The sequence below is a fragment of the Limnohabitans sp. TS-CS-82 genome (assembly GCF_002943475.1).
In genome coordinates this window covers 1-57,671 of record NZ_PTQX01000020.1, presented here as the reverse complement: position 1 = coordinate 57,671, position 57,671 = coordinate 1, and the positions used below count along the sequence as shown (strand labels likewise).

49 protein-coding genes and 1 rRNA gene (1 of these 50 running past the window's edge) are annotated in these 57,671 nt (G+C 55.7%); 24 read left to right on the top strand and 26 right to left on the bottom strand.

All coding sequences use genetic code 11. From position 1 onward, the window contains the following. The 8 genes from C5F52_RS27085 to C5F52_RS27050 all read left to right on the top strand — a co-directional run. Positions 1-880, top strand: the 3' portion of a protein-coding gene (locus tag C5F52_RS27085; protein ID WP_104801483.1) for a hypothetical protein. Its footprint begins 311 nt before the window's first position; 880 of the gene's 1,191 nt are visible here — the last part of the coding sequence; the start codon falls outside the window, past its left edge; the stop codon is at positions 878-880. A gap of 9 nt (positions 881-889) precedes the next feature. After that, positions 890-1,813 (top strand): hypothetical protein, encoded by a 924-nt coding sequence (locus tag C5F52_RS27080; protein WP_146100176.1) that lies wholly within the window; start codon positions 890-892, stop codon positions 1,811-1,813. A 13-nt stretch (positions 1,814-1,826) separates the two neighbouring features. Then, the gene (locus C5F52_RS27075) at positions 1,827-2,405 is read left to right on the top strand and encodes a hypothetical protein (RefSeq protein ID WP_104801481.1); all 579 of its coding nucleotides are present in this window, start codon (positions 1,827-1,829) and stop codon (positions 2,403-2,405) included. Beyond that, positions 2,402-3,100 carry a hypothetical protein gene (locus C5F52_RS27070; protein WP_104801480.1) on the top strand — a complete coding sequence of 233 codons (699 nt, stop codon included), beginning with the start codon at positions 2,402-2,404 and terminating at the stop codon, positions 3,098-3,100. The genes C5F52_RS27075 and C5F52_RS27070 overlap by 4 nt, the downstream gene beginning before the upstream one ends. Then, on the top strand, positions 3,100-4,461 hold the full coding sequence (locus C5F52_RS27065) for a radical SAM protein (protein WP_233250167.1): 1,362 nt from the start codon (positions 3,100-3,102) through the stop codon (positions 4,459-4,461). Before C5F52_RS27070 ends, C5F52_RS27065 begins: the two co-directional genes overlap by 1 nt. Positions 4,462-4,527: 66 nt before the next feature. After that, positions 4,528-4,911, top strand: coding sequence for a hypothetical protein (locus tag C5F52_RS27060; RefSeq protein WP_199231835.1), 384 nt, complete (start codon positions 4,528-4,530; stop codon positions 4,909-4,911). Further along, a complete protein-coding gene (locus tag C5F52_RS27055; RefSeq protein ID WP_104801479.1) occupies positions 4,908-5,372 on the top strand; it encodes a glycoside hydrolase family 73 protein in 465 nt (154 codons plus the stop codon). The genes C5F52_RS27060 and C5F52_RS27055 overlap by 4 nt, the downstream gene beginning before the upstream one ends. Further along, positions 5,369-5,866, top strand: a complete 498-nt coding sequence (locus tag C5F52_RS27050) for a hypothetical protein (RefSeq protein WP_104801478.1) — start codon at positions 5,369-5,371, stop codon at positions 5,864-5,866. The genes C5F52_RS27055 and C5F52_RS27050 overlap by 4 nt, the downstream gene beginning before the upstream one ends. Positions 5,867-6,315: 449 nt before the next feature. Here the strand turns inward: C5F52_RS27050 and cadR are convergent, their stop codons facing one another. After that, positions 6,316-6,780 (bottom strand): Cd(II)/Pb(II)-responsive transcriptional regulator, encoded by a 465-nt coding sequence (gene cadR, locus C5F52_RS27045; RefSeq protein ID WP_104801477.1) that lies wholly within the window; start codon positions 6,778-6,780, stop codon positions 6,316-6,318. A 104-nt stretch (positions 6,781-6,884) separates the two neighbouring features. On the opposite strand from cadR, the gene C5F52_RS27040 reads away from it, so the two are divergent. The 8 genes from C5F52_RS27040 (at position 6,885) to lspA (ending at position 17,491) form a co-directional block, all read left to right on the top strand. Further along, positions 6,885-9,119, top strand: coding sequence for a cation-translocating P-type ATPase (locus tag C5F52_RS27040; protein ID WP_104801476.1), 2,235 nt, complete (start codon positions 6,885-6,887; stop codon positions 9,117-9,119). Between the two features lie 57 nt (positions 9,120-9,176). Continuing rightward, positions 9,177-9,518 (top strand): hypothetical protein, encoded by a 342-nt coding sequence (locus C5F52_RS27035; protein WP_236658025.1) that lies wholly within the window; start codon positions 9,177-9,179, stop codon positions 9,516-9,518. A 168-nt stretch (positions 9,519-9,686) separates the two neighbouring features. Beyond that, positions 9,687-11,045, top strand: coding sequence for a TolC family protein (locus C5F52_RS27030; RefSeq protein ID WP_104801475.1), 1,359 nt, complete (start codon positions 9,687-9,689; stop codon positions 11,043-11,045). A 2-nt stretch (positions 11,046-11,047) separates the two neighbouring features. Beyond that, complete coding sequence (locus tag C5F52_RS27025; protein ID WP_104801474.1) at positions 11,048-12,646, top strand: efflux RND transporter periplasmic adaptor subunit; 1,599 nt, start codon at positions 11,048-11,050, stop codon at positions 12,644-12,646. A 16-nt stretch (positions 12,647-12,662) separates the two neighbouring features. Beyond that, on the top strand, positions 12,663-15,857 hold the full coding sequence (locus tag C5F52_RS27020; protein WP_104801473.1) for a CusA/CzcA family heavy metal efflux RND transporter: 3,195 nt from the start codon (positions 12,663-12,665) through the stop codon (positions 15,855-15,857). Positions 15,858-15,906: 49 nt separating this feature from the next. After that, positions 15,907-16,290: a hypothetical protein gene (locus C5F52_RS27015; protein ID WP_104801472.1), complete on the top strand. Its 384-nt coding sequence runs from the start codon at positions 15,907-15,909 to the stop codon at positions 16,288-16,290. A 135-nt stretch (positions 16,291-16,425) separates the two neighbouring features. Next, the gene (locus C5F52_RS27010; RefSeq protein ID WP_104801471.1) at positions 16,426-16,719 is read left to right on the top strand and encodes a zinc ribbon domain-containing protein; all 294 of its coding nucleotides are present in this window, start codon (positions 16,426-16,428) and stop codon (positions 16,717-16,719) included. Between the two features lie 295 nt (positions 16,720-17,014). Next, entirely contained in the window at positions 17,015-17,491 is a 477-nt protein-coding gene (gene lspA / locus C5F52_RS27005) for a signal peptidase II (protein WP_104801470.1), read from the top strand. A 95-nt stretch (positions 17,492-17,586) separates the two neighbouring features. On the opposite strand, the gene C5F52_RS27000 is transcribed toward lspA, so the two are convergent. The 17 genes from C5F52_RS27000 to C5F52_RS26920 form a co-directional block, all read right to left on the bottom strand. After that, entirely contained in the window at positions 17,587-20,712 is a 3,126-nt protein-coding gene (locus tag C5F52_RS27000) for an efflux RND transporter permease subunit (RefSeq protein ID WP_104801469.1), read from the bottom strand. 15 nt (positions 20,713-20,727) lie between these two features. After that, positions 20,728-22,332: an efflux RND transporter periplasmic adaptor subunit gene (locus tag C5F52_RS26995; protein WP_104801468.1), complete on the bottom strand. Its 1,605-nt coding sequence runs from the start codon at positions 22,330-22,332 to the stop codon at positions 20,728-20,730. Beyond that, positions 22,329-23,597: a TolC family protein gene (locus C5F52_RS26990; RefSeq protein WP_104801467.1), complete on the bottom strand. Its 1,269-nt coding sequence runs from the start codon at positions 23,595-23,597 to the stop codon at positions 22,329-22,331. Before C5F52_RS26990 ends, C5F52_RS26995 begins: the two co-directional genes overlap by 4 nt. Continuing rightward, a complete protein-coding gene (locus C5F52_RS26985) occupies positions 23,594-23,836 on the bottom strand; it encodes a DUF2789 domain-containing protein (RefSeq protein ID WP_104801466.1) in 243 nt (80 codons plus the stop codon). Before C5F52_RS26985 ends, C5F52_RS26990 begins: the two co-directional genes overlap by 4 nt. A 157-nt stretch (positions 23,837-23,993) precedes the next feature. Then, a complete protein-coding gene (locus C5F52_RS26980) occupies positions 23,994-26,387 on the bottom strand; it encodes a heavy metal translocating P-type ATPase (RefSeq protein ID WP_104801465.1) in 2,394 nt (797 codons plus the stop codon). Between the two features lie 8 nt (positions 26,388-26,395). After that, positions 26,396-26,905, bottom strand: coding sequence for a TPM domain-containing protein (locus C5F52_RS26975; RefSeq protein WP_104801464.1), 510 nt, complete (start codon positions 26,903-26,905; stop codon positions 26,396-26,398). A gap of 2 nt (positions 26,906-26,907) precedes the next feature. Next, the gene (locus C5F52_RS26970) at positions 26,908-27,768 is read right to left on the bottom strand and encodes a YgcG family protein (protein WP_104801463.1); all 861 of its coding nucleotides are present in this window, start codon (positions 27,766-27,768) and stop codon (positions 26,908-26,910) included. Further along, positions 27,765-28,397 (bottom strand): LemA family protein, encoded by a 633-nt coding sequence (locus C5F52_RS26965; protein ID WP_104801462.1) that lies wholly within the window; start codon positions 28,395-28,397, stop codon positions 27,765-27,767. Before C5F52_RS26965 ends, C5F52_RS26970 begins: the two co-directional genes overlap by 4 nt. A 34-nt stretch (positions 28,398-28,431) precedes the next feature. Beyond that, entirely contained in the window at positions 28,432-28,722 is a 291-nt protein-coding gene (locus C5F52_RS26960) for a heavy-metal-associated domain-containing protein (RefSeq protein WP_104801461.1), read from the bottom strand. 58 nt (positions 28,723-28,780) lie between these two features. Next, entirely contained in the window at positions 28,781-29,437 is a 657-nt protein-coding gene (locus tag C5F52_RS26955; protein ID WP_104801460.1) for an isoprenylcysteine carboxylmethyltransferase family protein, read from the bottom strand. Further along, the gene (locus tag C5F52_RS26950) at positions 29,434-29,697 is read right to left on the bottom strand and encodes a DUF2933 domain-containing protein (RefSeq protein ID WP_104801459.1); all 264 of its coding nucleotides are present in this window, start codon (positions 29,695-29,697) and stop codon (positions 29,434-29,436) included. Before C5F52_RS26950 ends, C5F52_RS26955 begins: the two co-directional genes overlap by 4 nt. Positions 29,698-29,723: 26 nt before the next feature. After that, complete coding sequence (locus tag C5F52_RS26945) at positions 29,724-30,185, bottom strand: hypothetical protein (protein WP_104801458.1); 462 nt, start codon at positions 30,183-30,185, stop codon at positions 29,724-29,726. A gap of 88 nt (positions 30,186-30,273) precedes the next feature. Continuing rightward, entirely contained in the window at positions 30,274-30,618 is a 345-nt protein-coding gene (locus C5F52_RS26940) for a copper-binding protein (RefSeq protein ID WP_104801457.1), read from the bottom strand. Between the two features lie 7 nt (positions 30,619-30,625). Then, on the bottom strand, positions 30,626-31,108 hold the full coding sequence (locus tag C5F52_RS26935; protein WP_104801456.1) for a DUF411 domain-containing protein: 483 nt from the start codon (positions 31,106-31,108) through the stop codon (positions 30,626-30,628). Between the two features lie 28 nt (positions 31,109-31,136). Further along, positions 31,137-31,625 (bottom strand): plastocyanin/azurin family copper-binding protein, encoded by a 489-nt coding sequence (locus C5F52_RS26930; RefSeq protein WP_104801530.1) that lies wholly within the window; start codon positions 31,623-31,625, stop codon positions 31,137-31,139. 26 nt (positions 31,626-31,651) lie between these two features. After that, positions 31,652-33,064 (bottom strand): multicopper oxidase family protein, encoded by a 1,413-nt coding sequence (locus tag C5F52_RS26925; protein WP_104801529.1) that lies wholly within the window; start codon positions 33,062-33,064, stop codon positions 31,652-31,654. A 16-nt stretch (positions 33,065-33,080) separates the two neighbouring features. Next, entirely contained in the window at positions 33,081-34,514 is a 1,434-nt protein-coding gene (locus C5F52_RS26920; protein WP_104801528.1) for a TolC family protein, read from the bottom strand. Between the two features lie 480 nt (positions 34,515-34,994). Between C5F52_RS26920 and C5F52_RS26910 the strand changes: the two genes are divergently transcribed. From C5F52_RS26910 to C5F52_RS26885, 5 genes are all read left to right on the top strand, one after another. Next, entirely contained in the window at positions 34,995-35,678 is a 684-nt protein-coding gene (locus tag C5F52_RS26910; protein ID WP_104801455.1) for a heavy metal response regulator transcription factor, read from the top strand. After that, positions 35,679-37,073, top strand: a complete 1,395-nt coding sequence (locus tag C5F52_RS26905; RefSeq protein WP_104801454.1) for a heavy metal sensor histidine kinase — start codon at positions 35,679-35,681, stop codon at positions 37,071-37,073. A 34-nt stretch (positions 37,074-37,107) separates the two neighbouring features. Further along, entirely contained in the window at positions 37,108-38,268 is a 1,161-nt protein-coding gene (locus C5F52_RS26900) for a PIN domain-containing protein (protein ID WP_104801453.1), read from the top strand. 781 nt (positions 38,269-39,049) lie between these two features. Continuing rightward, positions 39,050-40,618, top strand: a complete 1,569-nt coding sequence (locus C5F52_RS26890; RefSeq protein WP_104801451.1) for a class I adenylate-forming enzyme family protein — start codon at positions 39,050-39,052, stop codon at positions 40,616-40,618. A 28-nt stretch (positions 40,619-40,646) separates the two neighbouring features. Continuing rightward, the gene (locus C5F52_RS26885) at positions 40,647-41,639 is read left to right on the top strand and encodes a tripartite tricarboxylate transporter substrate binding protein (RefSeq protein WP_104801450.1); all 993 of its coding nucleotides are present in this window, start codon (positions 40,647-40,649) and stop codon (positions 41,637-41,639) included. A 108-nt stretch (positions 41,640-41,747) separates the two neighbouring features. Here C5F52_RS26885 and C5F52_RS26880 read toward each other — a convergent pair whose 3' ends face one another. Then, positions 41,748-42,128 (bottom strand): VOC family protein, encoded by a 381-nt coding sequence (locus C5F52_RS26880; RefSeq protein ID WP_104801449.1) that lies wholly within the window; start codon positions 42,126-42,128, stop codon positions 41,748-41,750. Between the two features lie 63 nt (positions 42,129-42,191). Next, positions 42,192-44,279: an ATP-dependent helicase gene (locus C5F52_RS26875; protein ID WP_104801448.1), complete on the bottom strand. Its 2,088-nt coding sequence runs from the start codon at positions 44,277-44,279 to the stop codon at positions 42,192-42,194. A 63-nt stretch (positions 44,280-44,342) separates the two neighbouring features. On the opposite strand from C5F52_RS26875, the gene C5F52_RS26870 reads away from it, so the two are divergent. Beyond that, positions 44,343-45,311, top strand: coding sequence for an AEC family transporter (locus tag C5F52_RS26870; protein WP_104801527.1), 969 nt, complete (start codon positions 44,343-44,345; stop codon positions 45,309-45,311). Between the two features lie 45 nt (positions 45,312-45,356). On the opposite strand, the gene priA is transcribed toward C5F52_RS26870, so the two are convergent. From priA to C5F52_RS26850, 4 genes are all read right to left on the bottom strand, one after another. Beyond that, positions 45,357-47,534 carry a primosomal protein N' gene (gene priA / locus C5F52_RS26865; RefSeq protein ID WP_236658024.1) on the bottom strand — a complete coding sequence of 726 codons (2,178 nt, stop codon included), beginning with the start codon at positions 47,532-47,534 and terminating at the stop codon, positions 45,357-45,359. A 368-nt stretch (positions 47,535-47,902) separates the two neighbouring features. Beyond that, complete coding sequence (hemE, locus tag C5F52_RS26860) at positions 47,903-49,009, bottom strand: uroporphyrinogen decarboxylase (RefSeq protein ID WP_104801526.1); 1,107 nt, start codon at positions 49,007-49,009, stop codon at positions 47,903-47,905. A gap of 106 nt (positions 49,010-49,115) precedes the next feature. After that, the gene (locus C5F52_RS26855; protein ID WP_104801446.1) at positions 49,116-49,529 is read right to left on the bottom strand and encodes a CoA-binding protein; all 414 of its coding nucleotides are present in this window, start codon (positions 49,527-49,529) and stop codon (positions 49,116-49,118) included. A 3-nt stretch (positions 49,530-49,532) separates the two neighbouring features. Beyond that, a complete protein-coding gene (locus tag C5F52_RS26850) occupies positions 49,533-51,944 on the bottom strand; it encodes a protein-disulfide reductase DsbD (protein WP_104801445.1) in 2,412 nt (803 codons plus the stop codon). A gap of 73 nt (positions 51,945-52,017) precedes the next feature. On the opposite strand from C5F52_RS26850, the gene C5F52_RS26845 reads away from it, so the two are divergent. Next, positions 52,018-52,854 carry a creatininase family protein gene (locus C5F52_RS26845; protein ID WP_104801525.1) on the top strand — a complete coding sequence of 279 codons (837 nt, stop codon included), beginning with the start codon at positions 52,018-52,020 and terminating at the stop codon, positions 52,852-52,854. A gap of 25 nt (positions 52,855-52,879) precedes the next feature. On the opposite strand, the gene C5F52_RS26840 is transcribed toward C5F52_RS26845, so the two are convergent. Next, positions 52,880-53,548 carry a histidine phosphatase family protein gene (locus C5F52_RS26840; RefSeq protein ID WP_104801524.1) on the bottom strand — a complete coding sequence of 223 codons (669 nt, stop codon included), beginning with the start codon at positions 53,546-53,548 and terminating at the stop codon, positions 52,880-52,882. A 148-nt stretch (positions 53,549-53,696) separates the two neighbouring features. After that, positions 53,697-55,601, bottom strand: a complete 1,905-nt coding sequence (locus C5F52_RS26835; RefSeq protein WP_104801444.1) for an ATP-binding cassette domain-containing protein — start codon at positions 55,599-55,601, stop codon at positions 53,697-53,699. A 472-nt stretch (positions 55,602-56,073) separates the two neighbouring features. Here C5F52_RS26835 and C5F52_RS26830 point away from each other — a divergent pair. Continuing rightward, a 16S ribosomal RNA gene (locus C5F52_RS26830) occupies positions 56,074-57,608 on the top strand. The last annotated feature ends 63 nt before the right edge of the window (positions 57,609-57,671 follow it).

Sequence of the window (57,671 nt, the reverse complement as noted above, 5' to 3'; positions counted from 1 at the left end):
GCTGACCTTCTCGGAGAAGTACGCCCGCTCCGGCACCAAGGCAGTGTTTGAGGTGTTTCAGGTGGCCGAAGGGCTGGCGCGGCAACTGGCCCTGCGCAAGTACGAAACGCTGGCGCTGGCCGAGACCTACACGGACCTCATTGCCTACATCCTTCGCGTCGCAGAAAACCTGAGCTTTGCAGAAAAGTCAGCCAAGGCCATGACCAAGCCGCAAGGCGAAAGCTTTGGCATGAGTGATGCGCTGGCCCGCTCGCAGGTCAAACGGGTGGCCGAAGCCTTCTCGTTTGCTGAAAGCCTGGGCCGAACGGTTGCTTATCGGTTGGCCATAAGCGAAGGCTTTGCCATCGCCGAGGCGCTGCGCCGGGCCCAGACCCTGAAGCTCAGTGAAGCCCTGAGCCTGGCCGAGCAGTACCGGCGCCGGGCCAATGGGGTGATCAGCGACATGATCGTGGCCAGCACCGAGATCACCGCGCAGGACTTCATGGACATCCTGGAGTCGGGCCATCCGCCCGGGTACACCAACTTCCGGGATTTCATCCAAGGCGACTACACCTACCAGCGAGCACTTTTCAGGGCGATCCTGACTTCGAGCAACGCGGACAGGGGCTACATCGATGGCCTGCGCGTCACGGTGGACGTGCCTGATGTGTTTGACCGGGGCACGGCGCAGGTGGTCACAGCCGCCAATGGCGTGACCGTGGTGTTCACCAGGCAGTTCCGCGTGGCACCTGAAGTCACGCTGACTTTCAAAGGTGGCACGACCATCGCCGTCCCCCGAATCCTGGGTTCGGTCTCCATCACGGGCTTCACCGCTGTTCTTGAAAACACCTCTGGCACACGCGTGACCGGGGCCATCTCCTGGGTCGCACAGGGTTACTGAAGAAACCAAATGCAGAACTACACCGAAATCCCATCCTCCACGACGCTCTCGGACTCCTTGTCCCAGATCCTGAACAACGACAAGACGGCGTTGTCTCTCTCCAGTGGGACGTCATTCCCGACCGTGAACCTGCAGCAGGGCATGCCGTGCTTCAGGACCGATGAGCAAAAGCTCTATGTCCTCACCGTGGTCAGTCCTGCCACGTGGAAGATGGTCATCGACCTTTCGGCCGCCGTGGGCAAGGTGGCCAATGCGGACCTGCTCGACGGAATTGACTCGACCGGCTTTGCGCTGGCCGGGCACAACCATGATGCGGCCTATGCCGCGCTGGGCCACAACCACAACGCCACTTACCTGGGCATCACTGCCAAGGCGGCGGATGCCGACAAGCTTGATGGCCTGGACTCCACGGCCTTTGTGCGATCGGTCAATGGCAATGGGCCAGATGCGAATGGCAACTCCACTGTGCCGATCGATCTGTCCAGCCGGGTGGCCAAGACGGGCGACACCATGTCTGGCACGCTCACGGTGCCGCGCCTACAGATCTCCAGTACGGCCAACTACCTGGACATGGTGGACCAGGACTGGGGCACGCGTTTCTTGCACCACAACCAGGGCCTCATGGGATTTCTGAAATCCGATGGCAACTGGGACATGTACATGAACAACAGTGGCCAGATGTGGACCGCCAATTACGGCTGGCTGCACGACTACTTCTTCAGCACCATCGCCAACTGTTTCATCGGCAACTGTCCGGGCAACACGGGAAACTGCAGTCCAGTGAGCAACAACGCGACATCTGTAGTTTCCAACTGCGGCAGTGCATCTTTTGTCCGCGATGAACTGGTGGACAACGGCAGCCAGATTGCTGTCCGGAGAACCCAATACAACTTCAATTGCAACTGCAATTGCAACTGCGATTGCTACTGCTAAACCAGGGAGCCACATGAGCACAGTGAACAAGATCTTCCCGGCCCCGGTGCTGCGCATTCAGAAGCTGCTGAGTGCCTCGGAGGTCGCTCAGGCATCAGAACTGGCCCTCAAAGCCAATGAACGCCTGAACGACCACCAGGTTCCATATTCGCGCACCTACCGCGACAGCCTGGACTTCATGTATCCGGAGTACTTCAAACCGATCTTCCGTCGTCTGCGACGGCACATCGAGGACGAGTTCAAGTGCAACGTCAGCAGCATGGTCGGACGCGAATCCATCTTCCGCTACGGCCAGCACCTGCCGTTTCACACCGAGCCACATGCCGATATCTCCTGTGTGCTCTGGCTCGATTTCCCGGCCAAGCCTGACCCCACCAAGCGCGACTACTCGGGGATGTTCTGCCTGCACAACCCACACCTGCTGTTTGGCGGCCGTGCAAGTGGCGTGTTTGGCAACATCAACCACATGGAAATGCCTGCGCCTGGCGATGCGTTTGTTTTCCCATCGCACATGCCGCATTTTGTCTTCCCGTACAACGGCGAGCGCCCAGGTGTGGAACTTCACTTTGAAATGCTCGCGGAGGCCGCATGAAGCTCATTACCTTCGGCACCAGCGTTGACGAAAGCAAAGCCGTGCGGGTCGAGATGACCGCAGACGGCTACACCGTTTCATTTGCTGCCGCATCCATCGACATCGGGGAGCACTTGTTCAAGCAGGGCGAACTGCAGTTCCTGATGTATGGGAAGCAGTATGAAAACGAGGTCATCGGGATCGTGTCGCAGCGTGAATACGTCGACAGCCGCGATGGCCTCACGATTCTGGCTCAGCACGGCCTGACAGATGGCCTGGGCTGGTTCTATTTCGGTGACAGCGCCAAAGAGGCCTGCCTGTGCATCACAAAAGCCCTGATGGCCCAGTGCCCATTTGACGTCGTGCAACCGGGCAAGCCAAGAGATGTTCTGCCAGGCATCTTCCCGGGGAGCGACAAGCTGGGGACGCGCAACCTGGCCAAGATCGAACTCCTGCGCAAGATAAACCCGCTTGACAGTCTGGCCTCCCTGGAGAAGCAGGTAGACCTGCTCAGCGCACTGGTCATTCAGCTGGCTGGGCTGGTGCCTGGCCATGAGGCCATCGGGCTGGTCGAGCAGGTCCAGCACATCATCGACGATGCCAGCGCCAATGCTGGCAAGACCGACGAACAAACCGTCGCGAGCGTCATGTCCTTCAAAACTTCGCTGCGCCAAGCGCAGGCCGATTACTTCGCTACACGCGACGGAGCTGTCTGATGGCCAAATTCATTCTCACTGCCTTTAACCCCGCCAATGGCCATCGCACCCGCTTGCACTACGACAACGCTACCAGCGAGCTGACCAGCGAATCAGGTGAGTCACTGGTGCAGGCAGTCGAAGTCGCAGCACGCGCAAATGCTCCCGCAGTCTCCAAGCAGACACCGCTGGCCAAGTCCAGTCCGAGCATGCTCAAGATTAGCCTGGGCTTGTCGTGCAACTACGCGTGTGAATACTGCTCGCAGCGTTTTGTACCGCGTGCTGACGAGACCAATCCCGGCGATGTGCAGGCCTTCGTCGACGGCCTCGATAGCTGGGTGACGAGTCCGCCCGAGAAGGTCGAGTTCTGGGGTGGCGAGCCCCTGGTCTACATCAAGACCATGCGCCCCCTGGCCGAGGCCATCAGGTCCAAATTCCCCAACGCTGAACTGTCCGTCATCACCAATGGCTCACTGCTCAACGATGACATCAACGACTGGCTCGATCGCATGGGGTTCAGTGTCGGTATATCGCACGATGGTCCTGGCCAGCCTGTGCGTGGCCCCGACCCGCTGCAGGACCCCGAGCAGCGCGCCGCCATCATGGCGCTGTACGCTCGCCTTGCCCCACAGCGGCGCATCAGCTTCAACGCGATGGTCAACCGCGAGAACGCATCGCGCGCGGCCATCCAGCGCTTTTTCATCGAGCTGACCGGCGATCCAGCGGTGCCCATCGGAGAGGGCAGCTTCGTCGACGCCTATGACGAGGGAGGCATTGCCCATTCGCTGCGGCCAGGTGAACTGCACGCCTACCGAAATTTGGCCTTCCACGAAATCCGTACCGGCCAAGCGGCAAACGTCCAGGCGGTGAGTAGCAAGACGGCCAGCTTCGTCAACTCCATCCGTAGCCGCCGTCCGGCATCCAGCCTGGGCCAAAAGTGCGGCATGGACAAGACGGAGAGCATCGCCGTCGATCTGCGCGGCAACGTGCTGACCTGCCAGAACGTGAGCGCGGCCAGCACCGCGCCCAATGGCCAGCCCCACCACATCGGCCATGTGTCGGACTTGGCTGCCGTCAAGCTCAATACCGCTACGCACTGGAGTAAGAGAGAGAACTGCCCGAGCTGCCCGATGCTGCAGATTTGTCAAGGCTCCTGCATGTTCTTGGAAGGTCCCCTGTGGGATCGGTCCTGCGATAACGCCTTCTCTGATGCAGTGCCCATCTTTGCCGCCGGTATCGAGTTTCTCACTGGGCTGGTGCCATTTCACATCGAAGGCGAGCTGCGAGATGACCGCAAGGACATCTTTGGATTTTCTGAGCAGGTGAAACCATCGCGAGATAGACCGCCCAGGGTCTTTCCGATCCCGGTCGTCGCAGCCTGAACTGACCGTACCGTTTTTAAACCGCCGCCATGGTTCGCCCTGGCGGCTTTTCTTTTGGAGAAACGAATGCCAGAACCTACAAGCAGCGGGGTCGCCGGAGCAGCGGTGGCCTACAAAGCATTTGGTGGAACCGCCGCAGCGGCAGCCAGTGGAGCCACCCTGGCTGCAGTGGTGGTCATGTTGATGACGCCACCTCGCAACAAACGGGAGTGGGCCGTTGGGCTGATCAGCACCGTGGTGTCCAGCATCGGCGGTGGCGCCATGACCGTCGAGCACTTTGGACTGCACCACTGGGCGTTCTCAACCATGGGGCTGTGTGCCTTGGGTGGGTTGATCTTTGCGTGTGGCCTGCCAGGGTGGGCAATGGTGCGTTGGACCTTTGCGTTCATCGACAAGCGTCGGGATGACTCGATCGACGAGGTGGCCAAGGAAGTGAAGGGGATGCTGTGAATCCCAGTGAATTCATCATGCGGCTCACCACGGCCGCAGTCGCGTCATTCAAAGCCACGGGTGTTCCTGCCAGCATCACGATCGCGCAGGCCGCGCTTGAATCTGCCTGGGGAGAATCTGGCCTTGCGAGGAACGGCAACAACCTCTTCGGCATCAAAGCTGATAGCCTCTGGCGCGGTCAGACCCTGACCCTGAACACCAAGGAGTTCATCAAGGGGCAGTGGGTGGTGGTGCCAGCCCTTTGGCGCAAGTATCCGAGTTGGCAGGCCAGCATCGACGATCACGCCACGTTCCTCAAGCGCAACCCCCGCTACAAGGCCTGCTTTGCTTGCACCACTGCCCAGGCGTTTGCCAAGACGCTGGCGCAGGCAGGCTATGCCACCGACCCGGCTTATGCGGACAAGGTCATTGGCTTGATCAAGCAGCACAACCTACTGTCTCTGGACGGAGGTGCGGCATGAACTGGCTCAATCGATTCTTGCTGGCCAACTGGTCACACATCTTTGACGCACTTCTCTTGACCATGGCGCTGCTTTGCGGGATGCAGGTTGGCGAGTCCCGTGTCCAGAAGGATTGGGACGCCGAAAAGCAAAAGATCGCACTGGCCCAGGCCAGGCAAGAGCAGCGCGTCGCCGATGTGCGGTTGACCCAATCTCAAATCACGCAGGAAATCTCGAATGAATACGCAAAAAGGTCAAAGCTACTGGCTGATCGCCAGCCTGATGCTCATGTTGGCGGGGTGTGCAACATCACCACAGCCGGTGACAGGGATTTGTCCGCCGTTTCCGAAGCTCCCGCAGGAGCTGCAAGCATCCCCGCCGACGCTCTATCTCTTACCGCTGGAGATGCGGGAGCGGTGAGTTGCGCTCAATTGAGCAAGGACGCTGCCCAAACCACCCTGATGCTGCTTGAGGTACAGCGGTGGTACCAAAAACAATCAGCAATTGAACCTTAAACAGAAGCCCGGCTTGTCTTAGGACAGGTCGGGCTTTTTGTCGTTTGTGCGGTCGGGAATCCTTCTGGATCCATGGGAATCTAATCCTTCTTAGCTTTATCGATCAGAGAAAGAAGGTTTTTCATTGCGCTGGCCTGTGCAAATCCATCATAGATCTTGTCATCAAGGAGCTCCCTAGCTGACGGGCCTTCCTTGCACTTTCCTCCAGCCTTCACCAATGCATCCACCATTTCTGTATTGTTACTTCGTCTGTAAAGGTGCGAGTACTTGGCGATATCCAGAGGTAAGTCGCACTCGTTGTCTGGAATGTTTGGATCTGCGCCACGCTCAAGTAGCGTGTATGGCTAGCCCATAGTAAGTTTCATAAACTGCCACATACAAAGCAGTGCGCCCATCGTCATCACGAAAATTGATGTCATGACCCGATGTAAGCAGATGATGCCTTTCGTTCAAAGCTTTGCCTTGAGACTGTGTGCCCCATGAACATGCCCCTTGCTGGTGGTTAACTCCTGATCGGGATGCGATGCGGTGGACAACTCACTCAAGATGCCGCATTGACTGGCCTGTTGAGGTTTACGGCAGTTCTCCCGCAAGGTCTTGAGCTGTCGCTCTAGCGCTTTCAGCTCTTTGATGCGGGCGGCCACATGGCCGATGTGCTCGTCGAGTAAGTCATTGACATCTGCGCAGTTCTCTAGAGGCGAGTCCTTGAAGCGCAGCAATATTCGGATTTCGTCCAGCGTCATGTCCAACCCACGGCAGTTCCGTATGAAGGACAGTCGGTCAACATGCTCATCGCCGTACACGCGGTAGTTGCTTTCTGTGCGAACCGTTTCAGGCAGCAATCCTTCGCGTTCGTAATACCGGATCGTCTCAACCTGAGTGTGAGCCGCCTTGGCCAGTTCACCGATTTTCATATCTTCACCTTGAGCGGTGGCAAGAAAGTTGCGCCATTTTATTTGTAGGTACTTGACATTGTAGTGGCTACAGGGTTTTTAATCCATCCAACAAGGAGAAGATCATGAACCCTACTCACCAACGCCAACAAGTTGACACTGCCTGCGGTTGTGGAAGTGGCTGCGCTGCATCGCCTGCCGTGGGCGGGCCAATGGCGTCTAAAGCAACGGCTGTTGAGCCACATAGATTCCGGATCGCGAACATGGACTGCGCGTCCGAAGAGTCAGAAATCCGTCGAGCGCTGGACGGCGTGGCAGGCATTCGTGGCTTGCAGTTCAACTTGGGCGACCGCGAGTTGACCATCGCTGCCGAGGATCATGCTCTGCGGTTGGCACTGGATGCGATTCGCAAAGCGGGCTTCAAACCGGAACCACTCGGAGTAGAAGACAAATCGGATGGAGCTACTGCCGCTGCGCCAACTGGTTTTTGGGCCTCATGGGGCAAATTGATTGCTGCATTGGGGCTGGCCGTGGCGGCTGAAGGCTTGGCATTCGCTTTTCCAGATAGTTGGCCAGCAAAAGCCCTTGGAATGGCGCTGGCCGCGGTGGCCATCGCCCTGGCGGGTTTCTCCGTCTACGGTAAAGGGCTTTCCGCACTGCGGCAAGGACGCTTGAACATCAACGCCTTGATGACTGTGGCCGTGACAGGTGCCTTCTTGATAGGCCAGTGGCCAGAAGCTGCCATGGTGATGGCCTTGTATGCCATAGCCGAGGCCATCGAGGCTCGAGCGGTGGACCGGGCGCGTAACGCCATCAAGAGCTTGCTGGCGCTGGCACCGGAGCAAGCCGAGGTGCGTCAAGGTGACGGCAGTTGGACGCGCGTCGGCGTCAAAGCTGTCGTTGTCGACGCAACAGTGCGCATCCGTCCAGGAGAGCGCGTTCCACTCGATGGTGTCGTCACGCTCGGACAGAGTGCCATCGACCAGTCCCCTGTGACTGGGGAAAGCCTGCCTATAGACAAGGCTCCTGGCGACGAAGTGTACGCAGGCACCATCAACCAGTCTGCAGCCTTGGAATTCCGTGTCACCGCGCCCGCTTCGGACAGCACCCTGGCGCGCATCATCCACGCAGTCGAGCAAGCACAGTCGTCCCGTGCGCCGACACAGCGCTTTGTAGATCGGTTTGCCGCGATCTACACCCCTGCCGTTTTCATCCTGGCTGTCGCCGTCGCGTTGCTAGCGCCGTGGATCACGGACTTGACCTGGATGCAGGCTGTCTACAAGGCCTTGGTGTTGTTGGTCATCGCTTGCCCTTGTGCCTTGGTTATTTCCACACCTGTCACGGTCGTCAGCGGTTTGGCAGCCGGGGCAAGGCGGGGGATTTTGATCAAAGGTGGCGTTTACTTGGAGGATGCGCGAAAGATCAAAGCTGTGGCCCTGGACAAGACCGGTACGATCACGGAAGGCAAGCCCAAACTGGTGGCCTTCGAGCCCGTGGACACAGGTCTTGATCAACGGGTGCTGGAGGGGCTTGCAAAGAGTCTCGCGGGCCGGTCGGATCACCCGGTTTCCAAAGCCATCGCAGAGGGGCTGTCAACCGCCGATCAAGAGGTGGGAGAGTTTCAAGCCGTTGCAGGGCGTGGAGTGCAAGGTGTTATCGGCAATCATTCCTACGCGCTGGCCAACCACCGCTGGATCGAGGAGCGTGGGCAATGTTCGGCTGAACTCGAAACCCGCCTCGCAGTTCATGAGGAGGCAGGTCGCACGGTCACACTCCTCGCTAACAGCGAACGTGTGATGGCGATCTGCGCGGTGGCGGACACCATCAAACCATCCTCCGCCCAAGCGGTGGCCGACCTGAAGTCGCTCGGCGTGACACCGGTCATGCTGACAGGGGATAACATCGCGACCGCGCGCACCGTTGGCTCTCTGGCGGGCATAGCCGAAGTGCGGGGCAACCTGCTGCCAGAAGACAAACTACAGGCTATCGGCGAACTTCAACAGCGACTGGGCATCACGGCAATGACTGGCGATGGCATCAACGATGCACCAGCACTTGCTAAGGCCGACATCGGCTTCGCCATGGGTGCTGCTGGAACCCATACGGCGATGGAAGCCGCAGATGTTGTGGTCATGAACGATGACCTGCGTCGTCTGCCGGAAACGATACGGCTCTCGAAGCGCACCCACGCTGTTCTGTGGCAGAACATATGTCTCGCGCTAGGCATCAAGTTGGTGTTCTTAGTGCTGGCCATCTTCGACAACGCCTCCATGTGGATGGCGGTGTTTGCGGACATGGGGGCAAGCTTGCTGGTGGTCCTCAATGGGCTAAGGTTGCTTGGAAAGCAATCGAGCAAGTAGAAAAAGATGTACGGGAAAGTCTATAGCTGCTATACTCTTGATCATATGCGTAAATGGTTGGCAATCCTTTTGTTGGTATTTGTGCCGCTACAGCTTAGCTGGGCGGCTGCAGCCAGCTATTGCCAACACGAAACCGGTACCTCAGCCAAGCACTTTGGTCACCATGACCATCAGCACAAGACTGCGGATGGCAAAGACGCATCTTCCGATTCAGTCAAGACCATCGGTGGCGACCCCGATTGCGCATCCTGTCACGCAGGATGTTTGTCGGCCTTGCTTGGGGCAGTAGCGATTGCATCGCTGGCCGACTCGTCTCTGGATACAGCAGAGTACGGGGCTCGTCTCACGTCGCCCCCTTTTGAACGCCTCGAACGCCCTCAGTGGCACGTCCTCGCCTGATCGGTGGGGAGCGCGTTCCTTTCCCTTCGTCATCCCAATGTACGGATACGGCTAGAGCGTGACCGTGTCAAGCCGACTTCGTGCGGTTAATGTGATGGCGTCGTAGGCGATCATTTGGATCGCTCTCCGCCGATTCCCTCGTGTATTTGAATATCACTGGAGAATCGGATGTTGAAGAGTCATCAAAATCAAAAACGACGGAAGTCAGTCTCTGTCCTCCGCACCTCAAAAGTTGCGGCTGCGACGAGTTTGCTCGTAGCGCTCGCTGCAGGGGCAGCTTTCGCTCAGGCGTTGCCAGCAGCACAAGACAATCCTTCAGCCGTCAGAAACGGCTTGCAGAGCGAAGCGGCAACGATCCTGACGCTGCAAAAGGCCATCGATTTAGCCCTGGACAGCAATCTAGACTTGGCTGTCGCAAGGCGGGAAATCGAGGCAACGCAAGGTCAGGTGATCCAGGGGCAAGCTCGCCCCAATCCCGAATTGGCGTACTCACTGGAAGACCAGAGGGCAGCGACCCGCACACAAAGTGTGCAGATCAATCTGCCCGTCGAAATGGGTGGCAAGCGCGCCGCCCGTATCACTACGGCAGAGCGAGGACGCGACATTGCGGTCGAAGAACTGAACTTGCGCCGCGTCGAAATTCGTGCCGCCGTGGTCGCTGCCTTCTTCGAGACTTTGGCGGAACAGGAACGCGCAGCATTGGCCGGGGCCAGTGTCGATCTGGCAAAACGCGCTACCGATGCTGTTGCCAAACGCGTGGCAGCTGGCAAGGTTTCGCCGGTCGAAGAAACCAAGGCACGGGTAGCCGAAGCAGGTGTGCGAGTCGAATTGGCACAGGCCCAGAGCGAGCAACGCAATGCTCGGGCACGCTTGGCCAGTTTGCTAGGGGCCAACCCACCGCGATTTACTCTCGTGTCGGGCAACGTGGAAGAGCTTCCGGCTGTCCCTTCGCTCGACAACGTCCAGCAGCGCCTGTCCACTTCGCCAACGCTGCGCCGTATGCAGCTGGAGGTTGAGCGCCGCAGGTCGTTGGTCGATGTAGAGCGCAGCAAACGGATACCCGACGTCACATTCAGCCTAGGGGTGAAACGCCCCACCGAACTGCAGCGCGATCAACTGCTGTTCGGTGTTTCCGTCCCCTTGCCGCTGTTTGATCGCAATCAGGGGAACTTGTTGGAAGCGTTGAAGCGCGAAGACAAGGCGCGGGACGAACTCCAAGCTTTGAACATACGAGTCAGCACGGACGTATTGCAAGCCCGCGAGCGGCTGGAATCCATTCGTAGGGAAGTCGACGTCTTGCAACAAGATGTTTTACCTGGGGCCAAAAGTGCCTACGACGCGGCCACCGTCGGATTTGAAAACGGCAAGTTCAACTTCTTGGAAGTGCTGGACGCACAGCGCACCTACTTTGCCGCCAAGTCTCAATACCTCAAAGCATTGGCTGAGGCGCATCGCACGGCTGCGGACATTGACCGCGTGCTCGGCGAATCTGGCGCAAATGCTACCCAGCCAGCGAATAAGGAATAAACATGAAAATCGATACCAACAAACTGAATGTCAGCAAGAAGCATCTGATCGCCATCGCCGTGATCGTTGCGACGGGCGTTGTACTGGGCAGCGCCATTCTCGGCGGCAAAGCAACCAAGACAGCCGAAGATGACGGCCACGGTCACGGCAGCCACGTTGAAGCCAAGGCACACAGTGATGGTGAGCATCACGGCAAGGAGAGTGGAGACAAACACGACCACGACAAGGGTCATGCGGACGGCGAACACCACGAGGCCCCGACCAAGGGGCCGCATGGAGGCAAGCTGTTCAAGGAGGGGGATTTCGGGCTGGAAGCGTTACTCGCTGAGGAAGGCGGTGAGCCTCGTTTGCGAGTCTGGTTGTATGACAAAGGCAAGCCTCTTCCCACCAGCGCTGCAAAGGTCAGCGCGACCATCACGCGTTTGACCGGAGAGAAACAGACACTCAATTTCGCGACTGAAAAAGACAGCCTGTTGAGCCGGGAGGTCGTGCCGGAGCCGCACGCGTTCGAGATCAACATCGTTGCCCAGACAGCCAACGAACCCTTCATGTTCGTTCTCAAACAAGAAGAGGGGAAAGTCGAACTCAGTGATGCGCAAATTAAAGCGGCATCTATTGGCATCGACACAGCAGGGGCTGCACGAATCAAGACAGCCCTGCTAATGCCGGGGGAAATTCGCTTGAACGAAGACCGGACATCGCACGTTGTCCCGCGCATTGCGGGTGTGGTCGAGAGCGTGCAGGCCAGCTTGGGACAAGCCGTCAAGAAGGGGCAGGTCCTGGCCGTCATTGCCAGCCCGGCTGCGTCTGAGCAGCGCAGCGAGTTGCAAACAGCGCAAAAGCGCCTGACCTTGGCCAGTACCACGTTTGAGCGTGAAAAGCGGCTCTGGGAGCAAAAGATTTCCGCAGAGCAGGACTACCTGCAAGCAGGGCAAGCGCTGCACGAGGCTGAAGTAGCTGTGGCCAACGCTCAACAGAAGCTCTCCGCTTTGGGCCTAGCCACCGTTTCTAAGGGGGGGCTTAACCGCTTTGAATTGCGTGCGCCCTTCGATGGCTTAGTGATTGAAAAGCATCTCAGCCTCGGCGAAGCCGTCAAGGAGGATGCTGCCGTGTTTACCGTCTCCGATCTGGGGCAGGTTTGGGCTGAAATCAACGTGCCAGCCAAGGACTTGCCGCTGGTCAGAGTCGGCGAAAAAGTGACCATCAAGGCCACTGCATTCGATGCCAGCGCTACTGGCGTTATCACCTTTGTTGGGTCGCTGATTGGCGAACAAACCCGTATGGCCAAAGCCCGAGTGGTCTTGTCCAACCCGAAAGGTGCTTGGCGTCCTGGGCTGTTTGTCAACGTGGAAGTGACCTCCTTAGAGGCTGACGTACCCGTGACAGTGGCCAGTGATGCCATTCAGACCGTTGGCGACAAGCCGGTCGTATTCCTGAAGGTGAATGGGGGATTCATCGCTCAGCCTGTGCAGTTGGGCCGCAGTGATGGCAAGCGTGTCGAGGTGTTGCAAGGGCTCAGAGCCGGGGCACCTTATGCGTCGGCAGGCAGTTTTGTCGTGAAGTCAGAGCTTGGCAAAGCCTCTGCCGAACACACCCATTGATACCGGAGCGACATACATGTTTGAAAAACTTATTCGCGCAGCCATTGAGCACCGATGGTTGGTGTTGCTGGCGGTCTTTGGTATGGCTGCCATCGGCGTGTTCAACTACCAAAAGTTACCTATCGATGCCGTCCCGGACATCACCAATGTCCAAGTGCAGATTAACACCCAAGCGCCGGGATATTCCCCTCTGGAAACCGAGCAGCGGGTGACTTACCCGATTGAAACCGTGATGGCGGGTCTTCCCAATCTGGAGCAGACCCGTTCCTTGTCTCGCTACGGGCTGTCGCAAGTGACTGTGATCTTCAAGGACGGCACCGACATCTACTTCGCGCGCCAGTTGGTCAATGAACGCATCCAGGAGGCCCGCGACAAACTGCCTCCCGGAATCACTCCTGCGATGGGGCCCATATCGACAGGCTTGGGTGAGATTTACCTCTGGACAGTCGAGGCCAAGGATGGTGCGAAAAAACCTGATGGCCAGCCCTACACGGCCACCGATCTGCGCGAGATTCAAGACTGGATCATCAAGCCACAGTTGCGCAATGTGCCCGGCGTGACGGAAATCAATTCGATTGGTGGTTTTGCAAAGGAATACCAAATCTCACCGATACCCGAGCGACTGGCCTCGTTGGGCGTCACCCTGCAGGACATTGTGACGGCTCTGGATCGCAACAACGGCAACGTGGGCGCAGGTTATATCGAAAAGCGAGGTGAGCAGTACCTAATTCGAGCCCCCGGGCAGGTTAAGACACTTGAGGACATCGGCAATGTCATCCTCAGCAGTGCGGGTGGCGTGCCGATTCGGGTGCGTGATGTTGCCGAGGTCGGCATCGGACGTGAACTTCGCACCGGTGCTGCTACTGACAACGGCCGTGAAGTGGTGCTGGGCACCGTCTTCATGCTCATCGGTCAAAACAGCCGAACGGTATCAACAGCCGTCGACAAGAAGATGATCGAGGTCAACCGCAGCCTGCCCGAGGGTGTACATGCGGTGACCGTCTACGACCGCACCGTCCTGGTGGATAAGGCCATCAACACGGTCAAAAAGAACTTGTTAGAAGGCGCGATCCTGGTGATCGTGATCCTGTTCTTGTTCCTCGGCAACATCCGCGCCGCCATCATCACGGCCACCGTGATTCCCTTATCGATGCTGTTCACCTTCACAGGAATGGTGAGCTACAAGGTCAGCGCTAATTTAATGAGCCTCGGCGCACTGGACTTCGGCATCATCATTGATGGTGCGGTGGTGATCGTCGAAAACTGTGTTCGCCGTCTTGCCCATGCGCAAGCTCACTACGGCAGGCCATTGACTCGGGCGGAACGTTTTCACGAGGTTTTCCTTGCATCCAAGGAATCACGTCGCCCGCTGCTATTTGGGCAGTTGATCATCATGGTGGTGTACTTGCCCATCTTTGCCCTGACCGGCGTCGAAGGGAAGATGTTTCATCCGATGGCGTTCACGGTGGTGGCGGCGCTTGTGGGAGCCATGATTTTGTCGGTGACCTTCATTCCGGCTGCGGTCGCACTGTTCATTGGCAACCGTGTCAGCGAAAAGGAAAACTTCTTGATGGTGCAAGCCAAGCGCTGGTACGGTCCCTTGCTAGATCGCGTGATGGCAGCCAAGGCTGTTGTGTTGGCTGCCGCAGCCGTGGCAGTGGTGTTGTGCGGTTTGATCGCAACGCGCATGGGCAGTGAGTTCGTGCCCAGCTTGAACGAAGGAGACTTCGCTATTCAGGCCTTGCGCATTCCTGGCACCAGTTTGTCGCAATCGGTGGCGATGCAGCAGCAACTGGAAGCAACGCTGAAAGCCAAATTTCCAGAGATCGACCGTGTCTTTGCGCGCACTGGAACGGCGGAAATTGCCTCCGACCCCATGCCGCCGAACATTTCTGATGGCTACATCATGCTCAAGCCAATGTCTGAGTGGCCCGAGCCGCGGAAGTCTCGTGACGAGTTGCTGGCCGCCGTGCAGGAGGTCGTGGGCAAGATACCGGGTAACAACTACGAGTTCTCCCAGCCGATCCAACTTCGATTCAACGAACTCATCTCGGGGGTGAGAAGCGACGTGGCGGTGAAGATCTTCGGGGACGACATGGACGTCTTGAACAAGACAGCCGAAGAGGTTTCGTCCAAGTTGCAAAAAATCCCTGGTGCGTCAGAAGTCAAGGTGGAGCAGACGACCGGATTACCGATGCTCACAGTCAACATTGATCGTCAGAAGTCCGCGCGCTACGGGCTAAACGTGGCTGATATTCAGGATGCAGTGGCCACGGCCATCGGGGGGCGTGAGGCCGGTACGTTGTTTGAAGGTGACCGTCGATTCGACATCCTTGTTCGTTTGCCAGAGTCCTTGCGCAACGACCTTGAGAGCATGAAACGTTTGCCGATTCCTTTGCCACGCGGTTCGGGCGGCGTCGAAGGACGAACCAATTTCATCCAACTGGCCGAAGTGGCTAGCTTCGAGCTGGCACCGGGGCCTAATCAGGTTAGCCGCGAGAACGGCAAGCGTCGCATTGTGGTGAGTGCAAACGTGCGTGGCCGTGATGTCGGTTCCTTTGTGGCCGACGCGGAAGCTGCTTTGGCGCAGGTCAAGATTCCCGCAGGCTACTGGACGAGCTGGGGTGGCACATTTGAAAACCTGCAGTCCGCGACACAGCGATTGCAAATCGTCGTCCCTGTGTCGTTGCTCCTGGTCTTCGTGTTGCTGTTTGCAATGTTCGGCAACGTCAAGGATGGCCTGCTGGTATTTACCGGCATTCCATTTGCGTTGACCGGCGGCATTTTGGCGCTGTGGCTGCGTGACATTCCAATGTCGATTTCCGCCGCAGTGGGTTTTATCGCCCTGTCAGGTGTTGCAGTGCTCAATGGCCTCGTGATGATTTCTTACATCCGCAGCTTGCGAGAAGAGGGAGCCCAATTGGACGCAGCCATCCGTGAGGGAGCGTTGACTCGTTTGCGCCCTGTATTGATGACAGCCTTGGTGGCATCGTTGGGCTTCATTCCAATGGCAATCGCCACGGGAACCGGCGCGGAGGTACAGCGTCCTTTGGCCACCGTGGTGATTGGCGGCATCCTGTCCTCCACATTGCTGACGCTGCTCGTGCTTCCGATTCTGTATCGGCTGGCCCATCGTCCGGACGAGGAATTGGAGGACGTCACTGCCGAACCGGTGCATCCGCAGGCTGCGGCTGCTTCGCAGAATTCATAAGCCAGTCTTTAGATCTGATTCTTAACCTGTACTTTTGAAAGGAAAACTCATGAAACTGATTTCGACCACCTTCGCTTTGATGTTGATGGCATCAGGCGTCGTATTTGCTGCGGACAAACATGACCATGGTCATGGAGACAAGCCTCTCCATGGAGGTTTGGTCACGGAAATCAAGGATATGGACTACGAGCTCGTGGCCAAGCCCGATGTGCTTCAGTTGTACGTGCGAGATCACGGGAAACCAGTTGATGTCAGCAGGGCAACAGCAAAAATCACTTTGCTCTCAGGTAGCGACAAGCAAGAGATTGATTTGAAACCATCGGGTGACAAGCTTGAAGCAAAAGGCAGTTTTAAAGTCGCGCCCGGTACGAAGGTTGTCGCGCAGGTGAATCTTGCAAGCAAGGCAGCGACGGCACGATTTGTTCTGAAGTGACGTAAGGGCGGAGAACGACCTTCTTGGCACTTCTTTGCATTGCCCTAGCGAGTGCGAATGTTTCGAAAAATTGTGATGAGATCCGTTGGTTGGCCTTAGCGGCCTTGTAAGGCGTTCTTGAAAGAGGAAAGATAAATGAGTATTTTTGACAGACTTTTCGGTGGTCATCAGGGTGGCGGCCACCATGGTGGGGCGCATCACGGTGATCGCCACGGCTATGGCGGTGGGTACGGAAGCGGCGGACCTCCAACCAGCGGAGGAGGCAACGCCGGCGTTGCATGCCCGAACTGCAAGGCGCTGAACGCGCTAGGGGCTCGTTTCTGCCAGCAGTGCGGAACTACGTTAGTTCCTTCTGCGTGCACGCAATGCGGAACGACCCTGCAAGCGTGGGCGAAGTTCTGTGCTCATTGCGGAAAGGCAGCGACTTGACGGAACCATCTTTGTAGGCGACAACTTTTCGGTGTCGCTTGCACTGACTTGGCCTGTGAAAGTTCCTGTCATGCATGATTTGATGAATTTGATGATCAAGTTAAGGAGCGTCTGCTTTAACCTCTTCGAGATGTGCTGATGCCACCAATTCGAATCGCTGCGCAGGTTCAGGCCGCTGGCTGCTGATGCACTTTTGACTACCGGATATTCACGCAGCCGTATGCCCCTTCAAGTTGCACTGGCCGCCGTCACATGCGGTGCCAAGCATCGATGTCCTCGAAATTGAAAAGTAGTAATGACGTATCCGAATCGCAAATCCTATTGGTATTCCGTGGCGTTCATCGTGCTTGCAATCGACCAAGCCACTAAGAGTCTCATTGATCTGACCACGCCGCTGGGCTGGTCACTTGAAGTGACACCGTTTTTCAATCTGGTCCATGTTCTGAACCCGGGCGCGGCTTTTAGCTTTCTGGCTGGCGCCGGAGGTTGGCAGCGCTGGTTCTTCCTTGCGATCGCACTGGGGGCTTCAATATGGTTGGCCTGGATGCTGAGCAAACCGGTGCGCCGTCTTGAGGCCTTGGCGTACAGCCTGATCTTAGGCGGTGCCGTCGGCAATGGCTTTGACCGCGTCGCACGCGGGCAGGTCGTCGACTATCTGGACTTTCACTTGCGTGGTATGCACTGGCCTGCGTTCAACATCGCCGACGTGGCGATCACGGGAGGAGTTGTTGCGCTAATAGCAGTTTCATTTCTTGAGGAACATCAGAAGTGACCTATCGCTTTCTTCACGGACATGCGACTGCTCAGGATTGCAGTTTCCGCTTGGTCAATACACAAGCAAGTCAAATTCTCTAGGAGAATAAAAACTCATTTTGAGTTGAGCTCCCGAACTTTAACCAAAGCATAAAGCGCGGGAATAACTGCCAGCGTCAGCACAGTTGAGGAAATCATTCCGCCCACCATCGGGGCCGCAATGCGGCTCATAACTTCAGAGCCCGTACCAGTACCCCACATGATGGGTAATAGGCCCGCCATGATGGCAACTACAGTCATCATCTTGGGGCGAACCCGCTCTACAGCACCTTCCATGACTGCTTGATATAGATCATTGGTATCAGGAATTTTTCCTTCAGAGATGCGTCTTTCCTTTATTTCCTCCCATGCATGATCCAAATAAATCAGCATCACCACTCCAGTCTCAGCAGCTACGCCAGCCAGTGCAATAAAGCCGACCGCAACTGCCACAGATAAGTTGTATCCGAGCAACCACATCAGCCAGACTCCGCCCACCAGCGCGAAGGGAACTGACAGCATGACGATCAGTGTCTCGGTTAATCGCTTGAAATTCAGATATAGGAGCAAGAAGATGATCAGCAGCGTTACAGGAACAACTAGCTTCATCTTTTGTACAGCACGCTCCATCGACTCGAACTGCCCGCTCCAAGTCGCGTAGTAACCAGTAGGAAATTTGACCTGTTCGTTTACCGCCTTACGGGCATCCGCAACGTAACTGCCGATGTCACGCTCACGAATGTCGACAAAGATGTAGGCGGATAGCAGCGCGTTTTCAGTACGAATGCCTGGTGCACCTTTGGCCACCTCAACCCGAGCGACCTGTCCCAGAGGCACCATTGCACCGTCCATGGTGGGCACAAGAACTTCCCGTGCAATTTGCTGCGGGTCTGAACGAAGTTCGCGAGGGTAACGGACTGTCACTCCAAAGCGTTCACGTCCTTCAACGGTGGTGGTCACCATGTCTCCGCCAAGCGCGGTACCGATCACCTCTTGCAAGTCACCTACAGCCAGTCCGTAGCGCGCCAGTTGTGCGCGATCTGGTTCGATGTTCAGGTAGAAGCCGCCAGTGATACGTTCGGCAAATGCAGATGTGGTGCCTGGAACCTGATTGACCACCGTTTCAATCTCGCGGGCCAAACGTTCCATCTCGTTGAGATCCTTGCCGAAGACCTTGATGCCAATCGGTGTACGAATGCCGGTGGACAGCATGTCGATGCGCGCCTTGATCGGCATGGTCCAAGCGTTTGATACGCCCGGGAACTGCAACGCCTTGTCCATCTCGGAAATCAGTTTGTCGGTCGTCATACCTTTGCGCCACTCAGAGGTTGGCTTGAGGTTGATGACCGTTTCAAACATTTCTGTCGGTGCCGGGTCCGTGGCCGTGTTCGCCCGGCCAGCTTTGCCATACACCGAAGCCACCTCAGGGAAACTCTTGATGATCTTGTTCTGCGTCTGCAACAACTCGGCAGCCTTGGTGATCGACATGCCTGGTAACGACGCTGGCATGTAAAGCAACGTGCCTTCATTGAGTGTCGGCATGAATTCGGATCCGAGCTTGCTGGCTGGATATAGCGAAATTCCCAGCACGAAGAGCGCTACGCCAACGGTTAGCTTTTTCTTGTGCATCACGCCAGCGATGATCGGGCGATACACCCAGATCAAGAAGCGATTCACCGGATTTTTAGCTTCCGGCATGATTTTTCCCCGGATGAACAGCATCATCAGTACAGGCACCAGTGTCACCGAAAGCATTGCCGCCCCCGCCATGGCGAAGGTCTTAGTGTAGGCAAGCGGTGAGAACAGACGTCCTTCCTGCGACTCAAGCGTGAACACGGGCAAAAAGGACACGGTGATGATCAAAAGCGAGAAGAACAATGCTGGTCCCACCTCCTTGCACGCAGTGATCATGGCCTCAACCCGTTGCGCGTTATCGTGGTCTTCGGGTAAGCGTTCCAGATGCTTGTGAGCGTTCTCAATCATCACGATGGCTGCATCCACCATGGCACCAATCGCGATGGCAATACCTCCCAAGCTCATCAAATTCGAGTTCATGTCCAGCAGACGCATGGCAATAAAAGCGATCAACACCCCCACAGGTAGCATCAAAATTGCCACCAGAGCCGAGCGAACGTGCATCAGAAACACAACGCAGACCAAGGCAACGATCAGACTTTCCTCCAGCAGCGTGCGCTTGAGAGTGTCGATCGCGCGGTGAATCAAATCAGAGCGGTCATACACCGCTTGGATGCTGACCCCCTCCGGTAATCCTGCTGAGACTTCCGTGATCTTTTCCTTGAGGTTGTGGATTACCTCCAGGGCATTTTGACCGTAACGAGACATGGCGATGCCGGAGACGACCTCACCCTCACCGTTGAGTTCAGTGATGCCGCGCCGCTCATCAGGAACCAATTCAACTCGTGCAATATCTCGCACCAACACTGGCGTTCCCTTGTCGGACTTGACGACAAGATTCTCGATATCCGAAACGCCGCGCAGGTAGCCACGTCCCCGAACCATGTATTCAGTTTCGGCCATTTCGACCACACGGCCACCAACATCTCGGTTGGATTCGCGCACCACCTGAGACACTTTGGCCAGAGGAACGCCGTAGGCGCGGAGTTTTACAGGGTCGACAGTGATCTGGTAAGTCTGGACAAACCCACCGATGGAAGCCACTTCGGCGACCCCATGTGCTTTTGTGAGTTGATACCGCAGGTACCAGTCTTGCAAGGTGCGCAGTTCAGCCAGGGTTTTGTCCTTGGCCAGCACGGCATACTGGTAAACCCAGCCCACCCCGGTTGCATCAGGACCGATTTGTGGCGTCACCCCCTTGGGCATGCGACTGGACGCGAAGTTCAAATACTCCAGTACCCGTGAACGCGCCCAGTAAATATCGGTGCCATCTTCAAAAATGATGTAGACAAAGGACGCGCCGAAAAATGAAAAGCCCCGAACGACTTTCGATTTCGGAACCGACAACATGGCTGTGGTCAGTGGATAAGTGACCTGGTCTTCAACCACCTGCGGAGCTTGTCCTGGGTACTCTGTGTAAACGATTACCTGAACATCAGACAGATCGGGAAGCGCGTCCAGTGGTGTCCTGATGACGGCGAATACACCGCCAACAACGACGAACAAAGTAGCAAGCAGGACCAAAAAACGGTTTCGTCCTGACCAATCAATGATCTTTGCAAGCATGGTGTCCCCCAAAGATCAGTTGTGACCAGTGTGTGGATTGGCCGCACTTGCCGTGACAGGCTTGATGGCGGTGATGATCCATTCGCCCTGGCCACGCTCAACGAACTCAAAGCTCAAAGACATTCCAGGCTTCAGACCAGATAGCAGGCTGCTATTTGCAACCTTGAATTCCATGGTCATGGCAGGCCATTTAAGGGTGGATACCGGACCGTGTGCGATCGTCAGCGAACCACTTTTGGTATCGATGTCCTCGATTTTTCCTTCTGCACGATGACCTACGGATGCCGTGGTCTTGGATTCTGCCGATCCTCCTTTAGAAGCTGCCGCCCCGTGTCCCGAATGTCCCAGCCCCCCGATCGCAGCCTTGAGGTTACTTTCGGCGTCAATTAAGAAGTTCGCAGCAACAACTACCATCTCGCCATCTCGCACGCCCTCCAGAACCTCGATGCGATCATCGCTACGCGCGCCAAGCTTGACCTCCCTTGGATCGAAGCGTCCTTCCTGCACTTGAACAAGAATGATTTGACGAGTCCCGCTATCAATCACGGCGGACGTAGGAACGGTTAGCACAGAACGCTTGCTGTCTACGGGCAGTTCGACCTGCGCAAACATGCCGGGCTTGAGAAGTCCATGTGGATTCGACAACTCCACGCGAACCGGAACGGTTCGCGTCTCCGATTTGAGGGTCGGGTAAACATAGGTAATTGCCCCCGAAAACTGCTTATCTGGATAGGCGTTGATCCGCACAGTGGCCTTGGCACCGGTTCGAATCTGACCGATGTCTTGCTCAAAGACATCGGCAATCACCCATACAGAGGCCAGATTGGTAACTTGGTAAAGCATTTCTCCCGGCATAAAACGCATGCCTTGAACGGCCTTCTTCTCGGTAACGATGCCCGAAACTGGTGAACGCAGCGTTAATGTGCGACGCGTCGCTGTAGATTGGGTCAAAGCCGTGATTTGTTCATCCGAGATATCCCAGTTGCGTAGTCTTGACAAGCTGGAGTCCGCCAGTTCACGCATGCCTCGCTGGGCTTCTTCACTGGCACTTTTCAAGGAATCAACACCTTGCGATGCAATGGCGTATTCACGCTGAGCGGAGACCAATTCGGGACTGTACACATCGAATAGTGGCTGGCCTTTGCCAACCGGTTGACCCGTTGCATTGACATACAGACGTTCTACATAGCCCTCAAACTTGGGAGCAATGGTGAAGGTCTGGCGCTCGTCAGGCTCTATTCGTCCTGCTGCACGCACGGTCTTGTTCAGAGCTTGCGTGCTTGCTGCCTCGACGCGCACGCCCAGCTTTTGAACTTTATCCGTGCTGATACGAATCAAATTTGCACTACCGAGTGTCGATTCCTGCTCTCCCTCATAGACCGGTATGTAGTCCATGCCCATAGGATCTTTCTTGGGCGTGGGCGAGGTGTCGGGCAGCCCCATCGGATTCCGGTAGAAGAGTATTTTTCGTGCTTCAGAAGCACTCTTGGCTAGCGTATTTGTTTCAGCACTACCATCCTTATGAACAATGGCTTGCTGTTTCCCATACCAATATCCTCCACTTGCTGTCAAGGTTGCAACGAATACCGCCGCCATGCCCAACTTCAAGGCAGTTGTCATAATTCTTCTCCTACGATGCGCTCGATATCCGCGAGACGCATTTGTGCATTGATGCCTGCCTTGACTTGATTCAACTTGGCTTGGCGGATTTGCTTTTGAGCATCCAGAAGTGTCGCAAAGTCAACTTTTCCTGATTCATATCCAGCAAGAGCCGACCGGAAGTTCAACTCTGACTGGGGTAGAAGACTTTCTGTTGTCAAAGTGAGCGAGCGTCGCTCTGACTCAAATCCTGTAACGTTTTCATAAAGATCAGCCAGGACTTGGTTGTTTATCGCTTCTCGTCTGGAGCGTGAGGCGGAAAGCATGGCGTCAGACTCTCTTTCCTGTGCTCGACGAGCGCCTTGCTGCAGTGGGATATTGATTTCAACCATCAACTCCCATTCGCGAACTGAGTTGCCGTATTGAATGGGTGACGCGCCCACAGTGAAGTCAGGAAATCGATTTTTATAAGCAAGTTCACGTGTCTTTTCCGCCGCTTTGATCTGTGCACCTTCAACTTGCAAGAGTGGATTGTTCGAACGAACACGTTGTTCTAAGGCTGAAAAATTCAAAACTTCCGGCGTAGGTAGAGACCGAATTTGTGTTGGTCTTGCTAGTGGTTCATCGGCTTGCCTGCCTGTCAGAGCATTCAACCTCGCTTGCAATTGACGACGCTCCGACTCAATGAAAATCAACTCACTGCGTATAGCGGTTTGTTCCACTTGAGACCGGATAACGTCTTGCTGAGCAGCCAGCCCACTTGCATACCGAACCTGAGCCACTTTTTCTAAACGAACCATTAGATCCAAAATTTCCTGGGTCAAGCGTTCGCTTTGATCTAAATAGTAGAGTTGTGCGTAGGTTGTTTTTATCTTCGAGGCCAACTCAAGCCAAGTACTTGTTACACGTACTTTCGCTGCTTCAGAAAGGGCTTCAGCTGTTTCACGCTTTAGTTCACGCTTGCCAAACCAAGGGAGGTCTTGCATTAGCAAGTAGCGCGTGCTTCCAACACGACTGGGTGAAAGGGTGGGTCCCTGTTCTCCCATACGTGTGATGTCACGCCACTCAGTGCGAAATTTAGGATCTGGGAGTGACCCGGCAGGTATAACTCTTTCAGATGCAGCATTCGCATCAAAGCTCATGCTGGCTAAGTCAGGATTTCTTTCCTTGGCTAGCTTTAGTAATCCTTGCAAATTGCTACCAATTTGTAGATCTTGGCCGTAGCTCGTTGGGGCAAGAAAGAGAGTGAAGCACGCTGCAGCGATGGCCGATTTGAAGTTAATCATTGCTTTCCTCGCCGTAGGGCCGCATTCAGCTGATCAATAACTTCGGCCCAGTCTGCGTCCTGGAGTATTTCATCACGTAGCAGGGTAGATTGCGCCTGCGTCCAAAAGGGCGCGTTTTCCAAACGAATAGATGGGTCAAGTGGGCTATGGTTCTCTAGAAAATGTTTTATGCCATCAACATCGGATGGCAGACCCAACTGCAAAAAGAGTTCAGTAAAGCGGTGGTAGCTTTGATTCATTGCACAGATTCCAATTGGCTTCAAATGTCGCTGGCCTGCGCTTGGTCAGACTAACGATTTCATTTTCTAAATATGTACCTGTTGTGAAGATGATGGCCAGATTACATTCATGTAACCTGATGACCTACACTGACTATTTCATAACCTGGTTTTAGTCTTATTCACCACGACGCAAGCGAAGGGCATTGCCGATCACCGAGGCCGAACTGAAGCTCATGGCCAGCGCAGCGATCAATGGGGACAGCAGCCAGCCAGTCAATGGATACAACACACCCGCCGCAACAGGAATCCCCAACGCGTTGTACAGAAAAGCAAACATCAGGTTCTGTTTCATGTTGCGCACAGTGTCCTGTGAGAGCGTGCGGGCTACCGCAATCCCGCGCAAATCACCTTTTACGAGAGTCACCTGGGCACTGTTCATGGCCACATCAGTGCCTGTTCCCATGGCGATGCCGACATCGGCCTTGGCCAGTGCAGGTGCGTCGTTGATACCGTCGCCAGCCATCGCTACGATACGGCCTTGTTTTTGCAACTGGTCCACGAGAGCCAGTTTGTCTGCGGGCTTGACTTCACCATGCACCTCGTCGATTCCAAGTCGTTCGCCAACTGAGCGGGCAGTGGTCAAGCCGTCACCTGTCGCCATGACGATACGCAGACCGGCAGCCTTGAGAGTGGCCAGAGCCTCGGGCGTGCTAGCCTTGATCGGATCAGACACGGCTAACAAGCCTGCTAGTTGCCCATCAACGGCCAGATGCATTACGCTTGCTCCCTCTGACCGCAATAACTCCGCCTGTGACACCAGTGCCTGGACAGCCACACCAAGCTGCTCCATCAATGCCGTGTTGCCCAGAGCCAGTTGTCGTCCTCCAACCTGACCTCGCACGCCAATTCCTGAACCCGACTCGAAGTTCTCAGGTTTGTCCAAAGACAGATGACGTTCGCGGGCCGCGCGCACGATGGCATCGGCCAGTGGGTGCTCGCTGCCTTGGTCCAGGCTGGCCGCAAGGCGCAGCACCTCTATTTCGTTAAAACCCTGGGCAGCCACCGCGCGATCAAACGCCGGTTTACCCTCCGTCAGCGTGCCGGTTTTATCGATGATCAGGGTATCAATTTTTCTCAGATTCTCAATTGCAGCGGCATCGCGGAAAAGAACGCCATGGGTGGCACCACGCCCGGTGGCGACCATGATGGACATCGGTGTGGCCAGGCCCAGCGCACAGGGGCAGGCGATGATCAGAACTGCAACTGCGTTAATCAGGGCATAAACCCAGCTTGGCTCGGGACCGAACAGGCCCCAAGCAAAAAAAGTGAGCAAGGCAACGCTGACAACTGCCATCACGAACCACCCCGCTACGGTGTCAGCCATTCGTTGCATCGGTGCTTTGGAGCGTTGCGCTTGGGCCACCATTTGAACGATTTGAGAGAGCATGGTGGCCGCGCCGACTTTTTCAGACCGCATCACGAGAGAGCCATTGGTGTTGAGAGTTGCTCCAATCACCTTGTCGCCAACTCGCTTAGACACTGGCACGGGTTCACCGGTCAGCATGGATTCATCGATGGCGCTACTGCCCTCGGTCACTACTCCATCAACTGGAACTTTTTCGCCGGGGCGAATGCGTAGCAAATCTCCTACATGCACATGCGTTAATGGAACGTCTTCCTCAGAGCCATCGGGACGCAGGCGACGTGCCGTCTTAGGGGCCAGCCCGAGAAGTGATTTGATTGCAGCAGAAGTCTGAGAGCGAGCCTTGAGCTCAAGAACTTGTCCCAACAAGGTTAGTGAAATGATGACAGCCGTTGCTTCGAAATACACAGCGACTCGGCCCATCGAAATAAAGGAGTCTGGAAATACCTGCGGTGCCACAGTGGCAACCACGCTGTAAACAAAGGCTGCACCGGTGCCCAGGCCAATCAGTGTCCACATATTGGGACTGCGGTTTACAACAGATTGCCAGCCTCGAGAGAAAAATGGCCAGCCAGCCCATATAACGATTGGCAGTGAAAGCGCAAATTCGATCCAGCTTTGCACAGACATGTCAAACCACTTCAACCGGTGGCCAGCCATCGCCAAAAATGTCACGATGATGGTGAGTGGAAGCGTCCACCAAAAGCGTCTTTGGAAGTCACGCAACTCGGGGTTTTCGTCTTCTTCCAACTCAGGCAAAAGCGGTTCGAGTGTCATGCCGCACTTGGGACAATTTCCTGCATGATCCTGCCGGATTTCAGGATGCATAGGGCAGGTATAGATTGTTCCTGCGGCAGCAGATGTCATTTGCGACTTTTCAGCGTTTCCGCTCATGTACAACATGGGGTTGACATCAAACTTCGTTTTGCATTTGGTCCCGCAAAAGAAAAATGTGCTTCCCATGTGTACAGATTGATACGCAGCCTGCCTGGTTACTGTCATTCCACAAACAGGATCTTTTAGGTCCGTGGTGTTGCTCTTACTAGATTTCTCAGAAGAAGACGCGTCGGGATGTTCTATTGGGTTGTGGTGAACGTGCCCGTGTTCGTGTTCGTGGGCGTGAGGGTCGTGTTGGTTTTCATTCATAGTATTTTTTAGTTTTTAAAATTCAACATGACGGGTGCGTCAGGAAGTTCGTTTTCATGCTTTTCATGAGCGGAAAAATGGAGGCCGATCACATTCGCAATTGCCGCTATTCCTTTTAATGCACCTGTCTCGAACTCTGATCTGGAGAAATGGTCTTGCATGGTTTGACATATCGACCGCCAACATTCATCGCCAGCCTTGATATGAATTCCCCTGTCGGCAACGATCTCCACCGCACGATCAGCAAGCAGTACATAAACTAAGACACCATTGTTGTGTTCAGTGTCCCAAACTCTTAGCTGAGAAAACACCTCGATGGCGCGGTCGCGAGATGATTGGCCCTTGAGAAGACGAATGCCGTCTAAGCCACCTTCTATCGCCAAGCGAATCTCACCGCCATGCAAATGTTCACTGTTATGAATCGCTTTTGTGATGGCATCAAGGCTTTCACGTTTAAAAGCACGGTGGACCTGCCAATCTGAGAACAGCAAATGTTGAAAGATACGTTTGATTGGCATAGTCACCACCTTCCCGATGCGCCGCCGCCGCCGAATCCGCCACCACCACCTCGAAATCCGCCGCCGCCCCATCCATGACGCCCACCCCCTGACATACCGCCTAATCCGTGAAGCACCGTAGACGCCCCGATCAGCGTGACGAACATAGCGGCAATGCCAGCGAAGATGGCGAGAAGCAGTGATCCGACAACCAACCAGGCAAGGCCAGTCACGACCATACCCGTGACGAGTGAACCGCCAACTCTTCCGAATGCACTGCGCAATACACTGCCGACACCTAAAGACACAATCAACAAGAAGGGGACAAGTTGACGAAGTCCTTGATCGGAATTTTTGGAGTGGCGTTGATGTTCTGGTAGTGGTTCACCATCGATTACAGAGATGATTTGTCCAACGCCCGATTGAAGTCCTTGGAAAAAATCGCCTCGCTTGAAATGGGGAACGATAACTTCACTGATGATTCGCTTACTGGTGATATCAGATAAGGCACCTTCTAGACCGTAGCCGACTTCGATACGTACAGTCCGATCATCTTTGGCCACCACCAAAATAACGCCATCATCCACCTTCTGCCGACCCAGCTTCCACTGCTCGGCTACGCGCAGTGCATATTGTTCGATGCCCTCAGGAGCGGTGGTTGGAATGATCAATACCGCCAGCTGAGATCCCTTGCGGGCTTCAAATGCTGACAGGGTTTGCTCCAGTGCGGTCTTCTGATCTTGTGTGAGTGTGCCGGTTTGATCAGTAACATGCCCCACTAGGGGCGGCACCGCAACCTGCGCCTTGGCAACGTAAGGAGCGAAAAGTGCCAACGATAGCCAGCAGGCTATCAGAAAGCGGTATATCACTCCTTTACCAATCATTTGGTGATCCCGGGTGTGGAGCTTTGATTCGCAGCCGGAGCGCTATCAAAATTTACAGAGGGGGGCTTGGTGATTTCTTTCTCATTCTCCACAGTGAAATTGGCCTTCTCTTTGTAACCAAAGACCATTGCGGTCAGATTTGATGGGAAGGACCTGACTGTCACGTTGTATTCTTGAACTGCTTTGATATACCGATTTCGTGCCACCGTGATGCGGTTTTCGGTGCCTTCCAGCTGTGCCTGCAAATCTCTGAATGCTTGGTTGGCTTTCAGATTGGGATAATTCTCAGATACCACCAGCAGGCGAGAGAGCGCGCCTGACAACTGACTTTGTGCCTGTTGAAATTTTGCGAAAGCAGCCGGATCGTTGATTAGCTCCGAATTCACTTGGATCGAGGTGGCTTTGGCTCGTGCTTCCACCACTTTGATCAGGGTGTCTTGCTCGAATTTAGTTTCCCCTTTGACTGTGCTCACCAGATTGGGGATCAAATCTGCGCGTCGTTGGTATTGGTTCAGAACTTCTGCCCAACTGGCCTTGATTTGTTCGTCAGTATTTTGGAAAGTGTTGTACCCACAACCACTCAGAGTAAGGACAAAGACTGATATCAGGAGAATAAATAATTTGCGCATGCTGATTACTCCAAAGTGATTGTGAATTTTCAGGTTAGCCGCAACAGCAGCGACCTGAGTTTCTAGGCTGCGATGTACACCCGGGCTTGGTAGTTGCAGTCGCAGGAGAAGACTCGGTTGCGATGTTCGCGACGTAGTCTTCTTCGGCCAGAGCAGCGATAAGCGAGGTACTTCCTGCTTGCAAGTCGCCCTGTACTCTGGCTCGGCCACTTAATAGATCCACCTCGACATGTACCACGCCAGGAACAGCTTGCAATGCTTGTTTGACATGCTTTACGCATGATCCGCATGTCATGCCCTCTACTGTCAATTCAATCGTTTTCATTGATGTGTCCTTTCATGTGGTTCATTGATTTAAATACACATCAATGATTCAATGCTGATTAGTCTTTGGGTGTGCCAGATGACGGGGAAAGATTCGGAAAAAAGCGAGGAGTTCTTTTTGCGTATAGGTCGTACACGTCACCAAATTGAGATCGCATCTCCTCTTCTTCAGTAACAGCCAGTCGACCGTACATGAGAAGAAGAATTGGAAACATGACCAAGGTCAGTAACGTGGGCCATTGCAGGAGAAAGCCAAGCAAAATCATCACAAAGGCTACATATTGCGGATGCCGAATGCGTGCATAAGGACCGCTGGTGGCCAGAGAGTTACGCCGTTGAGCGTGGTACAGGACATGCCAAGCTGTAGAAAGCAAATAGAAGCCATAGCCAAGGAATATGTAGCTGGCGATGTGCAAAACTCCAAAATGTGGATCTCCTTTCTCGCCTAGTAGTGTCGACCACAGGTGTCCCGAGTTATGGGAAAGCAAATCAAGTCCTGGGAACCGAGTTTGCAGCCAGCCCGACATTAGATAGATGGTCAGCGGAAAACCATACATTTCAACAAACAAAGCAACGACAAACGCCGCGAAGGCGCCAAAGGTCCTCCAGTCACGTCCAGTAGCTGGCTTGAAGAAACTGAAGGCGAACATGATGAAGATCGCTGAATTGAGAATTACCAAAGACCACAAGCCATAAGCCGATTCTGAGTGGTTCATGATGGTTCTCCTGGTTTGCGTGGTTCTGAACTGCTGGAATCATGGTGGTGATGTCCATGGCTTCCATGACCGCTATGCATGAATACGTGCATCAAGGGGCAGGCTAGCAACAGCAAAAATGGCAAAGCACCCACTACGTGGGCCAGATGCTCCGTGAGTAGGAAGTAGGCCGCTACCCCTCCAATTACCAGCAGTCCAATCGCATAGCGCGTGGTCCAAAAGCTCGGTGGCGCCTCATGACCTTCATGTGGATGTTCCATAAAGGATCTCCTAGTAGGAAAAAATATTATTTAACCGTTGCATCGGGCATGCGGTCCATCATCATTTGCATCATGGACTCCATCATTTCCATACGCTTTTCCATCATCTGCTGACGATCAGCCATGTTGCCATTCATTCCTTTGCCGCCTTCCATGCCGCCCATGCCGGACATAGCGCCCATTTGCTTCATCATTCCCATTCCGTCCTGCATCATCTTCATGTGCTCTGCCATAAGTGCTTGACGTTCCTCAGGCGTTTTTGCAGACATCATCTTTTCATGCATGGCTTGCATGTTTTTCATCTGTTTATCCATCGCTGCCATCCTGTCGGCATTCATGGTTTTAGCCGTTGATTTCTTGGATGCAGCACCAGGTTGGGTTGTGCCCGCTGGGTGATGATCTTTGTGCTCATCGGAGGTTTGAGCAAGAGTGCCTATTGAGGCCGCTGCTACACAAAATCCAATCAGAGAGTTGCGAATATTGGTCATGACTTACTCCTTACCAAGTTTGAAAAAAACCACTTGCGCAAATCTGATGATCGCGTAGGCAGCAACCGCACACCGCTTCGGTGTATTCCTATCGGGCTGGCTGTATGTCTGTCAAGACCATCTTGCCGCCTTCGTTGCTCACCATAAACTTAATTTTTTCGCCAGGCTTGACGTTGGTCAATAAAGTCTTGTCTTTGGCCGTGAACACCATGGTCATGCTAGGCATGTCTAAGTGCTTTATCTCACCGTGCTTGATCGTGACCTTTCCCGTTTCAAGGTCAACTTTCTTGACTTCCCCATCTGTCATGACGGGATTCATTTGTGACATGTTCATCTTGCTGTGATCCATGGCGGCTTGGGCAAAACTGCTCAACGGCAGGGCCATGCCAATAGTCAAGACGGCAATTGCGAATTTTCTATGGATAGTTTTCATGTTGTCCTCATAAGTAGGAGTTGAATACTTTTGATGATCCGTCTTTTTGAATCAGCAAAACTTGATAGGCGTCTCGCCTCTTTCCGTAGGCTGGACCATCCATTCCTGGCGATCCGATTGGCATACCGGGAACAGCTAGCCCAAGAGCCTGCGGCTTTTCTTCTAGCATCCGTTTGATGTCTTCTGCTGGAACATGTCCTTCAATGACATAGCCATCAATCAGAGCTGTGTGACACGATGCGAACTTCTGAGGCATTCCTAGACGCGAGCGCGCGGCATTGTTACCTTGATCTAGAGCGGCTACCTGAAATCCATTTTTTCCAAGATGGGAAATCCAATCCTTGCAGCAGCCGCAATTAGGGTCTTTCCAGACCTGTATGGTGGTCGTTCGAGCACTAGCAGCATTGGTCAAAAATGCACCTCCCAATGCGATAGCACTCAGAACGAATGTGCGTCTCACAGCATTCAATTCAGAAACTTGGTGTTGCATGTCTTGAGCTCCTTTGCTAAGGTCGAATTTATTTCTTACCAACCTTGATCACGCCCTTCATTCCAGACTCATAGTGGCCGGGCATCAGGCAAGCGAAATTTACAGACCCTGCCTTTGTGAACTGCCAGATGATCTCACCCTGTTTTCCAGGCTCCAGCGTGACTTTGCTCGGTTCGTCGTGCTCCATATCTGGGAATTTTTTCATGACCTCTAGGTGCTCTAACAACTCTTTCTGAGTTCCCAAACTAAGTTCGTGCTTGACCTGGCCGTTGTTCTTGACAACGAAGCGGACTGTTTCACCTTGCTTGACCTTTATGTCTGAAGGAGTGAACCGCATGTTGTCTGTCATCTCGACGTTGATGCTGCGACTTGCTTTTGCTGCGACGCCTGGTTTCCCGATGGCCGAGTCTTCGTGGTCATGACTATGGCCGCCAGCGTGATTGCCTCCAGCAAATACAGTGGCCGACAAAGAAAGGGCGGAAAGGGCTAAAAATGTCGGAAATAACTTGTTGTTCATGAATTTCTCCAGTTGAAGGAAATGGATCAATGTCCGTTGTGTGACGTGGGTTTTCGTATCTGAACTTCTGTGACGGGTGAAGATTTCTGCACTCGCGGCATAGATTGACCTCCTTCAGATTTAAAACGAGCGGGCTCAGCCAGCGGACCTGTGTATTCGTGTGCTACCGTACCTTTTGGGTGTTTAAACCACCCGGGATCTTTGTAATTCCCTGGCTTTTGATCTTTGCGTACTTTCAACACACTGAACATGCCGCCCATTTCAACCGAGCCAAATGGCCCTTCACCCGTCATCATTGGAGCGGTGTTGTCTGGAATAGGCATTTCCATTTCAGTCATGTCAGCCATACCACGCTCTCCCATGACCATGTAGTCTGGGATTAGCTTGTTGATTTTTTTCGCAACTCCACGATGATCAACCCCGATCAGATTGGGCATTGCGTGCCCCATGGCATTCATAGTGTGGTGGCTCTTGTGACAGTGAAATGCCCAATCCCCTTCCTCATCTGCAACAAACTCAATCTGTCGCATTTGGCCAACCGCAATGTCAGTTGTAACCTCTGGCCAGCGGGTGGTTTTGGGCGTTGGACCACCATCAGTGCCAGTTACAGTAAATTCATGGCCGTGTACATGAATCGGATGATTCGTCATCGTCAAGTTGCCCACGCGGATTCGAACTTTGTCGTTCAATCTGACGTTGAGCGTATCGATGCCCGGAAAGATGCGGCTATTCCAGGCCCAAAGGTTGAAGTCCAGCATCGTCATTGTTTTTGGCGTATAGCTTCCTGGGTCTATATCAAAGGCATTCAAAAGAAAGCAAAAGTCGCGCTGAACCTCGTCAATCATTGGATGCTTAGATTTCGGATGCGTTACCCAGAAACCCATCATCCCCATGGCCATTTGCGTCATTTCATCTGCATGTGGGTGGTACATGAAAGTACCGGGCCGTCGAGCCACAAACTCATACACAAAAGTCTTGCCTGGTTGAATGGCAGGCTGTGTCAGACCAGCCACCCCATCCATGCCGCTAGGCAAGCGTTGGCCATGCCAGTGGATGCTGGTATGTTCTGGTAGCTTGTTCGTTACAAAGATCCGAACCCTGTCACCTTCCACAACCTCGATGGTGGGACCGGGGCTCTGCCCGTTGTAGCCCCACAAGTGCGCCTTAAAACCGGGAGCCATTTCACGTACTACCGGTTCCGCCACCAGATGAAACTCTTTGACACCTTGGTTCATGCGCCAAGGCAAAGTCCAGCCATTGAGTGTGACGACGGGGTTGTAGGGCTGACCATTGTTCGGCACTAGGGGGGCCATGGTTTGCGGAGATGACTGAATAACAGGTTCCGGCAATGCTGCCATGGCTACACGACTCACAGCAGTGGCTGCTACCGCGCCACCGGCAATACCTGCATATTTGAAAAATTCTCTTCTAGATGTCATCGCGTGGTCCTTTGAATCAATGGCCAGCGCCACCAGCGTTTGGTGTGCTGGTTGTGACGGACAGTGAAGTATTGGTGGGGCGGCCAATCAATGCTGCTTGAAGTGCAGCATCGGCCAGCCAGAACTGCTGTTCAGCGTTGATCGCGGCGATCACGGTATTGACTTGATCTCGGGCGTCGGCAATCAGTTCGAAAATTCCGATGATCATTCCGTTGTAGCGCAGTTGGTTTTCTTCTGATATCACCTTGCGCACTGGAATCACTTCCTCTCGATGATGCCGCGCAATTTCGTGTGCTGTCCGGTAGGCAGAGTAGCTTTCACGCAGGTTAGAGCCCGCTGTCCGTATCGTTGCTTCTAGTTGATTAGCTGCCGCCAATGTTCGAGCATTCCAAGCATCTCGTTGCATCCCACCCCAATCAAAGATGGGTAAGCGAACACCAATTTCATAGCCTCTCGGATCTGACCGGGTGCCAGTTGAATTGTCGATTTTTGTATTGCGTCGAGCCGTCAATTCGATGTCTGTGACGCTCGTAATCTTTCCCAATCCTTGTGCTCGACTAGCGCCATCAAGCGCCGCCTGTGCCAATCGAATATCCAAGCGCGTCTTGGTAGCTGTGGCTCCGATCTCGCCCGGATCAAGCGCTTGCTTTGGCAGGTCGGGTAATCGCTCGGGCAACTGGAGCAGTCCGGCTTGAGCCTCGTCGAGGCCGAGTAACCTGATCAATTCTTCACGTGTTGCGTTGGTTACGTGCTGAGCAGTTGCCAAGCGACTCGCAGAATCTGCATAGAAAGCTTGCTCTCGAGCACGACTGAGACGATTAAAGTTGCCGACAGATTGCATGCGGCGAGCCAGCTCTGCGCTGGCCTCGGCACTTTCAAATACCTGATGCGCGTAATTCAGAGTCTGTTTTGCAGCAACGGCACGAACCCATGCCTGTCGAACTCGTGTGACGTGATCAACAACCTCACTTGTTAGACGCAGTTGCGCTTGCTCAATTCGACGCTCTGCAATTCCTTGACGTGCAGGTAAGGTCAATATGTCGAGCAGACCAAATGAAAGAGCTCTACCCAGCTCCAGTTCATCACCAGCGACGAGCCGTTCAAAACTGAATACCGGGTTGGAGATGCGCCCATTTTGTGCAGCATCCGCCGACTCGGCCCATCCTTGAGCCAGTAGGCCTTGCAATGCAGGGCTGTTTACCAAAGCCAACTGGACGGCTTCCTTTTGTCCCACGGGCGCTTTCAGTAGCGTCGCGGCAGCCTGAGCACGCTGAGTGCGCTCCTCATTTGTACGTGCCAGTGTCAGCTTACCTTCGGCAAATCCCGCTACTTCTTCATTGACTCGTCCAACGTTTTGTTCGAAGCTGACGCTCGCACAACCAGCCAATATTGCCACTGCGATGATTGACAGTGGCAGCCTGATATGTGAAAGGTATGTGACACGCTTCATCATTTTTCGCCTCCATGATGAGTTGCGTGCGAGTCTGGGGAAGTTTGCGCTTCTGAGGCTGGTTGACCTGCGGAAATCTCTTTTGCGTATGCACGCCAACCTCCTATGCGTCCTACTCGATCATTAGCCTCGCGCCAGGATAAAACCTCTTGATCAGCATAGGCTTGATAGCCGCCAATTGCCGATTTGTACTGCAACTTTGTAGGCAACCTGCTTTCTGATGTCGAGGGCGGAGTTGGCGCTACTGCTTGGGCACTTGCAGCAACTGACAGAAATGCCAGGGCACCAGAAAGCATTACGCTGAACAGTGATGTTCGATGTGGCATGAGTGTCTCTTGGTCATCCATTGATTGATAGGATGCGATTCTGAAGAGCAGCGCCTGACAACAATGCGTCTGTCTGATTACATATTTGTTATCTTCGTGTCAGGCTTCATAAAACTTGTCACACTACAGACTGGCGCACTGAAGGAGGACCGTTGTGAAAATTCTGATCGTCGAGGACGAACCCAAAACAGGCGAATATCTGAGGCAGGGCTTACGCGAAGCCGGATTTTTAGTGGAACTGGCGCAAACGGGAATCGATGGTCTTCATTTGGCGGAGCAGGGTGACTTCGAGCTCGTAATACTGGATGTGATGCTGCCAGGGCTCAACGGCTGGCAGGTCTTGGAGGCTCTTCGTAAGCGTGGCTTGAACATGCCTGCCATGTTCCTGACCGCAAAAGATCAGGTCGAGGACAGAGTCAAGGGGCTGGAGCTAGGGGCGGATGACTATCTAGTCAAACCCTTCTCTTTTGCGGAGTTGTTGGCTCGAGTCCGAACCATTCTGCGCAGAGGTAAAAGTGGAACTGAAAATACGACCTTGAGGGTGGCTGATTTGGAATTAGATTTGCTACGGCGGAGAGTTTCTCGTGCCGGAAAGCGAATTGACTTAACCGCAAAAGAGTTCGGCCTGCTTGAACTCCTGATGCGCAGACAGGGGGAAGTGTTGCCGAGATCGTTGATTGCATCACAAGTGTGGGATATGAACTTTGACAGCGACACCAATGTTATTGAAGTAGCCATGCGTCGTTTGCGAGTGAAGATCGATGAGGGGCAAGAAGTCAAGCTGATTCAAACAGTACGCGGAATGGGCTATGTACTTGAAGCGCCGGAGACGCATTAGATGTTTAAAAGCTTTTCACTGACGAGCCGTCTAACCATTTTTTTTACATTGGTTGCTGCTACTGTTGTTTTGGGTCTCGGTTGGATATTAATGACTGCAGCAGATCGCCACTTTCTGGACCTTGATCGTGTTGCGTTGGCTGACAAAAGGCAGCTAATTGAAGGCATTCTTTCAGATGCCAATTCATCGGATGATGCCCGTTTGCGGCTTGGTGAATCATTGAGTCACCACCATGGACTTTGGGCTTTAATTAGAAGCTCAAGCGGTGAAACATTATTTCAATCTGAGGGATTTAATCCTCCTGAAAGCTCTCGGCAATCTATGAATGGGAAGGATGGGAGAGAGTTAAAAACTTGGAAGGACAATGCAACTGAATTTCATGCGATTGAATTTCAAGCGAAAGCCAAGTACATCCAGGATGTGGACTTCGACGTCTCCTTGGCGATTGATGCTGAGCACCATCAGGAATTTTTGAAAGAATTGGAGCGAAGCTTAGCAATTTACGCTGTCATGGCAACGCTTGTAAGCGGTTTTCTAGGCTGGGTGGCAGCTCATCAAGGATTGGCACCTCTGCGAGCCATGAAGACCAGGGCCGCAGGCGTCTCAGGTCAACAACTGCAAGAGCGCATGCCTGTAGATGCAGTCCCGATTGAGATGGCTGATTTGGCCCGTGAGCTCAATCAAATGTTAGATAGGTTGCAGAGTGATTTTCAGCGCTTGTCCGAATTTTCTTCAGATTTGGCTCATGAGTTGCGTACTCCAATCAGTAACCTGCTCACGCAAACGCAGGTAACACTTTCAACTAAACGCGATGTAGCGACTTACCGTGAAATTTTGGCGTCAAACGCCGAAGAGTTACAGCGCTTGGGTCGGATGGTATCTGACATGCTCTTTTTGGCGAAAACAGAGCGCAGTGTTGAGTTGCCAAACAAAGAAAAATTTTCTGCAGCTCACGAAATTCTGTCCTTGTGTGAGTTCTACGAAGCAGTAGCTGAGGAAAAGAGAATTTCGCTGACGACGTATGGAGATGGTGAAATTCTTGGGGACCGATTAATGTTCCGCCGCGCTGTTAGCAATTTACTTTCGAATGCATTGCGACACACTCCAGAAGACGGGAAGGTGGATGTGGCAGTCGTTGATAAGGGGTCTGTTACAGAGGTCCGGGTTGAAAACACCGGTTCAGAGATTGATCCACAAGTACTTCCTCGTTTGTTTGATCGCTTCTTTCGGGCTGATCCGGCACGGTCTCACCCAGAATCTGATGGTGCCGGATTGGGCTTATCAATTACGAAAGCTATCGCTGAAATCCATGGAGGTACAGCCACGGTCACATCTAATCAAGGTAGAACACGATTTTCCCTGCAGTTTCCACATTCAATCAATGAAGTCGGTTGACTTCATTTGTTCATAGTTGACCGAAGGGAGTTGTATGCCTATTGGATTGCCAAGTGCGCAAGCATTACTCGAAGATAAGAGCGTTGGTTTCTTTTCGATCGATACGGACGTACTTCATAACCATGGGTACAAATTTTCTGCCGGTGCTTTACGCGCGTTGCCATTGCAGAGGCCAGCTTGGCTGAGCATTCAGCAAACCGAGATCGTTGAGCGGGAAGTTCATAGTCATCGGATGGAGCCGGTGTCCAAGGTCGCTAAAGACTTGAATACGGCAATTGCGAAACTGCAACGCCTATCAGGGGTGAATTTCAACCCAGTCAGCGAGCAAATCAAAGCGCTTGATTCCGAATCTGTTGCCGCGCGCAATTTTTCCAGAGAATTCAGGGCCTTTGTGGCAAGCCTAGGTGGGGGCGTCCTACCAATAGCTGGACCAGATTTGGCGCGGCAGATATTTGACCGCTACTTCCAGGAAGCAGCACCATTTGAAGCCAGAAAGAAGTCCGAATTCCCCGATGCTGCCGCGCTCTTGACACTGGAAAACCATGCCAAGGCAACCCAAAAGCAAGGCATCTTGATCTCAAGGGACGGCGGTTGGGCAGATTTCGCCAAGCACAGTGATTGGCTCTACTGTGTGAAATCCTTGGATGAATTCGCTGCGCTGTTCAAGTCCACCAATCCGGTGGCGGCGGCCGTGACTACGAAAGTGAGCGCGGAGCTAAGAAACACCGCCAGCAGTCTTTCTACGTTGGTGCAAGCCGCAGTTGAAAATCATGTCGCCGGTGCATATTGGAATGCAGATGATGTCTGGACCGGGTTTTGTCACCGTGTTGAGGCAGAGGTGGATCAAGCGCACTACCTCGCTCACTCGGTGGACCTGACTGGAATCGGTACATGGTTGGTGGAGCATGACCCAAGCATTTGCATCATCGAGGTCAGGGCTACAGTTCAGGTTTCTGTGGACGTAAATGTTGAATTCTTTGTATATGACACGATCGACCATGATGAGCTTAATTTTGGCTCTCTAGAAGTCACACGCAATCATGAGATGGAAGTGGATGTGTTCATCACTTTGCGCGGCGATCTTGAGCATGTCGCAGTTGATGAATTAGACCCATCAATTGAACTGGCAGGCGGTGAGTATGACGTCGAGGTCGGGGAGGTTGATCCTGACTTTGGTGAGGAGTCATATGCGTGAATATGAAGTCGACGTTCGTTGCCCCTTGTGCAACGCCCAGACCCGGCTGAATTGACTGATGGCGCATGCAAAGAAGGCCCATCCTGACGTTAGCGCAGCAGACTTCAAAAAGGCCTTGGAGCAGAAATTAAGTTCGGATCCTTCAACAGTGGATCTGAGGCGGGTCACGCGTTCGGTCAACATGGTTTCGGCGACCGAGCGAGTTCGAGATGTCCGCGACCAGCACCACACAGCCACCTTTTCGGGCGGGGCCATTGGCGGCGGCAAGAAACGCTAGATGGGGATAGAATCAGATCTACGTAAGCGCCACTAGGTTGGAGCAAGCAGTCGACACACGCACTGGGCCGGAATTTCCCTAACCAGTGAGGTGGTTAGAGCAGATCCTTGGATGCACCCCGTATTCCTCATTGAGGGGCAATTTCAGGACGGTACGCCTCACTCCTGCGGGATGAGTGTTTGCCAGTCTGCTATAGTCCACCACCAGATACACCCCGTAGTTTCGCAAGAGACTACGGGGTTTTTCTTTGTGCGTCCTGTTTCAATGCACGCACGGGGGATGGGCTATGCCAAGGCGTATCACTTGGTGCGTTATTTTCGGGAGTCCTAGATCTCCCGTTTGGCCCCAGTCGGCCCTCAATGGATTTCGTGCCTCAAGTTGCTGGCGCTTTTGTGCCTGCGTCCAACGGTAACCCCGAAGGGTGGATTCGAAAATTACGAACTCACCTAGCGTCAAACCCTAGTGCCGTATCGCTGTAGTTTCTCTATTATCTTTTTTATTTTTATGCACCCAGATATTGACCAGTTGCTTGCGCAACCGTTTGGTTCATTGCCCGAATTGATGGCGTTGCAAGCCACGCATCAACCCGACCACACAGCCCTGATTCTCGATGGACATTGTCTGAGCTATGCTGCGCTCCGAGTGGGGATGGACCGGGTGGCGGCCAGCCTGCAGCGCGATGGTTTGGGGCCTGGCGATGTGTTGGCCATTTGCGCTGGCACCTCCATCGAATACGTGATGGCTTACTTGGGCGCACTGCGCGCCGGTGTGGCAGTGGCACCCTTGGCGCCATCCGCCACAGCCGAACATTTGAGCGCCATGCTCGACAACTGCGGGGCACGCTTGGTCTTGCGTGATCGTGCGGTGGCTTTGCAATGGCCTTTGCATGCTGGCAGTACGTTGCGATGTGTGGCGCTGGATGATTCTTCTGAGGCGGGTGAGCTTTGGTCTGACTGGTTGAGCACGAATGAGCAGGCACCCGCGCCGATTGCGCCGAAGCCCGACTGGCCCTTCAACGTCATTTACTCATCAGGCACTACGGGTGTGCCTAAGGGCATTGTGCAATCTTGGGCCATGCGATGGGCGCATCTGCGCCGCGCTGTGACCAATGGTTATGGCCCCCAAGCCATCTCGTTGTGTGCCACGCCGCTCTATTCCAACACCACGTTGGTGGCCGCGCTGCCCACGCTGGCGTTGGGCGGTACGCTGGTGCTGATGCGCAAGTTCGATGCCGTGCATTACCTGCAACTGGCCGCGCAGCACGCGGCCACACACACCATGCTGGTTCCTGTGCAGTACCTGCGCTTGATGGCTTGCCCGTTTTTTAACGACACCGATCTGAGTCGGCTGCAGCACAAGTTTTGTACCAGCGCGCCGTTCAGTGCCAAGCTCAAGGCCGAGGTGTTGCAGCGTTGGCCAGGACGACTGATTGAGTACTACGGGCTGACCGAGGGCGGCGTGCGCTGCGAGTTGCACTGCCATGACTTTCCACACAAGTTGCATACCGTGGGCCGTCCTGGTGAGGGGGCCGACATTCGTTTTATCAACGATCAGGGGCTGCAGATTCCGACAGGTGAACTCGGGGAGATCGTGGGTCAATCCGCTGGGATGATGACGGGCTATTACAACTTGCCCGAGAAAACGCGCGAGGCCGAGTGGTTCGACGCGCAAGGCCAGCGCTTTATACGCAGTGGCGACGTGGGTCGGATGGATGAGGATGGCTTCATCGTGCTGGGTGACCGCATGAAGGACATGATCATCACCGGCGGTTTTAATGTCTACCCATGCGACATCGAAGACGTATTGACACAACACCCTGAGGTGTCTGAATGCGCGGTGGTCGGCGCACCTTCCGAGCAATGGGGTGAGACCCCAGTGGCCTTCGTGGTCCCGCGTGCCGACACACAACCAGACACGCAGGCCTTGCGCGAATGGCTTAACGCGCGCGTGGGTAAGACCCAACGCGTGGCGGATGTGCGACTGGTTGCATTTTTGCCCCGCAGTGAGATTGGCAAAGTGCTCAAGCGTCAGTTGCGTGAGCAATACGCGCAGATGACGGCCATGCCCGATTGATATTCGACACAACGACGGAAAAACCACCATGTTCAACCCATCTTCGCGGCTGCGCCGCACCCTCATCGCCAGTTTGACGCTGATCACCACCGCGTTGCTCACACCGCTGGCGCATGCGGACAAACCGTGGCCCGTCAAACCGATTCAGCTTGTAATTCCATACCCACCCGGTGGGAGTGCGGATCTGCTGGGGCGGCCGCTGGCTATGCAGTTGCAGCAGCAGCTGGGTCAGCCCGTGGTGCTCGACTACAAAGCTGGCGCAGGCGGCACCTTGGCTTCGCAATATGTCGCGCGCGCCCAGCCCGATGGCTATACCGTGCTCATGGTGCTGGCAGCGCACGCCATCAACCACAGCCTTTATCCCAAGCTTCCCTACGACACGCGCAAGGACTTCACGCCCGTCTCGTTGGTTGCGAACCTGCCCATGGTCGTGGCAGGTAGCCGCAAGCTTTCCGCCAAGAACATGAATGAATTGGTGCAGGCTGCCAAGGCCGCGCCAGGTCAGCTCACCTTTGGTTCGGCGGGAAATGGCAACACGGGGCATCTCGCCGCCGAGTACTTCAGCAGCATTGCGGGCATCAAGATGACGCATGTGCCCTACAAGGGCAGTGCGGGGGTGGTCAACGCCATGCTCGCTGGCGACATTGACTTGACCTTCGACAGTATTTCGACCTCCATGCCGCAAATTCGCAGCGGCAACTTCTCTGCGCTTGCGGTCACCAGCGCACAGCGTTCGGCGCTTGCACCTGAGGTGTCAACCGTGCAGGAGCAGGGCATCGCAGGCTTTGACGTGACGGGCTGGTACGCGATCATTGCCCCTGCCGGCATGCCCAATGACATCAAGCAGCGCTTGAGTCGCGAGATCGCCACGGCGTTGCGTCAACCGCAGGTTCAGGCTCAATTGACCGCCAGCGGTTACGAGCCCGTGGGGTCCACGCCTGACGCGTTGCAAGCCCACATCGAGCGCGAAATCACGCGTTGGTCAGCGGTGGTGAAGTCCACCGGCGCCAAGATTGATTGAGTCTGAAATCTTGCAAATGCCAACGGTGATCGACAACCGTGCTTCAAAGCAAAGTACGTCGTGCGGCGTGTGAAAACCTTCGCACGAAGTGCAACGCGCCATGAAACGTTATTTGGCTGGGCGGTGCAAGGCGCAAATTTTGTTGCCGTCGGGATCGCGTAAATAGGCGAGGAACAACTTGCCCGCTGGCGTTTCACGAAAGCCCGGTGGGTCTTCGCAGGTGACGCCGCCGTTGGCAACGCCTGCTGCGTGGAATGCTTCACCTTGCTCTGCAGATTGAACGGTGAATCCGATCGTGCCGCCATTGGCGTGGGTGGCGGGCTCGCCATTGATGGGCGTGGTGATGCCGAATGTGCCGGTTGGGCTGCGGTAGAAGTAGCGGTTGTTGTTGGCAACGCCAGGGGCGATGCCCAGTGTGCCCAACACGGCGTCGTAAAACTTTTTGGAGGCGTCTAAGTCTTTGACACCCACCATGACGTGACTGAACATGCAATTCTCCTTGTGTGTTTGTGATGATGCAAAAGGCATTATGCGCAAGGCCCGCGACGTCGATTACTTTGCTGCCGCACTCTCCGCCGATGCTGCAGTGGCGCGCTTGGCAAACTCGGCGCGCAATGCTTTGAGTTTTTCGCGCGGGTCTTCTTTGATGGTGTCTTTGTCCAAGCCCATTTCGGCGATAAAGCGGCTGGGTTGTACGGCCACCATCTCGCGGCCTTTTTTGCGTTTGCGTGACCAACTCACGGCCAAGGTGCGCTGTGCGCGGGTGATGCCCACGTACATCAGGCGGCGTTCTTCTTGCAGACGTGCGGCGATGTTTTCGTTGGTGTGTTCGGTGCCTGGCTCATCGTCGAGTCGGAACGGCAACATGCCTTCGGTCACGCCCACCAGCATGACGTGCGGCCACTCCAAACCTTTGGAGGCGTGCAGGGTCGAGAGCGTGACCACGTTTTGGTCTTTCTCTTGTTGCGTCAGGGTGGACAGCAAGGCGATGGTTTGTGCCACTTCCAGCAGGCTCTTCACGTCGTTGCCAATGCTCACGCCGGCGCTGTCGTCCAGTTGGCCGCCGCAGCGCTGGGCCATCCAGTCGCAAAAGTCCATCACGTTCGACCATTTAGAGGCGGCGAGTTTTTCGCTTTCTTCGCCGTCGTAGAGGTGCTTTTCGTAGTCGATGTCTTTGAGCCAGTCGGTCAAAAACGCGCGCGCGTCTTCAGCGCCCATGGTTTGGCGGGCGCGGTATTCGAGGTCGTTCACGTAGCGACCAAACTCGTGCAAGCTGCCCATGGCGCGTGCGCTCAAGACCGAAGGCAAGCTGTTGCTGAACAGCGCTTCAAACATGCTGAGTTTGTATTTGCTCGAAAACTCGCCCAGGCTGGCCAAGGTTTGGTGCCCAATGCCGCGTTTGGGCGTGGTGATGGCGCGCAAAAAGGCAGGGTCGTCGTTGTTGTTGACCCACAAGCGCAGCCATGCGCACAGGTCGCGAATTTCGGCGCGGTCAAAAAAGCTTTGCCCACCCGACACTTTGTAGGGGATTTGCGCCTTGCGCAGGGCCTTTTCAAGCACGCGGGCTTGGTGGTTGGCGCGGTAGAGCACCGCAAAATCTTTGAGTTCTTTGTACTGGCCACCGGCCGAGGTGTCGGTGCCTGAGCGCAGTGACTGAATGCGGGCCACCATGCGTTCGGCCTCGTGTTCTTCGGTGTCGGCATCGACCACGCGCACGGGCTCGCCTTCGCCCAGTTCTGAAAACAAGGTTTTCGGAAACAGCTTGGGGTTGGGTTGAATCACGTTATTCGCAGCCCGCAAAATCGCGCTGGTGGAGCGGTAGTTTTGCTCCAGCTTGATGACCTTGAGGTTCGGGAAGTCTTGTGGCAGTTTGCGCAAGTTGTCCAGCGTGGCGCCCCGCCAGCCGTAAATGGACTGGTCGTCATCGCCCACCGCGGTGAAGCGCGCTTTGTCGCCGACCAAGCACTTGAGCACCTCGTATTGCGTGGCGTTGGTGTCTTGGTACTCGTCCACCAGCACATGACCGAGCTGGGCTTGCCATTTGAGGCGCACTTCTTCGTGCTCTTGCAGCAGTTTCAGCGGCATGCCGATCAGGTCGTCAAAGTCCACACTTTGGTAGGCGCTCAAGCGCTCTTCGTAGCGCTCCATGATCTTGGCAATGATGCGCTCGTTGTCGTCTTTGGCGATGGCCATCGCTTGGGCTGAATTCAGGCCCATGTTTTTCCACAGGCTGATGGTCCACTGCCAGGTGCGCGCGGTGGCCGCGTCAGAGGTGCCGCCCGCGTCTTTCAAGATGCCGGTCACGTCCGAGCTGTCCATGATGCTGAACTGCGGCTTCAGGCCCATCACGCCGCCGTCTTGGCGCAGCATGCGCACGCCCAGCGCGTGGAAGGTGCAAATCAGCACGTCTTTGGCGGCACGGCCGATCAAACCTTTGGCGCGTTCACGCATTTCGGTGGCGGCTTTGTTGGTAAAGGTGATGGCCGCAATGCGGTCTGGTTCGCAGCCGGCTTGAATGAGGCGACCGATCTTGTGCGTGATCACCCGCGTTTTGCCCGAGCCCGCGCCCGCTAGCACCAGACAAGGACCGTGCAAGAAATTGACGGCTTCTTGTTGTGCGAAATTTAAACCAGCAGACATGCGTGAGACAGAGTGGGCAAAGCTTGGAATGATACCGGTCCCATGTGCGTGCAAAATAGAGACGTGCTGAACATTCTTCTGGTTACTTTTCCTTTCTTTGCGCTGGTGTTGGCGGGCTTTGTCGCCGCGCACCGGCGCATGTTGCCGTTGGAGGCCATTCCTGGCTTGAATGGTTTTGTGCTGTTCTTTGCGTTGCCTTGCATGCTGTACCGATTCGGTGAGAGCACGCCCATCGTGCAGTTGCTCGACCCCACCTTGTTTGTGGCGTATTTGCTGTGCGCTTTGGTGATGGTGGCGTTCTTGGTCGCGGTGAGTTTGAACCGTCGCATTGGCTGGAACGATGCCGCGTTTGGCGCTTTGGTGGGTGCTTTCCCGAATACGGGGTTCATGGGCGTGCCTTTGTTGGTCGCCTTGCTGGGGGCGGGCGCTGCAGGGCCCGCCATCGTCACCATCGTGGTGGATATGGTGATCACCACTTCCTTGTGCATTGCGCTGTCGCGTTTAGATGGTGCGGATGAACATGGGGCTGCGCGGGCGGCCAAAAGCGCTCTCAAAGGCGTGCTGACCAACCCCATGCCGTGGGCCATCAGCTTGGGCGCGCTGGCGTCAGCCTTGGGTTACCAATTGATAGGGCCGTTTGCCAAGACCGTGGGCCTGTTGGCCGATGCTGCCTCGCCCGTGGCGCTGTTCACCATTGGTGCTGTGCTGGCGCGTTCCCAAATTCAGGTCAAGCAAAGCGGGCATGCGCCTATTTTGTGGCGCGACTACCTGCCTGTGGCCTTCATCAAGTTGCTGCTGCACCCCGTGTTGGTTTTGCTGGTGCTGATCACCGTGAACCAGTTGGGCTACGCGATTGATCGTTTCACGCTCATGGTGGTGGTGTTGGTCGCTGCGTTGCCGAGCGCGAGCAATGTGGCTTTGCTGTCGGAGCGTTTTGAGGCCGATACAGGGCGCATCGCCCGCATTATTTTGGTGACGACTGCCGCTGCATTTTTCACCTTCTCAGGCGCTGTGGCTGTGTTGCATCCTTAAGGGGCGGCTTTTCGAAACGTCGGCCTCATGAAGGGCATGCTGGCGCTAAATCGCCAGCGGATCGACGTCCACGGCCCAGCGAATGACCTGTCGATGCGCGCTGCGCAGGCCGTGCAAGTCGGCTTGCCAATGCGCTAAGAAACGTTGCAGCGCTTGGCGCGAGGTGCATTCGATCAACATTTGTGCACGCTCGATGTTGGCCACGCGTTGGATGGTCATGGGCACGGCGGGGTACAAATCGACCAGCAGTTCATCGGCGAAGGCCGCTCCGGCGTCGCGCGCAGCATTCAAGAAATCTTGTGCCGCTTCTTGGCTGCGTGCTTCGGCGCGCACCAAGGCTTGAAAGCTGAAGGGGGGCAAGGTGGCTTGTGCGCGTTCGCTGAGTTGTTGGTCGGCGAAGGCGGGGTAGTCGTGTTGCTTGAGCGCTTCAAACAGCGGGTGCTGCGGGTGGTGACTTTGCACCCACATTTCGCAGGGGCTGACCAAGTTCATCGTGGCATCACGTCCTGCGCGTCCGGCGGCTTGCATGAGCAAGCTGAACAAACGCTCAGGCGCTCGGAAATCGCTGGAAAACAAGGCGCCGTCGGTGTTGAGTGCCGCGACCAAGGTCACGCGTCGGAAGTCGTGGCCTTTGGCGATCATTTGCGTGCCCACCAACACATCGACCGCGCCTGCGTGCACTTCGGCCAGCTGGCGCTCTAGCTCGCCTTTGAGGCGGGTGCTGTCGGCGTCGATGCGCGCGATGCGGATGGGCTCGCCGTCAGGCCTGCGCACATCGGCCAGCAACTCGGCCAAGTGTTCTTCCAGTTGTTCGGTACCGCGTCCCAACGGGCTGATGTCCAAATTGCCGCAGCCTGGGCAGGCGCGCGGCACGGCTTGGGTGAAGCCGCAATGGTGGCAGCGCAAGGTGCGGTCGAGTTTGTGAAACACACGGTAGGCGCTGCAATGTGGACATTCACTTTTCCAGCCGCAGTCGTTGCAGTGCAGTACGGGCGCGTAGCCGCGGCGGTTGAGCAGCACCAAAATCTGTTCGCCGCGCGTCACACGTTCGCGCATGGCTTCCAGCAGATGGCTGGAGAACACGGTTTTGTAGGGCTGGCGGTTCATGTCCACACGCCGTATCAGCGGCAGCGCACCTTGGCCGACGCGCGAGGGCATGGCCAAGCGCATGTAGCGCCCCGCCGGTTCTGCCTCTGTGGCGGGGCGGCTGTGGTGCCAGCTTTCTAGCGACGGGGTGGCCGAGCCTAAGATGACTTTGGCGTTTTCCAACTGGCCGCGGTACACCGCCAAATCTCGTGCGGAGTAGCGCGCGCCTTCCTGTTGTTTGTAGCTGGGGTCGTGCTCTTCATCGACCACGATGAGTTGCAAATGTGGCATCGACGCAAACACCGCCATGCGCGTGCCCAACACGATGCGCGCTTGGCCGCTGTGCGCCGCCAGCCAGTTGTTGAGGCGTTGCGCGGGTGTGAGGCTGCTGTGCATGGCGACCAAGCAGCCCGCACCCCATTGCGGGGCAAAGCGTGCGCGAAAGCGTTCTTCCAGCTGGGGCGTGAGGTTGATCTCGGGAACCATCACCAAAATTTGAGCTTGCGGGTCGCGTTCCAACAAGGCTTGGGCGGCTCGCAAATACACCTCGGTTTTGCCGCTGCCCGTGTTGCCAAACAACAAGAAGGGGCCGGACTGGGCCGCGATCTCGGCCAGCACCTGGGCCTGTTCGTCGGTCGGCGTGGGGATGGCCTGCACAGGCGCATCGTTGGCAACTGCTGCCTTGGGTTTGCGCTTGAGGCGTCGGGCCCATTGTTCGGCGCTCAAGTCACGCAGTTGGCTGGGCAGGGACGCCAAGGCCACCTCACCCGCGCTGCGTTGGTAATAGCGGGCCGCAAACTGAACCAGCTGGCGCCAATGCGCGCTCAAGGGGGCGACGCCGTCCAGCACACTGGCGATGGCGCGCAGCTGCAAGGGTGCTGGCGCTACGTTGTCGTGCGAGGGGTCATCGAGGGCCAGCAACGAGGGCTGTGCCGCTGTCGCGTGGTGGGCATTTGTGGCGCGTGTTGATGCGCTACCCCCCGTGGCAGAGGTGCGTGTTTCCGCGTCACCCCACACCACACCAAGCAACTCGCGGCTGCCCAGCGGCACACGCACCAAGGTGCCGGGTGCAAGGGCGCTGTCGCTTTCGTACGTGAGTGCACCACTGAGTCCGCTGTGCGCGGGGGTGTGAACCATGACAGAAATTAGATGCGACATGTCAAGCGGTCAGTTGGGTGGGTTTGCTCAGGTGTTTTGGCAGAAAACGCTTTAAGTCATTGATTTAAAACGAGATCATGGGAAACTCAGTTTTTCTGTGGATAACTTTGTTGATATCTCACCTTGAGCCGCTGCGAGCCCCCGTGAATGAAGGCTTTCTACAAACTGCACGAAAAAAAAGCAACTTTAGAAATCTTTATAAATCAATGACTTACGATTTTTGAAGAAGTTTTTTGAGATCGTTTCAGAAAACTTCATGTTGGTGCACTGGGTCAACTTTTTTGTGCATAAGTCACAAGTGTGAGTAAAACTTTTGTGGACTAGACGTCAAAAATCGCAACCCTAACTCACCCTTGGCGCAAGGCGCGGGAGTGGCTGTGCACGGCCTCGACCAACACGCCCACGCTCTCCGGCGGGGTGAATTGGCTGATGCCGTGGCCCAGGTTGAAGATTTGGCTGGGGCCGGTGGTGGTCTTGTCGGTGTGCGGTTTGCCAAATGCGTCCAGCACGCGGCGGGCTTCGGTGGCGATTGCGTCGGCAGGGGCAAACAAGGCGTTGGGGTCGAGGTTGCCTTGCAAGGCTTTGCCGGGGCCGCCCACAGCGCCACCCACTTGCGCGCGGGCTTTGGCGAGGTTAACCGTCCAGTCCACGCCCAGCACATCGCAGTCGAGGTCGGCCATTTCGGGTAACCACAAACCGCCGCCTTTGGTGAACACCAAGCGGGGAATGACGGCACCATCGTGCGAGCGCTTGAGCTGCGACAACACGCGCTTGGTGTAGGCCATGCTGAACTGTTGGAACATGCCGTCGGCCAGCACGCCGCCCCAGCTGTCAAAAATCATCACGGCTTGTGCGCCGGCTTCGATTTGGGTGTTCAGGTACAGAGCCACCGCGTCGGCGTTGATTTCCAAAATGCGGTGCATCAAGTCGGGGCGGCTGTACATCAGGCTTTTGACTTGGCGGTAGTCGTCTGAGCCTGCGCCTTCGACCATGTAGCAGGCCAAAGTCCAAGGGCTGCCCGAGAAACCAATCAAAGGCACGCGGCCGTTCAAGGCTTTGCGAATGGAGGTGACCGCGTCAAACACATAGCGCAGCTTGGCCATGTCGGGCACAGCCAGCTCATTCACAGCAGCTTCGTTGCGCACGTTCTTGGCGAAACGTGGGCCTTCGCCTTGGGCGAACGACAGGCCCAAGCCCATGGCGTCGGGCACGGTCAGGATGTCGCTGAACAAAATGGCGGCGTCGAGCGGGTAACGCTCCAGCGGCTGCAGGGTGACTTCGGTGGCGAAGTCGGTGTTGGTGGCCAAACCCATGAAGCTGCCGGCCTTGGCGCGCGTGGCGCAGTACTCGGGTAAATAGCGACCGGCTTGGCGCATGAGCCAAACGGGGGTGTGGTCAGTGGCTTGGCGCATGCAAGCGCGCAAAAAGGTGTCGTTTTGGAGTGGTGCAAACATGGTGACATTGTCGCCGACGTGGTCGTTGGCTTTGAGCGACCGGAGGCGGGTCTTGCGCGGCATCCACATCAGGAAGGCAAGCCGGCCGCGCCATACGCGGCTGGCGTCAGGGGCTTGACGACAGCTGCGCGTGCTCGACCATCAAACATTTGTCTTGCACGACGGTGAGACCCGCAGCTTGCGCTTGTTGCGCAGCCACGTCATGCACGACGCCGATTTGCAGCCACAGCGATTTGGCGCCAATGGCGATGGCTTCTGCGGCGATGGGCGGGATGTCTTCGGAATTGCGAAAGCAGTTCACCATGTCGATTGGCGTGTGCTGGGCCGCTTCGGTGAGCGAGGCGTAGGCTTTTTCACCCAATACTTCGGTGGCATTGGGGTTGATGGGCACGATGCGGTATCCGTGGTTTTGCATGTACTTGGCCACGCGAAAGCTGTCGCGGTGCGGTTTGGGCGACAGGCCCACCACCGCGATGGTTGTGCAGTGGCCGAGGCTTTGTGCGATGGCGCTGTGTGTCATGGCTCAGGGGCGGGTGGACTTGGACTGAAGCAAGGTGTTGGGTTGCTGCGCGAAATCTGTTGGCGGCGTCTGTGGTTCGGGCGTTGGCAGTGCCGACAGCACGTCACGCACTTGGCGCACGCTGAGCAACTCGGACAGCACCTGGGGCGGACGACCCGGCGCATACACCACGTACACCGGCACGCCGCTGCGACCCAAGGCGGTCAAGGCGGCTGTGATGGTGGGGTCGCGGCGCGTCCAGTCGGCGCGCATGAGGGTGACTTGGTGCGCGGCAAAGTCGGCCAGCACCTCAGCGTTGCTGAGCGTTGATTTTTTGTTGATCTGGCAGGTCACACACCAAGCGGCGGTGAAGTCCACAAACACGGGGCGGCCTTGTGCCAAGCTTTGCGCCACGCGGGCTTCAGACCAAGCGTGCCACGTGGGTGAAACGTTGGCGGATGGTGAGCTGTTGTAAGAGGGGCTGTTTTGCCCGTCATTGTCCAGAGCCAAGGGTGCCTGGGTCGTGGCGGCCAGCGGTGCGGGGGCATCGAAGGCGTCGTGCAAGGTCCAAGCACTGAAGACCAGCGCGGTTGCAAACAGGCCAGCGAGCACGCGGCTGGCGCGTGTTGGGAGGCGCAGGCTCCAAATGAGGCCGGCCATCAGCAGCAAGCTGACCAGAGCAAACATCGCGGCATCTAAGCTGGTTTGTTGGCCCAGCACCCACAGCAGCCAGACCACGGTCGCGAGCATGGGGAATGCCAAAAGTTGGCGCAGTGTGACCATCCAAGCGCCGGGGTGGGGCAGCAGGCGCGCCACCGCTGGCATCAAGCTGGCCAGCAAATACGGCGCTGCAAGTCCCAAGCCCATCGCCACAAAAATGGCCAGGGCTTGCCAGATGGGCAAGGTCATCGCGAGTCCCAGCGACGCGCCCATGAACGGTGCCGTACACGGTGAAGCCACGGCCACGGCCAGCACGCCGGAGAGGGTGGCGTCTATGACGGGGTGTTGGTGTTGAAAACTGGCCACGCGTGAGGGCAAGATTTGCCCGAACTCAAAGAGGCCGAACAAATTGAGCGCGATGAGCGTGAAGAGCGCGGCCAGCACACTCACCACCACGGGCGATTGCAGTTGAAACCCCCAGCCCAGTTGCTCGCCTGCCGCACGCAAGGCCAACACGCCAGCGCCCAGCGCCAAGAAACTCAGCACCACACCAGCGGTGTAGGCCATGCCCGCGATGCGGTGTGCCCGGTGTGCGCGGCTGTGCTGCGCAAACCCCAGCAGCTTGATGGCCAACACCGGTAAGACGCAAGGCATGAGGTTGAGGATGAGCCCGCCTAAGAAAGCGCCGACCAGCGCCAAAGCGAAGCCTAAAACTCCTTCGAAGCCTAAAACCCCATCGGCGCCCACAGCGCCTTCCGCGCGCAACACACGTGCATCACGACGTTCATTGCCCGTGACGGCGCTGGCAACAGGCGTGTCTGCGTTGGGCAGCGCCGACACGGCAGGCCATGGCTGTGTGACGGGGGCAGAGACGGCAAACCCTTGGCGCGCTGAACCGTCGCCCGCTGTGACTAAAAAGCCAAACTGCTTGGGGTCGGTGAGGCGCAGATTGCTGAGGGGTAATTTCACCGTCCAGACCGCGCCTTGCCAAGACTGTTGGGCGCTTGGGTGTCGTTCCGCGGCAGAGGCCACCAGCTCGGCGGTGTCTGGAAATACCTTCAGCGTTTGGCCTTGCAGTGACGCGGGCAAGCCTTTGACTTGCAGTACCAAATGCTGCGGATCGAAGTGACTGGTGGCGGTGACGCTGGGCAACGATTGGGGCTGCTCGGCCATCAACGCGTCAAAGGCCGAGGCGTGGGCGGCATAGCTGCTGTTGGCGGGGATGCGCAAGACAAAGTCGCCCTCTTGCGGAATACATTCGAGGCGGCACACCAGCCAACTGGCATGCGCCTGAATGTCTAGCGTTTGCGTGGCGTTGGGTTTGAACTTTGCCGACACCGTGAGCGGCACCGCGAGGAGAACGGTTTTTTCGAACCCGTAGTTGGTCAAGTTGCCCGCTTTGAGTTGGTGCGGCAGCGGCCACTGGATCTCGCCTGCGCGGATGCCTGCAGGTAAGTTAAGTTCGATTTGTGTGGGTAAGCCCGAATCGCCAGGGTTGCGCCAGTAGGTGTGCCATTCGGGCTGGTGCGTGAGTTGCAAGCCCACCCAAAGTGGCTGCCCCGTTTGCACACCTTGTGGCGCATGCGCCATCAGCTCGGCGCGCAGTTGAGGCGTGGTGACGACAGCACTGGCGAGGGCTTGTGCGTAACTCGGTGCGGCGAATGCCCACACGCTACATAGCAAGACGGCCAACGCATGGGCCAAGATGGCTTTCAAGCGAGAGAGGGTCAAGGGCGAACGGGCAGCGCCTAGCGGGCGCGAAACAAAATGAAGCATGCGCCAGATGTTACCGAGCCACGGCTTCTAGCGCCTTGGGGCAGCGCAATGGCGTGAAAGTAAGATGGCGTTTATGACGGCGCATACCAGCACACCCACACCCACCGCCTTGGCATCGCACTTTTGGGCCGAGCTCAACACCCGCGACTTCGGTGCGCTTGACCCCGCCCGCACGGTGGCCGTGCTGCCTTTGGGCGCGACCGAGCAGCATGGTCCGCATTTGCCTTTGTCGGTGGATTCGGTGTTGGTCGATGGGGTGGTGAAGTCGGCTTTGACGCACCTGAGTGCCGCCGATCCCGTGTTGGTTTTGCCCACGCAAACGCTGGGCCTGAGCACCGAGCACACCGCGTTTGCCGGCACATTGCATCTGTCGCCGCAAACTTTGATTCAAGTGTGGTGCGACATCGGGGCGTCGGTGGCGCGTGCAGGCGTCAAGAAGCTGCTGATGTTCAACGCGCACGGTGGCAATGTGGGCTTGATGGATGTGGTGGCGCGTGAGTTGCGTGCCCAGCATGGCCTGATTGTTTACAGCAGCAGTTGGTACAACTTGCCGCTGGACGCTTCGGTGATGGGGCAGTTTTCTGCCGACGAGCACCGTTTTGGCATCCATGCCGGCGACATCGAAACCTCCATGATGCTGGCGCTTTCGCCCGAACGCGTGAACATGGCGGCGGCACAAAACTTTGCATCCACCTCGCAAGATCGCGCCAAACACTACGCGATTTTGGGCAACGGCAAAAGCGCCAAGCTGGGCTGGCACATGCAAGACTACAACCCGCACGGTGCCGCAGGCAATGCGGTGGCCGCCACAGCCGCCAAGGGCGAAGCGCTGGTGCACAGCGCGGGCGAGCAGCTGGCCTTGCTGCTCAAAGAGTTGGTGGCCCTGCCTCTGAGCACGGTCCGCGTTTAACGCACCGGCTTGTGCGCGGCCTGATTTAGGCGAAGGTGATCCAGTCTTTGTGACTGGGGGTTTCCAAGTGCGTGATGCTGTTGAACGCCACCAAGTTGTGGCGTTTGGGGTTGAAGCTGAACTCGCTCACCGCGCTGTTGCGAATGCGCAGGTTGAGCTCAATGCTGGTTTCAGGGCTCAGTCGCAACACATGACCGACCGCTGTGGCGATGGGGCCGCCGCTGGAAACCAGCAACACATTGCCTTGCACGTTTTCTCGAATGTGATCAAGCGCGGATGTCACACCTTTCACGAACTCTACGTAAGTCGGCATGCCTTGCGGGCTGACCACCCCAGCCATCCATTGCGTCAAGCCATCGCGCAGCAGGCGAAAGTGATCGCGATAGCCTTCTTGTGTGGTGGGTTTGATCAACTCGCCGCTGTGGACCGTGCGAATGACAGCCTCGCTGTCGTATTCGTTCAGCCCGGGCCAGAGCAACGGCGTGTGGTCGGTGCCTAGGCCTTGTTGGATGCCTGCCAAGGTTTGGGCGTGGCGTTTCAAGGTGCCGCACATGACGGCGTCAAATTGCAAACCTTGCGCGCGCCAATGCTCACCCAAGCGCAGGCTTTGCTGGGCGCCTAAAGGGCTGAGTTGGTCGTAGTCTGCGGCGCCTAAAGAGGCTTGGCCGTGTCGCACCAGATAGAGCTGTCCCATGGCAATGTGTCGGTAGTTGTTTGCCACGATTTTGTCGACACACGTTTGAAAAAACAGTCCCCGCCGAGACCAGCTGTCACCTTGGATGCAGGCCGCGGTCTGGGCGGGGATGGTGTGCGCTCGCAACAAGCAGAGACTGCTGCTGTGTTTAGCTCGTGGCCGACAGGGTTTCCCAGCGTTCGAGGGCGGCCATGAGGGCGGTCTCGATTTCGGTGTCACGCGCATGCAGTTGGGCGATCTTGGCGGGATCGCTGGCGTACAGGCTGTTGTCCGAGAGCGCTGCTTGGGTTTGCTTTTGCTCGGTTTCAAGGGATGCGATCAGCTCTGGCAAGGACTCGAGTTCGCGCTGTTCTTTGTAACTGAGCTTTTTCGGCTTCGCACTGGCGGTGTTGGCGATGGGCGCTGGTGCGACTTTAGCGGGCTCTGCGGCTTTGGTCGGGCTGGCGCTGTTGGATTTGCCAGAGGCGGCCATGCTGCGCGCGCGCTCGGACTGGGTGATCCAGTCCTGCACGCCGCCTTCGTATTCGCGCCAGAACCCGGGGTTGTCGTCGGTGGCTTCAAACACCAGTGTGCTGGTGGCCACGTTGTCCAGGAAGGTGCGGTCATGGCTGACGATGAACACGGTGCCGTTGTAGTTCTGCAGCAGCTCTTCGAGCAATTCCAGCGTGTCGATGTCTAAGTCGTTCGTAGGTTCGTCCAGCACCAGCACATTGGCTGGGCGCGCAAACAAGCGAGCCAGCAACAAGCGGTTGCGTTCGCCGCCCGACAACGAGCGTACGGGCGAGGTTGCGCGCGCGGGAGAGAACAAGAAGTCGTCGAGGTAGCTTTTGACGTGCTTGCGTTGCGTGCCGATTTCAATCCATTCGCTGCCGGGGCTGATGAAGTCCTCCAGCGAGGCGTCCATGTCCAAGCCATTGCGCATTTGGTCAAAGTAAGCCACTTGAAGGTTGGCCCCTTGGCGAATCTTGCCGCTGTCGGCTTCGAGCTCGCCCAAGATCATTTTCAGCAAGGTGGATTTGCCGGCGCCATTGGGGCCGATCAATCCAACCTTGTCGCCGCGCAAGAAGGTGGCTGAGAAGTTCTTGGTAATGACTTTGCCGCCGAAGGCTTTGTCCACCTCGGTGAGCTCGGCCACGATCTTGCCTGTGGGGGAGCCGCTGGCCACGTCGAGCTTCACTCGGCCTACGGCGTCGCGTCTTGCTTCACGTTGGGCGCGCAAGGCTTCGAGTCGACCAATGCGACTTTGGCTGCGTGTGCGCCTAGCCTCTACGCCTTTGCGAATCCAAACCTCTTCACCAGCCAACAGTTTGTCGGCTTTGGCATTGATGACCGCTTCTTGTGCGGCTTGTTCTTCCTTTTGCAATTGGTACTGCGAAAAGTTGCCGGGGTAGGTCAACAAATGTCCGCGGTCCAACTCCACGATGCGCGTGGCGACCTTGTCTAAGAAAGAGCGGTCATGGGTGATGGTGATGATGCTGCCCTTGAAGTCAATCAATAACTGCTCTAGCCATTCAATGCTGTCGAGGTCCAAGTGGTTGGTGGGCTCGTCAAGCAAAAGCACATCAGGGGATGTGACCAGGGCTTGTGCCAGAGCCACGCGTTTGAGCGTGCCGCCTGAGAGAGCGCTGATGCGCGCTTCAGGGTCAAGGTGCAAACGGTGCAAGGTTTCTTGCACGCGTTGCTCCCAGTTCCAGCCGTCGAGCATTTCAATCTCGTTTTGCATGGCTGTGAGGTCCCCCTCGCCGAGGCAGTATTGCTCGATCAAGTGGCGCACGCGAGAAAGACCTTCACTGACCGATTCGAAGATGGTGGACTCGCCGTTTAACTGCGGCTCTTGCGCGACGTAGGTGACGCGCAGGCCTTGCTGGACACGCAGGTCGCCATCGTCGGGTTTCTCTAGACCGCCTAAGATGCGAAGTAGAGATGACTTGCCTGCGCCATTGCGGCCAATGAGACCCACACGTTCGGCGGTTTCTAGTGAAAATTCAGCACGATCAAGCAGTGCCACGTGCCCAAACGCGAGTTGGGCTTGTTGTAAGGTGATTAAAGACATGCGTCATTATCGAGGGCGTGTGCCAAGAGCCTGTCTATAGATAGAGAAGATGACTTGGCGGTCTGACGTAGATGCGGACTACTTGATGAAAAGTTGAGAATTAATTTGCTGACATCAAAAAGCAGTGCTATACTAGCGGGCTGCCTTGATAGCAACGCAAGAGGGTTAACCCGATGCATCTAACTAGGCGGTGTGCAAAAAATAATTTCAAGTTTTTCTTGAAATGCCAAAAAGATGTTGCATAATAGAGGGCTTCGCTGATCGCAGCGAGTTGACTTAAGAGATTAAGTAGTTCATTAAAAAAATACAGCCGATAAGCGTGGGCGTTTGATGGTGATTGCCAAGTTCTTTGGGAACTTAGCTTTAATTAGCTAACAAACGCTCATGAAGTAAAAAAGATGTGAATTTCGTCAAAGAAAATCACGTCGATTCCAATTTATGAGTTGCTCGAAAGAGCGAAAAAATCAAGATCGAACTATAGAGTTTGATCCTGGCTCAGATTGAACGCTGGCGGAATGCTTTACACATGCAAGTCGAACGGCAGCACGGACTTCGGTCTGGTGGCGAGTGGCGAACGGGTGAGTAATATATCGGAACGTGCCCAGTCGTGGGGGATAACGTAGTGAAAATTACGCTAATACCGCATACGATCTATGGATGAAAGCGGGGGATCGCAAGACCTCGCGCGATTGGAGCGGCCGATATCAGATTAGGTAGTTGGTGAGGTAAAGGCTCACCAAGCCAACGATCTGTAGCTGGTCTGAGAGGACGACCAGCCACACTGGAACTGAGACACGGTCCAGACTCCTACGGGAGGCAGCAGTGGGGAATTTTGGACAATGGACGAAAGTCTGATCCAGCCATTCCGCGTGCAGGACGAAGGCCTTCGGGTTGTAAACTGCTTTTGTACAGAACGAAAAGGTCTCTATTAATACTAGGGGCTCATGACGGTACTGTAAGAATAAGCACCGGCTAACTACGTGCCAGCAGCCGCGGTAATACGTAGGGTGCAAGCGTTAATCGGAATTACTGGGCGTAAAGCGTGCGCAGGCGGTTATATAAGACAGATGTGAAATCCCCGGGCTCAACCTGGGAACTGCATTTGTGACTGTATAGCTGGAGTGCGGCAGAGGGGGATGGAATTCCGCGTGTAGCAGTGAAATGCGTAGATATGCGGAGGAACACCGATGGCGAAGGCAATCCCCTGGGCCTGCACTGACGCTCATGCACGAAAGCGTGGGGAGCAAACAGGATTAGATACCCTGGTAGTCCACGCCCTAAACGATGTCAACTGGTTGTTGGGTCTTCACTGACTCAGTAACGAAGCTAACGCGTGAAGTTGACCGCCTGGGGAGTACGGCCGCAAGGTTGAAACTCAAAGGAATTGACGGGGACCCGCACAAGCGGTGGATGATGTGGTTTAATTCGATGCAACGCGAAAAACCTTACCCACCTTTGACATGTATGGAATCCCGAAGAGATTTGGGAGTGCTCGAAAGAGAGCCATAACACAGGTGCTGCATGGCTGTCGTCAGCTCGTGTCGTGAGATGTTGGGTTAAGTCCCGCAACGAGCGCAACCCTTGTCATTAGTTGCTACATTTAGTTGGGCACTCTAATGAGACTGCCGGTGACAAACCGGAGGAAGGTGGGGATGACGTCAAGTCCTCATGGCCCTTATAGGTGGGGCTACACACGTCATACAATGGCTGGTACAAAGGGTTGCCAACCCGCGAGGGGGAGCTAATCCCGTAAAACCAGTCGTAGTCCGGATCGCAGTCTGCAACTCGACTGCGTGAAGTCGGAATCGCTAGTAATCGTGGATCAGAATGTCACGGTGAATACGTTCCCGGGTCTTGTACACACCGCCCGTCACACCATGGGAGCGGGTTCTGCCAGAAGTAGTTAGCCTAACCGTAAGGAGGGCGATTACCACGGCAGGGTTCGTGACTGGGGTGAAGTCGTAACAAGGTAGCCGTATCGGAAGGTGCGGCTGGATCACCTCCTTTCTGGAAAACTGCAATCTAAATTGAACGTCCACACTTATCGGTTGTTTTGAAGGTTGTCGTCGA

Bases quoted from the DNA above. Each gene is read 5' to 3' on its own strand.
- C5F52_RS26970 (WP_104801463.1), bottom strand. From the start codon at position 27,768: ATGATTGGTAAAGGAGTGATATACCGCTTTCTGATAGCCTGCTGGCTA.
- C5F52_RS26930 (WP_104801530.1), bottom strand. From the start codon at position 31,625: ATGAACAACAAGTTATTTCCGACATTTTTAGCCCTTTCCGCCCTTTCT.
- C5F52_RS27020 (WP_104801473.1), top strand. From the start codon at position 12,663: ATGTTTGAAAAACTTATTCGCGCAGCCATTGAGCACCGATGGTTGGTG.
- lspA (WP_104801470.1), top strand. From the start codon at position 17,015: ATGACGTATCCGAATCGCAAATCCTATTGGTATTCCGTGGCGTTCATC.
- C5F52_RS27060 (WP_199231835.1), top strand. From the start codon at position 4,528: ATGCCAGAACCTACAAGCAGCGGGGTCGCCGGAGCAGCGGTGGCCTAC.
- C5F52_RS26920 (WP_104801528.1), bottom strand. From the start codon at position 34,514: ATGAAGCGTGTCACATACCTTTCACATATCAGGCTGCCACTGTCAATC.
- C5F52_RS26855 (WP_104801446.1), bottom strand. From the start codon at position 49,529: ATGACACACAGCGCCATCGCACAAAGCCTCGGCCACTGCACAACCATC.
- C5F52_RS27070 (WP_104801480.1), top strand. From the start codon at position 2,402: ATGAAGCTCATTACCTTCGGCACCAGCGTTGACGAAAGCAAAGCCGTG.
- C5F52_RS26875 (WP_104801448.1), bottom strand. From the start codon at position 44,279: ATGTCTGCTGGTTTAAATTTCGCACAACAAGAAGCCGTCAATTTCTTG.
- C5F52_RS26905 (WP_104801454.1), top strand. From the start codon at position 35,679: ATGTTTAAAAGCTTTTCACTGACGAGCCGTCTAACCATTTTTTTTACA.
- C5F52_RS27025 (WP_104801474.1), top strand. From the start codon at position 11,048: ATGAAAATCGATACCAACAAACTGAATGTCAGCAAGAAGCATCTGATC.
- C5F52_RS26980 (WP_104801465.1), bottom strand. From the start codon at position 26,387: ATGAATGAAAACCAACACGACCCTCACGCCCACGAACACGAACACGGG.
- cadR (WP_104801477.1), bottom strand. From the start codon at position 6,780: ATGAAAATCGGTGAACTGGCCAAGGCGGCTCACACTCAGGTTGAGACG.
- C5F52_RS26985 (WP_104801466.1), bottom strand. From the start codon at position 23,836: ATGAATCAAAGCTACCACCGCTTTACTGAACTCTTTTTGCAGTTGGGT.
- C5F52_RS26945 (WP_104801458.1), bottom strand. From the start codon at position 30,185: ATGACCAATATTCGCAACTCTCTGATTGGATTTTGTGTAGCAGCGGCC.
- C5F52_RS27010 (WP_104801471.1), top strand. From the start codon at position 16,426: ATGAGTATTTTTGACAGACTTTTCGGTGGTCATCAGGGTGGCGGCCAC.
- C5F52_RS26880 (WP_104801449.1), bottom strand. From the start codon at position 42,128: ATGTTCAGTCACGTCATGGTGGGTGTCAAAGACTTAGACGCCTCCAAA.
- C5F52_RS26955 (WP_104801460.1), bottom strand. From the start codon at position 29,437: ATGAACCACTCAGAATCGGCTTATGGCTTGTGGTCTTTGGTAATTCTC.
- C5F52_RS26850 (WP_104801445.1), bottom strand. From the start codon at position 51,944: ATGCTTCATTTTGTTTCGCGCCCGCTAGGCGCTGCCCGTTCGCCCTTG.
- C5F52_RS26935 (WP_104801456.1), bottom strand. From the start codon at position 31,108: ATGCAACACCAAGTTTCTGAATTGAATGCTGTGAGACGCACATTCGTT.
- C5F52_RS26925 (WP_104801529.1), bottom strand. From the start codon at position 33,064: ATGACATCTAGAAGAGAATTTTTCAAATATGCAGGTATTGCCGGTGGC.
- C5F52_RS26885 (WP_104801450.1), top strand. From the start codon at position 40,647: ATGTTCAACCCATCTTCGCGGCTGCGCCGCACCCTCATCGCCAGTTTG.
- C5F52_RS27080 (WP_146100176.1), top strand. From the start codon at position 890: ATGCAGAACTACACCGAAATCCCATCCTCCACGACGCTCTCGGACTCC.
- C5F52_RS26890 (WP_104801451.1), top strand. From the start codon at position 39,050: ATGCACCCAGATATTGACCAGTTGCTTGCGCAACCGTTTGGTTCATTG.
- C5F52_RS27030 (WP_104801475.1), top strand. From the start codon at position 9,687: ATGTTGAAGAGTCATCAAAATCAAAAACGACGGAAGTCAGTCTCTGTC.
- C5F52_RS27040 (WP_104801476.1), top strand. From the start codon at position 6,885: ATGAACCCTACTCACCAACGCCAACAAGTTGACACTGCCTGCGGTTGT.
- C5F52_RS26995 (WP_104801468.1), bottom strand. From the start codon at position 22,332: ATGACAACTGCCTTGAAGTTGGGCATGGCGGCGGTATTCGTTGCAACC.
- C5F52_RS26975 (WP_104801464.1), bottom strand. From the start codon at position 26,905: ATGCCAATCAAACGTATCTTTCAACATTTGCTGTTCTCAGATTGGCAG.
- hemE (WP_104801526.1), bottom strand. From the start codon at position 49,009: ATGTTTGCACCACTCCAAAACGACACCTTTTTGCGCGCTTGCATGCGC.
- C5F52_RS26990 (WP_104801467.1), bottom strand. From the start codon at position 23,597: ATGATTAACTTCAAATCGGCCATCGCTGCAGCGTGCTTCACTCTCTTT.
- C5F52_RS27050 (WP_104801478.1), top strand. From the start codon at position 5,369: ATGAACTGGCTCAATCGATTCTTGCTGGCCAACTGGTCACACATCTTT.
- C5F52_RS27075 (WP_104801481.1), top strand. From the start codon at position 1,827: ATGAGCACAGTGAACAAGATCTTCCCGGCCCCGGTGCTGCGCATTCAG.
- C5F52_RS26840 (WP_104801524.1), bottom strand. From the start codon at position 53,548: ATGGGACAGCTCTATCTGGTGCGACACGGCCAAGCCTCTTTAGGCGCC.
- C5F52_RS27000 (WP_104801469.1), bottom strand. From the start codon at position 20,712: ATGCTTGCAAAGATCATTGATTGGTCAGGACGAAACCGTTTTTTGGTC.
- C5F52_RS27065 (WP_233250167.1), top strand. From the start codon at position 3,100: ATGGCCAAATTCATTCTCACTGCCTTTAACCCCGCCAATGGCCATCGC.
- C5F52_RS26940 (WP_104801457.1), bottom strand. From the start codon at position 30,618: ATGAAAACTATCCATAGAAAATTCGCAATTGCCGTCTTGACTATTGGC.
- C5F52_RS26845 (WP_104801525.1), top strand. From the start codon at position 52,018: ATGACGGCGCATACCAGCACACCCACACCCACCGCCTTGGCATCGCAC.
- C5F52_RS26950 (WP_104801459.1), bottom strand. From the start codon at position 29,697: ATGGAACATCCACATGAAGGTCATGAGGCGCCACCGAGCTTTTGGACC.
- C5F52_RS27015 (WP_104801472.1), top strand. From the start codon at position 15,907: ATGAAACTGATTTCGACCACCTTCGCTTTGATGTTGATGGCATCAGGC.
- C5F52_RS26965 (WP_104801462.1), bottom strand. From the start codon at position 28,397: ATGCGCAAATTATTTATTCTCCTGATATCAGTCTTTGTCCTTACTCTG.
- C5F52_RS26900 (WP_104801453.1), top strand. From the start codon at position 37,108: ATGCCTATTGGATTGCCAAGTGCGCAAGCATTACTCGAAGATAAGAGC.
- C5F52_RS26835 (WP_104801444.1), bottom strand. From the start codon at position 55,601: ATGTCTTTAATCACCTTACAACAAGCCCAACTCGCGTTTGGGCACGTG.
- priA (WP_236658024.1), bottom strand. From the start codon at position 47,534: ATGGTTCACACCCCCGCGCACAGCGGACTCAGTGGTGCACTCACGTAC.
- C5F52_RS26960 (WP_104801461.1), bottom strand. From the start codon at position 28,722: ATGAAAACGATTGAATTGACAGTAGAGGGCATGACATGCGGATCATGC.